57 protein-coding genes (2 of these 57 cut by a window edge) are annotated in these 55,007 nt (G+C 63.6%); 30 read left to right on the top strand and 27 right to left on the bottom strand.

All coding sequences use genetic code 11. The features are described from left to right. The 3 genes from ACGYLO_RS13705 to ACGYLO_RS13715 form a co-directional block, all read right to left on the bottom strand. Positions 1-543, bottom strand: the 5' portion of a protein-coding gene (locus ACGYLO_RS13705) for a hypothetical protein (RefSeq protein ID WP_271689644.1). 345 nt of this gene lie to the left of the window's left edge; 543 of the gene's 888 nt are visible here — the first part of the coding sequence; the start codon lies at positions 541-543; its stop codon lies off the left edge, out of view. Positions 544-630: 87 nt separating this feature from the next. Then, complete coding sequence (locus ACGYLO_RS13710; RefSeq protein WP_271689645.1) at positions 631-1,431, bottom strand: hypothetical protein; 801 nt, start codon at positions 1,429-1,431, stop codon at positions 631-633. Then, positions 1,428-1,901: a hypothetical protein gene (locus tag ACGYLO_RS13715; protein ID WP_271689646.1), complete on the bottom strand. Its 474-nt coding sequence runs from the start codon at positions 1,899-1,901 to the stop codon at positions 1,428-1,430. Before ACGYLO_RS13715 ends, ACGYLO_RS13710 begins: the two co-directional genes overlap by 4 nt. Before the next feature lie 569 nt (positions 1,902-2,470). On the opposite strand from ACGYLO_RS13715, the gene dusA reads away from it, so the two are divergent. Further along, positions 2,471-3,478: a tRNA dihydrouridine(20/20a) synthase DusA gene (gene dusA / locus ACGYLO_RS13720; RefSeq protein WP_276154433.1), complete on the top strand. Its 1,008-nt coding sequence runs from the start codon at positions 2,471-2,473 to the stop codon at positions 3,476-3,478. Between the two features lie 2 nt (positions 3,479-3,480). Here dusA and ACGYLO_RS13725 read toward each other — a convergent pair whose 3' ends face one another. Then, the gene (locus tag ACGYLO_RS13725) at positions 3,481-4,668 is read right to left on the bottom strand and encodes a multidrug effflux MFS transporter (protein WP_271689648.1); all 1,188 of its coding nucleotides are present in this window, start codon (positions 4,666-4,668) and stop codon (positions 3,481-3,483) included. Between the two features lie 184 nt (positions 4,669-4,852). Between ACGYLO_RS13725 and ACGYLO_RS13730 the strand changes: the two genes are divergently transcribed. Further along, positions 4,853-5,674, top strand: coding sequence for a sulfite exporter TauE/SafE family protein (locus tag ACGYLO_RS13730; RefSeq protein WP_067264714.1), 822 nt, complete (start codon positions 4,853-4,855; stop codon positions 5,672-5,674). Positions 5,675-5,825: 151 nt separating this feature from the next. Continuing rightward, complete coding sequence (locus ACGYLO_RS13735) at positions 5,826-6,080, top strand: hypothetical protein (RefSeq protein WP_271689649.1); 255 nt, start codon at positions 5,826-5,828, stop codon at positions 6,078-6,080. Between the two features lie 7 nt (positions 6,081-6,087). Here the strand turns inward: ACGYLO_RS13735 and ACGYLO_RS13740 are convergent, their stop codons facing one another. From ACGYLO_RS13740 to ccmI, 3 genes are read right to left on the bottom strand one after another with little or no spacing between them, the layout of a single operon-like run. Beyond that, a complete protein-coding gene (locus ACGYLO_RS13740) occupies positions 6,088-6,327 on the bottom strand; it encodes a DUF1289 domain-containing protein (RefSeq protein WP_067264719.1) in 240 nt (79 codons plus the stop codon). After that, a complete protein-coding gene (gene ruvX / locus ACGYLO_RS13745; protein WP_067264722.1) occupies positions 6,320-6,793 on the bottom strand; it encodes a Holliday junction resolvase RuvX in 474 nt (157 codons plus the stop codon). The genes ACGYLO_RS13740 and ruvX overlap by 8 nt, the downstream gene beginning before the upstream one ends. Next, the gene (ccmI, locus tag ACGYLO_RS13750; protein WP_271689650.1) at positions 6,790-8,019 is read right to left on the bottom strand and encodes a c-type cytochrome biogenesis protein CcmI; all 1,230 of its coding nucleotides are present in this window, start codon (positions 8,017-8,019) and stop codon (positions 6,790-6,792) included. The genes ruvX and ccmI overlap by 4 nt, the downstream gene beginning before the upstream one ends. A 196-nt stretch (positions 8,020-8,215) precedes the next feature. Here ccmI and ACGYLO_RS13755 point away from each other — a divergent pair, with 196 nt between their 5' ends. The 9 genes from ACGYLO_RS13755 to rarD all read left to right on the top strand — a co-directional run bounded on the left by ACGYLO_RS13755 (position 8,216) and on the right by rarD (position 16,569). Then, entirely contained in the window at positions 8,216-9,460 is a 1,245-nt protein-coding gene (locus ACGYLO_RS13755) for a sarcosine oxidase subunit beta family protein (protein WP_271689651.1), read from the top strand. A gap of 103 nt (positions 9,461-9,563) precedes the next feature. Continuing rightward, a complete protein-coding gene (locus ACGYLO_RS13760; RefSeq protein ID WP_209218643.1) occupies positions 9,564-9,854 on the top strand; it encodes a hypothetical protein in 291 nt (96 codons plus the stop codon). A gap of 108 nt (positions 9,855-9,962) precedes the next feature. Then, positions 9,963-10,292 (top strand): sarcosine oxidase subunit delta, encoded by a 330-nt coding sequence (locus ACGYLO_RS13765; RefSeq protein WP_209218644.1) that lies wholly within the window; start codon positions 9,963-9,965, stop codon positions 10,290-10,292. Positions 10,293-10,353: 61 nt separating this feature from the next. Next, positions 10,354-13,371 (top strand): sarcosine oxidase subunit alpha family protein, encoded by a 3,018-nt coding sequence (locus ACGYLO_RS13770; protein WP_271689652.1) that lies wholly within the window; start codon positions 10,354-10,356, stop codon positions 13,369-13,371. After that, entirely contained in the window at positions 13,364-13,942 is a 579-nt protein-coding gene (locus ACGYLO_RS13775; RefSeq protein ID WP_271689653.1) for a sarcosine oxidase subunit gamma, read from the top strand. The genes ACGYLO_RS13770 and ACGYLO_RS13775 overlap by 8 nt, the downstream gene beginning before the upstream one ends. 122 nt (positions 13,943-14,064) lie before the next feature. Beyond that, entirely contained in the window at positions 14,065-14,664 is a 600-nt protein-coding gene (locus ACGYLO_RS13780) for a superoxide dismutase (RefSeq protein WP_271689654.1), read from the top strand. A 256-nt stretch (positions 14,665-14,920) separates the two neighbouring features. Then, the gene (locus ACGYLO_RS13785) at positions 14,921-15,130 is read left to right on the top strand and encodes a hypothetical protein (protein WP_271689655.1); all 210 of its coding nucleotides are present in this window, start codon (positions 14,921-14,923) and stop codon (positions 15,128-15,130) included. Then, complete coding sequence (locus ACGYLO_RS13790; protein WP_209218648.1) at positions 15,127-15,582, top strand: host attachment family protein; 456 nt, start codon at positions 15,127-15,129, stop codon at positions 15,580-15,582. Before ACGYLO_RS13785 ends, ACGYLO_RS13790 begins: the two co-directional genes overlap by 4 nt. Before the next feature lie 66 nt (positions 15,583-15,648). Continuing rightward, positions 15,649-16,569 carry an EamA family transporter RarD gene (gene rarD, locus ACGYLO_RS13795; RefSeq protein ID WP_271689656.1) on the top strand — a complete coding sequence of 307 codons (921 nt, stop codon included), beginning with the start codon at positions 15,649-15,651 and terminating at the stop codon, positions 16,567-16,569. Here rarD and ACGYLO_RS13800 read toward each other — a convergent pair. Next, a complete protein-coding gene (locus ACGYLO_RS13800; RefSeq protein ID WP_271689658.1) occupies positions 16,506-17,054 on the bottom strand; it encodes a TIGR00730 family Rossman fold protein in 549 nt (182 codons plus the stop codon). The genes rarD and ACGYLO_RS13800 overlap by 64 nt on opposite strands. Positions 17,055-17,158: 104 nt before the next feature. Here ACGYLO_RS13800 and ACGYLO_RS13805 point away from each other — a divergent pair, with 104 nt between their 5' ends. From ACGYLO_RS13805 to ACGYLO_RS13815, 3 genes are all read left to right on the top strand, one after another. Beyond that, the gene (locus ACGYLO_RS13805) at positions 17,159-19,261 is read left to right on the top strand and encodes a LysM peptidoglycan-binding domain-containing protein (RefSeq protein WP_271689659.1); all 2,103 of its coding nucleotides are present in this window, start codon (positions 17,159-17,161) and stop codon (positions 19,259-19,261) included. 204 nt (positions 19,262-19,465) lie between these two features. Further along, complete coding sequence (locus ACGYLO_RS13810) at positions 19,466-21,250, top strand: ABC transporter ATP-binding protein/permease (RefSeq protein ID WP_271689944.1); 1,785 nt, start codon at positions 19,466-19,468, stop codon at positions 21,248-21,250. Between the two features lie 103 nt (positions 21,251-21,353). Beyond that, the gene (locus tag ACGYLO_RS13815; protein ID WP_271689660.1) at positions 21,354-22,184 is read left to right on the top strand and encodes an ion transporter; all 831 of its coding nucleotides are present in this window, start codon (positions 21,354-21,356) and stop codon (positions 22,182-22,184) included. A 23-nt stretch (positions 22,185-22,207) separates the two neighbouring features. Here the strand turns inward: ACGYLO_RS13815 and ACGYLO_RS13820 are convergent, their stop codons facing one another. Continuing rightward, on the bottom strand, positions 22,208-22,657 hold the full coding sequence (locus ACGYLO_RS13820) for a DUF302 domain-containing protein (protein ID WP_271689661.1): 450 nt from the start codon (positions 22,655-22,657) through the stop codon (positions 22,208-22,210). Between the two features lie 151 nt (positions 22,658-22,808). On the opposite strand from ACGYLO_RS13820, the gene ACGYLO_RS13825 reads away from it, so the two are divergent. From ACGYLO_RS13825 to der, 3 genes are all read left to right on the top strand, one after another. Then, on the top strand, positions 22,809-23,513 hold the full coding sequence (locus ACGYLO_RS13825; protein ID WP_271689662.1) for a tetratricopeptide repeat protein: 705 nt from the start codon (positions 22,809-22,811) through the stop codon (positions 23,511-23,513). A 67-nt stretch (positions 23,514-23,580) separates the two neighbouring features. Beyond that, the gene (locus ACGYLO_RS13830; RefSeq protein WP_394376861.1) at positions 23,581-24,963 is read left to right on the top strand and encodes a PQQ-binding-like beta-propeller repeat protein; all 1,383 of its coding nucleotides are present in this window, start codon (positions 23,581-23,583) and stop codon (positions 24,961-24,963) included. Between the two features lie 60 nt (positions 24,964-25,023). Further along, on the top strand, positions 25,024-26,505 hold the full coding sequence (gene der / locus ACGYLO_RS13835) for a ribosome biogenesis GTPase Der (RefSeq protein WP_067266411.1): 1,482 nt from the start codon (positions 25,024-25,026) through the stop codon (positions 26,503-26,505). Between the two features lie 6 nt (positions 26,506-26,511). Here der and ACGYLO_RS13840 read toward each other — a convergent pair whose 3' ends face one another. After that, positions 26,512-27,228 carry a hypothetical protein gene (locus tag ACGYLO_RS13840; protein WP_271689665.1) on the bottom strand — a complete coding sequence of 239 codons (717 nt, stop codon included), beginning with the start codon at positions 27,226-27,228 and terminating at the stop codon, positions 26,512-26,514. A gap of 245 nt (positions 27,229-27,473) precedes the next feature. Next, entirely contained in the window at positions 27,474-28,766 is a 1,293-nt protein-coding gene (gene serS / locus ACGYLO_RS13845; protein ID WP_271689666.1) for a serine--tRNA ligase, read from the bottom strand. Between the two features lie 217 nt (positions 28,767-28,983). Here serS and yajC point away from each other — a divergent pair, with 217 nt between their 5' ends. The 10 genes from yajC to ACGYLO_RS13895 are packed head-to-tail and all read left to right on the top strand — an operon-like array spanning position 28,984 to position 35,795. Continuing rightward, positions 28,984-29,262 carry a preprotein translocase subunit YajC gene (gene yajC, locus ACGYLO_RS13850; RefSeq protein ID WP_067627241.1) on the top strand — a complete coding sequence of 93 codons (279 nt, stop codon included), beginning with the start codon at positions 28,984-28,986 and terminating at the stop codon, positions 29,260-29,262. Positions 29,263-29,297: 35 nt separating this feature from the next. After that, on the top strand, positions 29,298-30,947 hold the full coding sequence (secD, locus tag ACGYLO_RS13855; protein WP_209218655.1) for a protein translocase subunit SecD: 1,650 nt from the start codon (positions 29,298-29,300) through the stop codon (positions 30,945-30,947). A 1-nt stretch (position 30,948) separates the two neighbouring features. Further along, a complete protein-coding gene (gene secF, locus ACGYLO_RS13860; protein WP_209218656.1) occupies positions 30,949-31,917 on the top strand; it encodes a protein translocase subunit SecF in 969 nt (322 codons plus the stop codon). Further along, positions 31,910-32,665: a sulfite exporter TauE/SafE family protein gene (locus ACGYLO_RS13865; protein ID WP_271689667.1), complete on the top strand. Its 756-nt coding sequence runs from the start codon at positions 31,910-31,912 to the stop codon at positions 32,663-32,665. The genes secF and ACGYLO_RS13865 overlap by 8 nt, the downstream gene beginning before the upstream one ends. An 18-nt stretch (positions 32,666-32,683) precedes the next feature. Continuing rightward, the gene (locus tag ACGYLO_RS13870) at positions 32,684-33,037 is read left to right on the top strand and encodes an Mth938-like domain-containing protein (RefSeq protein WP_067266397.1); all 354 of its coding nucleotides are present in this window, start codon (positions 32,684-32,686) and stop codon (positions 33,035-33,037) included. A 19-nt stretch (positions 33,038-33,056) separates the two neighbouring features. Then, complete coding sequence (ccmA, locus tag ACGYLO_RS13875; RefSeq protein WP_271689668.1) at positions 33,057-33,668, top strand: heme ABC exporter ATP-binding protein CcmA; 612 nt, start codon at positions 33,057-33,059, stop codon at positions 33,666-33,668. After that, positions 33,665-34,321 carry a heme exporter protein CcmB gene (ccmB, locus tag ACGYLO_RS13880; protein ID WP_271689669.1) on the top strand — a complete coding sequence of 219 codons (657 nt, stop codon included), beginning with the start codon at positions 33,665-33,667 and terminating at the stop codon, positions 34,319-34,321. The genes ccmA and ccmB overlap by 4 nt, the downstream gene beginning before the upstream one ends. A 52-nt stretch (positions 34,322-34,373) precedes the next feature. Then, positions 34,374-35,108, top strand: a complete 735-nt coding sequence (gene ccmC / locus ACGYLO_RS13885; protein WP_067266389.1) for a heme ABC transporter permease CcmC — start codon at positions 34,374-34,376, stop codon at positions 35,106-35,108. Further along, positions 35,108-35,263, top strand: coding sequence for a heme exporter protein CcmD (gene ccmD, locus ACGYLO_RS13890; protein WP_394374198.1), 156 nt, complete (start codon positions 35,108-35,110; stop codon positions 35,261-35,263). The genes ccmC and ccmD overlap by 1 nt, the downstream gene beginning before the upstream one ends. After that, complete coding sequence (locus tag ACGYLO_RS13895) at positions 35,256-35,795, top strand: DsbE family thiol:disulfide interchange protein (RefSeq protein ID WP_271689671.1); 540 nt, start codon at positions 35,256-35,258, stop codon at positions 35,793-35,795. Before ccmD ends, ACGYLO_RS13895 begins: the two co-directional genes overlap by 8 nt. Here ACGYLO_RS13895 and ACGYLO_RS13900 read toward each other — a convergent pair. The 3 genes from ACGYLO_RS13900 to acnA form a co-directional block, all read right to left on the bottom strand. Then, positions 35,785-36,375 carry an NAD(P)H-dependent oxidoreductase gene (locus tag ACGYLO_RS13900; protein WP_271689672.1) on the bottom strand — a complete coding sequence of 197 codons (591 nt, stop codon included), beginning with the start codon at positions 36,373-36,375 and terminating at the stop codon, positions 35,785-35,787. The genes ACGYLO_RS13895 and ACGYLO_RS13900 overlap by 11 nt on opposite strands. A 63-nt stretch (positions 36,376-36,438) precedes the next feature. Then, positions 36,439-37,251 (bottom strand): hypothetical protein, encoded by an 813-nt coding sequence (locus ACGYLO_RS13905; RefSeq protein WP_271689673.1) that lies wholly within the window; start codon positions 37,249-37,251, stop codon positions 36,439-36,441. Between the two features lie 143 nt (positions 37,252-37,394). Continuing rightward, the gene (acnA, locus tag ACGYLO_RS13910) at positions 37,395-40,169 is read right to left on the bottom strand and encodes an aconitate hydratase AcnA (RefSeq protein ID WP_271689674.1); all 2,775 of its coding nucleotides are present in this window, start codon (positions 40,167-40,169) and stop codon (positions 37,395-37,397) included. Positions 40,170-40,421: 252 nt separating this feature from the next. On the opposite strand from acnA, the gene ACGYLO_RS13915 reads away from it, so the two are divergent. Further along, complete coding sequence (locus ACGYLO_RS13915) at positions 40,422-41,132, top strand: thioredoxin family protein (RefSeq protein ID WP_271689675.1); 711 nt, start codon at positions 40,422-40,424, stop codon at positions 41,130-41,132. 9 nt (positions 41,133-41,141) lie between these two features. Here the strand turns inward: ACGYLO_RS13915 and ACGYLO_RS13920 are convergent, their stop codons facing one another. The 4 genes from ACGYLO_RS13920 to ACGYLO_RS13935 all read right to left on the bottom strand — a co-directional run bounded on the left by ACGYLO_RS13920 (position 41,142) and on the right by ACGYLO_RS13935 (position 45,253). Further along, entirely contained in the window at positions 41,142-42,050 is a 909-nt protein-coding gene (locus tag ACGYLO_RS13920; protein ID WP_394376862.1) for a lysophospholipid acyltransferase family protein, read from the bottom strand. 138 nt (positions 42,051-42,188) lie between these two features. Then, positions 42,189-42,347, bottom strand: a complete 159-nt coding sequence (locus ACGYLO_RS13925) for a hypothetical protein (protein ID WP_162931827.1) — start codon at positions 42,345-42,347, stop codon at positions 42,189-42,191. A gap of 74 nt (positions 42,348-42,421) precedes the next feature. After that, positions 42,422-43,726, bottom strand: coding sequence for an adenylosuccinate lyase (purB, locus tag ACGYLO_RS13930; protein WP_271689678.1), 1,305 nt, complete (start codon positions 43,724-43,726; stop codon positions 42,422-42,424). Between the two features lie 315 nt (positions 43,727-44,041). Continuing rightward, positions 44,042-45,253: a bifunctional alpha/beta hydrolase/OsmC family protein gene (locus ACGYLO_RS13935; protein ID WP_271689679.1), complete on the bottom strand. Its 1,212-nt coding sequence runs from the start codon at positions 45,251-45,253 to the stop codon at positions 44,042-44,044. 168 nt (positions 45,254-45,421) lie between these two features. Between ACGYLO_RS13935 and ACGYLO_RS13940 the strand changes: the two genes are divergently transcribed. Then, positions 45,422-46,576, top strand: coding sequence for a PLP-dependent aspartate aminotransferase family protein (locus tag ACGYLO_RS13940; RefSeq protein WP_271689680.1), 1,155 nt, complete (start codon positions 45,422-45,424; stop codon positions 46,574-46,576). A 38-nt stretch (positions 46,577-46,614) separates the two neighbouring features. Here the strand turns inward: ACGYLO_RS13940 and ligD are convergent, their stop codons facing one another. From ligD to ACGYLO_RS13985, 9 genes are all read right to left on the bottom strand, one after another. Beyond that, entirely contained in the window at positions 46,615-49,074 is a 2,460-nt protein-coding gene (gene ligD / locus ACGYLO_RS13945) for a DNA ligase D (RefSeq protein WP_271689681.1), read from the bottom strand. Then, positions 49,074-49,913 carry a Ku protein gene (locus ACGYLO_RS13950; RefSeq protein ID WP_271689682.1) on the bottom strand — a complete coding sequence of 280 codons (840 nt, stop codon included), beginning with the start codon at positions 49,911-49,913 and terminating at the stop codon, positions 49,074-49,076. Before ACGYLO_RS13950 ends, ligD begins: the two co-directional genes overlap by 1 nt. 10 nt (positions 49,914-49,923) lie before the next feature. After that, positions 49,924-50,871 carry a YihY/virulence factor BrkB family protein gene (locus tag ACGYLO_RS13955; RefSeq protein WP_271689683.1) on the bottom strand — a complete coding sequence of 316 codons (948 nt, stop codon included), beginning with the start codon at positions 50,869-50,871 and terminating at the stop codon, positions 49,924-49,926. Between the two features lie 74 nt (positions 50,872-50,945). Continuing rightward, a complete protein-coding gene (locus ACGYLO_RS13960; protein WP_271689684.1) occupies positions 50,946-52,217 on the bottom strand; it encodes a DUF3618 domain-containing protein in 1,272 nt (423 codons plus the stop codon). After that, a complete protein-coding gene (locus ACGYLO_RS13965; RefSeq protein ID WP_271689685.1) occupies positions 52,207-52,605 on the bottom strand; it encodes a phage holin family protein in 399 nt (132 codons plus the stop codon). Before ACGYLO_RS13965 ends, ACGYLO_RS13960 begins: the two co-directional genes overlap by 11 nt. Further along, positions 52,602-53,219 carry a hypothetical protein gene (locus tag ACGYLO_RS13970; RefSeq protein WP_168613080.1) on the bottom strand — a complete coding sequence of 206 codons (618 nt, stop codon included), beginning with the start codon at positions 53,217-53,219 and terminating at the stop codon, positions 52,602-52,604. Before ACGYLO_RS13970 ends, ACGYLO_RS13965 begins: the two co-directional genes overlap by 4 nt. A 284-nt stretch (positions 53,220-53,503) precedes the next feature. Further along, complete coding sequence (locus tag ACGYLO_RS13975; RefSeq protein ID WP_394374197.1) at positions 53,504-54,304, bottom strand: lytic transglycosylase domain-containing protein; 801 nt, start codon at positions 54,302-54,304, stop codon at positions 53,504-53,506. A 96-nt stretch (positions 54,305-54,400) separates the two neighbouring features. Beyond that, positions 54,401-54,631: a hypothetical protein gene (locus ACGYLO_RS13980; protein ID WP_271689686.1), complete on the bottom strand. Its 231-nt coding sequence runs from the start codon at positions 54,629-54,631 to the stop codon at positions 54,401-54,403. An 82-nt stretch (positions 54,632-54,713) separates the two neighbouring features. Further along, positions 54,714-55,007, bottom strand: partial view of an exopolysaccharide biosynthesis protein gene (locus ACGYLO_RS13985; RefSeq protein WP_271689687.1) — the 3' portion only. The gene runs 297 nt beyond the window's last position; the window shows 294 of its 591 coding nt (coding positions 298-591); the start codon falls outside the window, past its right edge — the gene reads right to left on this strand; it ends in the stop codon at positions 54,714-54,716.

Genomic DNA, 55,007 nt, shown 5'->3' on the forward strand with positions numbered 1-55,007 from the left:
GCCGCCATAAGGCGTATCTCCAGGCAGTCTTTGGCGCGGGATGTAGAAGGGGCGGCTGTCTGCGGAAGGGCCGGTGCGCGCGCCATTTGGCGCAATGCCGCGTGTCGTCAGCAGAGCGTCAATTTCAGCGCGCAGGGCGGGCACCATACAGGTTAAAGTGCGCTGCGGTTCGGACCCGCGTCCGAACAGGTCGAGCGAGATTTCAACGTGACTGTTATCCACGGCATCAATCGCACGGCGCAGGTTGAGCACGGCGTGTCCGCCTTCGTCGAAGAAAGTCAGGCCATAACTGTCCCAAGGGTAGCCACCTGTCCCGAGTGTCATCGCAAAGGGAATATCCCGTGCCACCTCGCTGTGTGGTCCCTTAGAGATCGCCGGATCGACGTTAAGAGTCAAAATCTCCATCTCGGTCATCGGGTGGACCGTGCGGCAGAGTTTGATTTCTTCTGCCTCTTCGGTCACACAAAGCACATCGGTTTCCAGAATGCCTTCGTCGCAAAACGCAGCGGCTTGGCTCGCAGCCAGCACAGCTGCAATTGTCATAGTTTTCCGCATCTTCCCCCCACTGCGCTCATAATTGAAAATGTCATGTGTTTTGTCTGTGTCGTAGATCTAAGCTTCGGCGATCCGTTACTGGATCATCTGTAGATACTGCTGATCTACCCAGCCCGTAGCACAGGGGCCGTTGTAGGGATGCCCCATGTCTTCAGGGCGGACTACGCATTCACTAACGCCGATCGGGATCGCCACCGCGCCGAAAGCGCCATGCACGGCCAGCACCTCAACTTCGTCACCGTCATATAGCTGCCACCACACGGGTGTTGCGGCATTGGGGCTGCTCCACTGGTAGACAGACACCGTTGTATCGGTCTGCACGCGTGCGCGACCGACTGTCTCTGGGGTCGGCACGATTTCATCACCCGAGAAAAACAAGCCCACTGGCCCGCGATCCACAAACCCGAGCTCCATCGTGGCGAGGTCGGCGTAGACGGTTTGCGGCAGGCACAGTTCCTGTTCAATCGGCATCTGCCAATCAGCGGTTTGCAACCAGGCTTCGGCAGGAAGATCAAGCCGCTGTTCGTCCTCCTCTTCGTTCCACGGCACCGCCATATGAAGAATGCGCGGCATGGCGTAGGGTTCGTCCCAAAATCCCAGTTCGACCTTGATCGTTTCCTCGTCGAGCCAGCCAAAAGTGTAGTGGGTCAGCGCCCCATCGGCGGTCAGAGGAACGTCATAGCGCAGCTCACCGGAGGCCAAGTGGTGCCGCACCATTTCAAACCGCACGTCAGACTGACAGACAGTGATCTGCTCCCGCTCCGCCTCGGGCGCGTTGGTGGCGCATTGAAATACCACCTCGCCCGAACACACCCCCTGCGCCTGTGCAGCAGAGCCGAGGCCCCCCGCGATCACGGCCGCAGCCCAAGGTCTCATGGGGAGACCTGCGCATTGTCGATCATCATGATGAACTCACCAAGGCTTTGCTGAACAGACCCCGCATCGCAGGACAGGTCGGCAATCTCGCTGCCGTCCTGATAAACGGTGAGGCCACCGCCGACCTCGGCGTCGCCCCGTTCGGCCCACCAGTATACCTCGTAGCCATAGCCGTCTTCGGTTTGGAAGGTGACCGACTCGCTCATCATCGTGCCCATGCCCGTGCCCTCGTTGTAAAGCAGGGAGGCTTTGTCGACGATGATTTCCTTCTCGAGTTCACCGCTGGTTTGGAAAAAGCCATAGGAGGCCATATCGCCGTCCATCCAGAAGGCATCGCAAACCTCAACGGCCTTTGCGCCACCGTTAAAGGTGCAGCTGAACATCTCTGACCCGTCCAGTTCGCAGTAAGAGCCGGCCATTGCGGCAGAGGAGGTCATCATGGCCAAAGCCGTCAGAAGTGCACGTTTCATGGGAATATCCATTTAAGAAGTTAGAGTAATTGGGAATGTGTCTTTTGAACCTTGCGGCGGACCTGAAAAGCCCCATGAGCGCGAAGCCGATAAATGCCACCCCGAGCCCGACATCCTTCAGGGCCTTTTTTACGCGCGACCCAAGCTCGACATGGGTGGTTTGAGTAAGCTTGCTCATGGAGAATACGCTCCGAATTATACGTTTTGAACCGCTGCCGCGGCAAGGCGCGATCCACACATAGGCGGAGCCTAATGGTCTGAAAGTAGTAATTAAAAATCTGTTTTCGCTTTGCGCAAAATTGATAGTTGCAACAACGCTACAATGCAAGTCGGCGCGTCCGCGAAAAAATTCTCCTTGGTTTGATTCCCGACTTCCCTGGTTCAGACAGAGAAGCAGGGGAGGCGGCGCGCGGGGTGAACACGGGCGGAGTAAGTGGCGGTGTTCTGGCAGTTCAGATGTGCTACACGGTAGCAATCCTGAATCGAAAACCCCGTAAAACCAGGGGAAACCCCCGGAAATCCACGCCAAGCGTGCTACATCAAGCTCATTCGGAGATGAGGTTAAGCTATTGAAAAATAATGTTGAAAAGGCAGCGCGCCTTAGCGTGGCACCCATGATGGATTGGACCGACCGCCACTGCCGCTACCTCCACCGTCTGCTCAGCCGCGAGACCCTGCTTTACACCGAGATGGTGACCGCCCCCGCCTTGGTGCGTGGCGGCGCGTTGCATCTGCTGGATCACGACCCTGCGGAACATTCGGTTGCATTGCAACTGGGCGGGTCGGACCCGCAAGAGCTGGCGCAGGCGGCGCGGTTGGGGGCCGCGGCGGGCTATGATGAGATCAACCTTAATTGCGGCTGCCCCTCTGACCGAGTGCAATCGGGCGCATTCGGGGCCGTCTTGATGCAGCGGCCGGGGCTGGTGGCCGATTGCGTCGACGCGATGCGCGCGGCCTGCGATGTCGAAGTGACGGTGAAATGCCGTATTGGGGTTGACGATCAGAACCCTGAAGAGATCCTGCCCGAGTTCCTGTCGCAGATCGTGGCGGCGGGATGCACCCGTGTGACGATCCATGCGCGCAAGGCGTGGTTGCAGGGGCTAAGCCCCAAGGAAAACCGCGATATTCCGCCGTTGGATTATGACCTCGTCCATCGGATGAAGGGGCTGTTTCCGAACCTGCATATCTCGGTCAATGGCGGGATCACCTCGCTCGATCAGGCCGAAGCCTTTCTCAATGCGGGGCTCGATGGCGTCATGGTGGGGCGCAGCGCCTATCACGCGCCTGCGGATATCCTCGCCACGGCAGATCGGCGCATCTATGGCCAGGGCAGCGACAGCAGTGCTGAGGCGGCGGTGCAGGGGATGTTGCCCTATATCGAGGCCCATTTGGCAAGCGGCGGACGGCTGGGGCAGATCACCCGGCATATGCTGGGACTTTTCGCCGGGCGGCCCGGTGCGCGGCAGTGGCGGCGTATCCTCTCCGAAGGGGCGCATAAGCCCGGCGCGGGTCCAGAACTGGTCGAATCGGCCTTAGCCGAAGTCGCCGCGGCGCAGGAAGTGGCCGTGGCGGGGTAGGGTCAGACGCCGGGTTCGGCCAGTGGGCGGGGCTGCAGCAGTACCAGCGTGAGTAAAGCCGCCACCACACCGCAGGCCGCGATTGCCCCCAGCATCGGCGTGACGGTGCCGTCGAAGAACGGTCCTGCCAGCGCGATGGAGATGCCCCCGGCCACCATCTGCAAGGTGCCGCCCAGTGATGAGGCCAGCCCTGCGATATCGCCGTGGTCATCCAGCGCCACGACCATCACCGTCGGCACCACCACGCCAAGGCAGGCATTGGCGCAGAACAGACCCGCCATCACCAGATAGAGCTCCGGCTCGGTAACCAACGCGGTGACAAAGATCGCGGCGGAGAAGAGCACGAAGCCCGCGACCCCGCGCCGGACGAGGCTGCGCATGCCCCAGCGTTCGCCCAGCCATCCCGCCAATTGCGAGGCCGAGAAGAAGCCCACCGCGTTGACCGCGAAGGCCAGCGAGAACCCCGTCGGCCCCAGCCCGTATTGCCCGGTATAGACGAAGGGCGCGAAGGCAATGAAGACAAAGAAAGAGCCCATGGCGAAGCCGCCGATAAAGGTCAGCCCCATGAAGATCGGATCGCTCAGCAGCACTTTCGCCCCGCGCCAGAGGCTGCGCGGGTTGATCCGAACGCGGCGCTCTGCGGGCAAGGTCTCAGGCTGTGCGGTGGCGGTGAGTGCCAGCGCGGCAACCGCCAGCACGCCAAGGGCTAGGAAGATCGCGCGCCAATCGGCCAAGGCCAGAACCGCGCTGCCCGCCAGCGGGGCCAGCATGGGCGAGATCGAGATCACCAGCATCAACATCGCCATCAAGCGCGTCGCCTGTGTCCCGGTATATTGGTCGCGGATGATCGCGCGGGGCACCACCATCAGCACCGCGCCGCCCAGCCCTTGCAGGGCGCGCCAACCGGTCAGCGCCGCCATCGACGGGGCGAAGGCCGCCCCGAAAGAGGCGACCAGAAACAGCGCGAGCCCGACCATGATCGGCAGTTTGCGCCCCGCCTGATCGGCCCAAGGGCCGTAGAAAAGCTGCCCCAGCCCGAAGGCGATGAAATAGGCGGTGATCGTCGCCTGAACCGCCGTCTCAGAGGCGCCATAGCTGGCGGCGATGGCAGGCATGGCGGGCAGATACATATCAATGGCGAAGGGGCCGACCAGCCCCAGCAACCCGAGAATGAGCGCTGAACGTAGCACGAGATGTCCTTTCGGATGGAATGGCCGGGGCCATATGGGGCAGGCGGCAAACGGTCGGTGCGCTTGGGGCCCACAGTCGCGGGCAACCTAACTGGCCTTGGGCAAAGTGCAACCCCGGCGTTATCGCCTTGAACCCTTCGCGCGAAACGGCTTGATAGAGCCAACGACAGCCGGGGAGGGGCTCATGCCAGAATTGAACGATCTATTGCCGATGCTGGTGCTTCTTGCCCTGATTGGCGGTTTTGCTGGGATTTTGGCAGGGCTCTTGGGTGTCGGCGGGGGCATCGTCTTGGTCCCGGCGTTCTTTTATGTTCTGCAATCGCTGGGCTATGGCGGGCCGCAGTTGATGCAGATTTGCCTTGCGACCTCTCTGGCGACGATCATCGTCACTTCGGCGCGTTCGGTGCATGCGCACAACAAGAAGGGCGCGGTGGATTGGGAAATACTGCGCACTTGGGCACCGGGGATCATGCTGGGGGCCATTCTGGGCGTGCTGCTGGTGTCGCAACTGCGGACCCAGACGCTACAGGTGATCTTTGGCGGGTTGGCGCTTTGCGTGGGCCTCTACCTTGGCTTTGGACGCAGCGAGTGGCGCTTGGGGGAGACCATGCCCCGCGGCCTTAAACGCGCGCTCCTGTCGCCGATGGTGGGCTTTCTGTCGGTGCTCATGGGGATCGGTGGCGGCAGCTTTGGCGTGCCGCTGATGACATTGCACGGGCGGCCCATTCACAAGGCCGTAGCCACGGCGGCGGGCTTTGGCCTCTTGATCGCTGTGCCTTCGGTGATTGCCTTTCTGTTTGTCGACATCGGCCAGAACCGCCCGCCGCTGACCCTCGGCGCGGTCAACCTCGCAGCCTTTGGGATCGTTGTGGCGATGACGCTGATCACCGCGCCTTGGGGCGTGCGGCTGGCCCATGCGATGGACCCCAAGCCGCTGCGGCGGGTCTTTGCCGTCTTCCTCGTGCTGGTGGCGCTGAACATGCTCAGAAAGGCGCTTTGGGGCTGAGGCGACCCGGTTTTGACCTTACTCCTGCCGGAATGCGGCTCTTTCCGCCCAATTTCGGACAATGTTCACTGAATTGCCGCAATCTCGACACAAACTGCGGGCTAAATGCCATAACGAACGCAGAATCATCCGAACCAAGGGACGTGACGAGATGCGCCGAAGCGGGACCAAAGCGATCATTCTCAAAGGGCAGGGCACCGACCTTGCTTATTGGAGACCTGCACGCCGTGGCCGTCGGGCGTTTCGTTTCGATGGGATGTTCACCCGTGAGACCAGCCTGACCTTCGCCCGCGCCGCTGTGCCTGCCGCCAACTACAACGCGGCCCCGATGGGGCATCAGGATGTCACCCACGGCGAAGCGGCCCTTATTTTCCTGAACCAGATCGTCCAGCGCCGCGGCGCCTGAGCCCGCCTTAGTCGCGCCGCCGGGCCAGCCGCGCCGCGCGGCCCCCGCGCCGTTTCGCATGGGCGCTTTCGCGTGAGGGCAGTTCCGCCATGATGGCGCGGCGTTCCTCGGCGCTCATCGCGGACCAGCGGCCAATCTCGTCGATCGAACGCAGACAGCCGGTGCAAAGACGGCTTTCGGGATGCACCACGCAGATGTTGATGCAGGGGCTTTCGACCTCATCACGTTGCCAGACCTTTTTAGTCACGGCGCATCACTTGCAAACGGTCCAGAAGCCCCTGAAGGATATAGCCCGCCGCCACATGATCGATGACCTCGGCGCGGCGTTTGCGGGTGGTGTCGGCCTCGAGCAGCGCGCGCTCGGCGGCCACGGTCGACAGGCGCTCGTCCCAATAGGTGATCGGCAGCGGGCTGAGCCGGTCGAAGTTGCGCGCGAAGGCACGGGTCGACTGGCAGCGCGGCCCCTCGGTGCCATCCATATTCCGCGGCAGCCCCAGAACCAGCCCGCCGATGCGGCGTTCGGCGATGATCTCGGTCAGCCGGGCGGCATCGACGCCGAACTTCTTGCGCCGCACGGTTTCCAGCGGGGTGGCGACGGATTGGAAACTGTCGCTCACCGCCACGCCGATGGTTTTCTCGCCCAAGTCCAGCCCGATCAGCGCCTGCATCGGGGGCAGGGCGGCGATGAAATCTGCGGTTTCGTCGTAAATCATCCTGCCACCCCTGCGCGTTCCCCGGCGCTGCGGATCATGTCCAGCGCCGCATTATCGCCCGAGAAGACCTCAAGCGCGTTATCATAGACCGCCCGGGCCTGATCGGTATCGCCCAAGACCCCCAGCGACGTGATCAGCCGCGCCCAGTCCTGCGGCGGGCCGCCTTCGCTGGCCAGACGGTCCGACAGCCCTGCGACCATGCCGCCGATCATCTCCATCCGGTCATCCGCGCTCATCTCAGAGGCGGCTTCGATGTCTTCGGCCGAAGGGCCGCGCGCGGGGGTGCCAGTGCCAATCTGCGGCATCTCGTAATTCACCCCGGCAAGGGCGGCGACCTGAGCGATCTGCGCGCGGATCGGTTCGATCCACGGGGCATCGGCAGGCCCGCGCCGCAGCAGCGCGTCCCAGATGCGAAAGCCCACATCGGGCCGTCCGGTCTGCACCATCATCAGGCCGAGGTAATAGCGCGCCCGGCCATCCTGCTCATCGCGGTTCAACACCTCGCGCAGGGCGGTTTCCGCCTCGGGCGAGACATAGCCGCCCGCCGCCAGCACCAAGAGTTCGGCATAATCCGCTATATCCTTGGCGGTGCGGTCGGCCCCTTTGAGACGCAGCACATTGGCCTGCGCCTCGGCAGCGGCGGGGAAATTGCCGATCCGGGCTTCGTTCTGCGCCAGAAGGGTTTGCCCTTGCAGATCTTCGGGCCGGTCTTTGACCGTGACGCGCAGCTGCTGCATCAGGGCGAGGTAATCGGCGCTCAGCCCTTCGGTGGCAGGGCTGGGGGGCAGGCTGTCCACCGCGCTTTGCTGGCTGGGACGGTTGCGGCGCATATCCTCGGCAAAGGCGATGCGGTCAGCAAGGGCCAGATCGCCATAGCCGGGCTGCCCCAGATGCCAATAAAGCGCCAATGACCCGGCCCCCAAGGCCGCGACCCCGGCGATCAGCACCAAGGGCGCGGGGCGCGAAGCGGTTTGCGGGCCACCGTCGCGGGCGGCATCGGCCGCGAGGATGCGGCGCGAAATCTCGGTCCGGATGCGGGCGGCGTCGGCCTCGGGGACAATCCCGCGTGCCACGTCGCGCTCAACCTCGTCCAACTGGTCGCGGTAAACCTTCAGATCATAGTCCGCCTGAGCGGGCAGGGGCGTATCCGCGCCGCGCCAAGCGGCCCGCGCCAGAAGACCGCCCACGACAAGCGCCATCGCGCCAGAGAGAAACCAGAATATCATGGCCTCTACCTAACCTTTGACCGGCCCCGACAAAAGCCCGCAAATGCCGCGTGCCCTGCGGCATTTTTCACCAATCGCGCCGCATGTCGCAAAACCGCGTCCAAATGCCGTGGTGGTCATTTCGCATATCTGCTCCTAGGCTCAGAACTGAGCACAGCCGCCCGCGCGGCCCGAATCCTTGCCGGGAAGTGACGTGATGAAGAAATACTCCGTTTTCGCAGTGGCCCGAGAGGCGATGCGCCATCATACGGGCTGGACCCGCGCATGGCGGGATGCGCAGCCGAAAAAGCGCTATGACGTGATCATCGTGGGCGCGGGCGGGCATGGGCTGGCGACGGCGTACTATCTGGGCAAGAACTTCGGCATCACCAATGTTGCGGTGCTGGAAAAGGGCTGGCTCGGCGGCGGCAACACCGGGCGCAACACGACGATCATCCGTTCGAACTACCTGCAAGACCCTTCGGCTGCGATCTACGAAAAGGCACGCAGTCTTTATGAAACGATGAGCCAAGACCTGAACTACAACGTCATGTTCAGCCCCCGTGGCGTCATCATGCTAGCACAGACCGAGCATGAGGTGCGCGGCTACAAACGCACCGCTCATGCCAACGCCCTGCAAGGCGTACAGACCGAATTCATCGGGCCGGACCGGGTCAAACAACTGGTGCCGATCATCAACATCAACGGGCCGCGCTACCCGGTGCTGGGCGGGCTTTGGCAGGCCCGCGGCGGCACCGCGCGGCATGATGCGGTGGCTTGGGGCTATGCGCGGGCCTGCTCGGATATGGGCATGGACATCATCCAGAAATGCGAGGTCACCGGCGTGCGCCAGACGGGCGGCAAGGTGACCGGCGTCAGCACCACACGCGGCGATATCGACTGCGACAAGCTGGGGATCGTCGTGGCCGGGCATTCGGGCCAGCTGGCGAATATGGCGGGCTTTCGTTTGCCGATCGAAAGCGTGGCCTTGCAGGCGCTGGTCTCGGAGCCGGTCAAGCCCTGTATGGATGTCGTCGTCATGGCCAACACGGTGCACGGCTATATGAGCCAGTCCGACAAGGGCGAGATGGTCATCGGGGGCGGCACGGACGGGCATAACAACTACACCCAACGCGGCAGCTTTCACCATATCGAAGAGACGGTGCGCGCGCTGGTCGAGACCTTCCCGATGATCTCGCGGCTCAAGATGCTGCGGCAATGGGGCGGCATCGTGGATGTCACCGGCGACCGTTCTCCGATCCTCAGCAAAACCCCGGTCGAGGGGGTGTTTATCAATGGCGGCTGGGGCACGGGCGGCTTCAAGGCGATCCCCGGTTCGGGCTGGGGCTTTGCGGAGTTGATGGCCAAGGGGCATTCGCCCCTGACCGACGCCTTCGGGCTTGAGCGTTTCGCCGAAGGGCGCTTTATCGATGAATCCGTGGCCGCCGGGGTGGCGCATTGATGTTGTGGATCGGCCACAATTCGCCGCTGCTCAGCACGGGGGGGAACGCCAGTGCCCGGCCCGGGGTTACCCGTTCAGACATTGAATATAACGGAGCTGAACAATGGCAACCCCGGACCACAACCGCACGGATCACGTCGATCATACCAACACCACCACAACCACGACCACGACCGATCGTGGCGGCAACAGCGGCCTTGCATTCATCGTGGGCGCAGTCGTCGTCGTGGTGGCTTTGCTGGCCTATTTCCTCTTCGCGGGGGGTGACCTCGATGGCGCGAATGACGTTAACGTTAATATCGAAGGTGCAGCCGAAAGCACTGGTGAGACTATTGAGGGCGCGGCCGAAGGCACGGCGGATGCCGTCGATGAGGCCGCAACCCCGACCGAGTAAACCCCCCTCGGCCACGCGCGCAGCGTCGCCTTTTCACGATTCACGCCGCTCTGCGCAGTCGCGCCGGGGCGGCGTTTTGCCGTTCTCTACCCGCGTAGGAGCTTGCCCATGCTGATCCTCACCTGTCCTTGCTGCCATGTCACCGCCGAAGAGACGGAGTTTCACGGCGGCGGGGAGGCGCATTTGAAACGCATCGGCCCCGGCGGCTCCGAAGAGGATTTCGAGCGCTACCTCTTCATGCGCGAAAACCCCAAGGGCGTGCATCTTGAGCGTTGGCGGCATGTCTATGGCTGCGGCAAGTGGTTCCACATGGCCCGCGATACCGCCACGCTCGAAGTCTTTGGCAGCTATCCCGCGCAGACCCTCGCCCCGCCCGATCACATCCTTGAGGCGATCCGCAAACGCCATCCCGATTGGCAGTGGCAGCGCGCCAGCTAGCCCCCGACCTCGTGTTTCGCCCCAGCATTCACCCCATCCTCAGCCCCCAAGGTTTTCCACGATGAGCACAAGACTGGCCACAGGCGGCCGCCTGCTGAACAAAAGCAAACCGCTGAGCTTTACCTTCAACGGCAAGCAGATGCGCGGCTATGAGGGGGACACGCTGGCCTCGGCGCTGTTGGCCAATGATCAGGCGCTGGTCGGGCGTTCGTTCAAATACCACCGCCCGCGCGGCATCGTGACCTCCGGCCCAGAAGAGCCCAACGGTCTGGTCGGTCTTGGCCAAGAGGGGCATTTCGAGCCCAATGCCCGCGTCACCACGACCGAGCTTTACGAGGGGTTGGCCGCGGAAAGCCAGAACCACTGGCCGAGCCTTGAGTTCGACGTGGGCGCGATCAACAAATACCTCAGCCGCTTTCTGCCCGCGGGCTTCTACTACAAAATGTTCATGCATCCGCGTCCGCTGTGGAAGCATCTCTATGAGCCGATCATCCGCCATTCCGCCGGTCTGGGCAAAGCGCCCAAGGCGGCAGATGCCGACACCTATGAACACTTCCACGCCTTCTGCGATGTGCTGGTCATCGGCGGCGGTGTCGCGGGGCTTCAGGCCGCCTTGGCCGCGGGCCTAAGCGGTGCGCGTGTCATCGTGATGGAGCAGTCAGCCCATTGGGGCGGGCGGGCGCCGGTTGACGGTGGCACGGTCGACGACGCGCCGGTGGAGGACTGGATCGCCCAAACGCTCAACCGTTTGCGCGGCATGGAGAATGTGGACCTGCGCGACCGGACCATGGGGGCAGGGGTTTTCGATCACGGCTATGTGCTGGGCTATGAACGGCTGCGGGATCATGCCCCCGAGAGCGCAGGTCCGCGCCATCGGCTTTGGCGCGTGCGGGCGGCCCATGTGATCACCGCAACCGGCGCGATCGAGCGGCCGCTGAGCTTTGCGGGCAATGACGTGCCGGGCGTGATGCTGGCCTCGGCCATGCGCGACTATGTGGCGAATTACGGAGTTTCACCCGGTGACCGCACCGTGGTGGTGACGAATAACGACAACGCCTATCTCACGGCGATTGCGCTGAAACAGGCGGGGCTTGATGTGCCCGCCGTGCTGGATGCCCGCGTCCTGCCGCAGGACAGCGAATTGGTCGCACAGGCCCGCGCGCTTGGCATTCGGGTGGTCATGGGCCATGCGGTATCCTCGGTTCAGGGGGGCAAGCGGGTGACCGGTGTGGCCGTCTGTTCGCAGGCGGGCGAAGGGGCCGTGTTGGAAGAGATCGCCTGCGATGCGGTGGCCATGTCGGGCGGCTGGTCGCCGGTGGTGCATCTGTGGTCGCACTGCGGTGGCAAGCTGACGTGGGACGATGCAAAAGCCTGTTTCCGCCCAGATCAGGACCATCCGCCCACCGGGGCAGACGGCCATGGTTTCGTGACGCCAGCGGGGGCGGCGGCCGGGGTCTTTGCCCTCGACGACGTGCTGCATGACGCCCATGCCGCTGCCGATGGGGTGGCGACGTCGCTCGGCTTCAAACTGCCACGCGATCTCACCGCGCCCACGGCGGCCCGGCGCGAGGAAGCGCCGATGATGCCGGTCTGGCAAATGCCGCAGGGCGCCAGCGTCAAACTGCGCGAGAAGACCTTTCTGGACTATCAGAACGACGTGAAGGTCTCGGACGTGCGGCTGGCGGCGCAGGAGGGCTTTGTCTCGGTCGAACATGCCAAACGCTATACCACGCTCGGCATGGCGACGGATCAGGGGAAGCTTAGCAATATCAACGGGCTGGCCACGCTTGCTGGGGCGCTTGATGCAGAGATTCCCAGCGTCGGCACCACCACCTTCCGCCCGCCTTATCACCCGATTTCGATGGGCGCGATTGCGGGGGCGGCGCGGGGCGATACCTTCCAGCCGATCCGCCGCACCCCGCTACATGACTGGCACGAAGCCAATGGCGCGGTCTGGGAACCGGTCGGCCAGTGGCGGCGGCCCTATGCCTATGCGCGAGACGGCGAAAGCACCCATGACGCGGTGATGCGTGAGGTGACGAACACGCGCCAGAACCTCGGCCTGCTGGATGCCTCGACCCTTGGCAAGCTGATCGTGCGTGGCCCGGATGCGGCGCGGTTCCTCGATATGATGTACACCAATATGATGTCGACGCTGAAACCCGGCAAATGCCGTTACGGGCTGATGTGCAACGAGAATGGTTTCCTCATCGACGATGGCGTCGTGGCGCGGCTGGATGAGCAGACCTTCCTCTGCCACACGACCACCGGCGGGGCCGACAGCATCCACGCCCATATGGAGGAATGGCTCCAGACCGAGTGGTGGGATTGGAAAGTGCATGTGGTCAACGCCACCGAACATTACGCGCAGGTGGCTGTCGTCGGCCCCAACGCGCGGAAATGTCTGAAGAAACTTGGCGGGATGGACCTCAGCCGCGAAGCGCTTGGCTTCATGGAGTGGACCGAGGGCGAATTGGGCGGTTTCAAGGTCCGCGTCTTCCGCATCTCTTTCTCGGGCGAGTTGAGCTATGAGATCGCCGTTGAGGCCGGGCAGGGGCAGGCCTTCTGGGACGCGCTGCTGATCGCCGGGCATGACTTGGGCGTGATGCCCTATGGCACGGAATGTTTGCACATCCTGCGCGCTGAAAAGGGCTTCATCATGATCGGGGATGAGACCGACGGCACGGTGATCCCCCAAGACCTTGGCCTGAACTGGGCGATCTCGAAAAAGAAGGACGACTACCTTGGTAAACGCGCGCAACAGCGCAGCCATATGCAGGATCCGACCCGCTGGAAACTGGTGGGGCTTGAGACCACGGATGGCAGCACCCTGCCGGATGGGGCCTATGCGCTTGGCGAAGGTGAGAATAAGAACGGCCAGAAGGTGATGCAGGGGCGGGTGACCTCCTCCTATCATTCGCCGACGCTGGACCGGGGCATCGCCATGGGCTTGGTCCTGCATGGACCGGACCGGATGGGCGAGGTGCTGACCTTCCCCGGCACCGATGGCAAGGCCTATGAGGCGCGGATCGTCGATCCGGTGTTTTACGATCCCAAGGGGGAGAAACAGAATGTCTGAACCCGTAAGCGCATTGAAGAACGCCCGCTATGACGCTGGTATCGCTTTGATTTCTGAAGTGGCACCCATGGGCATGATTACGATCCGCGGCGATCTTGATGCGCCCTATCTGCGCAAGGTGACCAAGAAGCTCACCGGGGTGGAGCGCCCCGAGCGGGGGCAATGCCGCTTCGCCGGGAACGCCGGGGCGGCTTGGATGTCGCCCGATGAATTGCTGCTTTTTTGCCCTCACGTGCAGGTGTCCGAGGTGCTGGCGCGGCTGCATGCGGCCTTCGAGGATACCCATACCACCGCCATGGATGTCTCCGGCGCGCGCGCGGCGTTTCGTGTCGAAGGCCCCCATGCGCGGGAGGTGCTGGCCAAGCTCGCCCCCGTCGACCTCGCCCCAGATCAATTCACCCCCGGCATGTTCCGCCGCACGCGGATGGGGCAGGTGCCCGCCGCCTTTTGGCTGCGCGACGATGGCGCCTTTGAGGTGATCTGCTTTCGCTCGGTGGCGCAGTATATGTTCGACCAGCTTTGCGTGGCAGCCCAGCCCGGCAGCGCGGTGGGCCATTTCCAAACGGCGTAAGTCGGGAGAAAAACTGACTATTTCTCTCGGAACGGATGTGATTTGCAGACGTTGACCTTGACGTTGCCGCTTGATCAACATCAAGTGGCCGCAGCGAAATTTCCAAACGAGGAGGCCCAGAAATGGCTTTTGAACTTCCCGATCTCCCCTATGCCCACGACGCGCTTGCATCCAAGGGCATGTCCAAGGAAACGCTGGAATACCACCACGACAAGCACCACAACGCCTATGTCACGAACGGCAACAAGGCGATTGAGGGCACCGAGTGGGAGGGCAAGACCCTCGAAGAGATCATCAAGGGCACCTACGACCCGAACGCCGTGGCCCAGTCCGGCATCTTCAACAACATCTCCCAGCTGTGGAACCACAACCAGTTCTGGGAAATGATGAGCCCCGAAGACAACAAGATGCCCGGTGAGCTGGAAAAGGCGATCACCGAAAGCTTTGGCTCCGTCGACAAGTTCAAGGATGAGTTCAAGGCCGCGGGCGCAGGCCAGTTCGGCTCCGGCTGGGCCTGGCTGGTGAAAGACAAAGACGGCAGCCTGAAGGTCACCAAGACCGAGAACGGCGTGAACCCGCTCTGCTTTGACCAGACTGCGCTGCTTGGCTGTGACGTGTGGGAGCATTCCTACTACATCGACTTCCGCAACGCGCGCCCCGACTACCTGTCGAACTTCCTCGACAACCTTGTGAACTGGGACAACGTCGCGTCGCGCATGTGATCTAGCGGCGGCGCGTGCGAGAGCCGCTCGCGCCTGATGCGTGTGGCGCTCTCCCAGTCACCGACGCCCATGGCTACGCCGCAGGCTGAGTGAACTGGGACAACGTCGCTTCGCGTATGTGATATGACGGCGCGGCCTTACGGCCAGCCGGAACGAGACAGAAACCCCGCAGCCTGCTGCGGGGTTTTTCGTTGGAACCCAAGACCCTTCGCGGATGTTTTTCTCCTGAGACTTCACGTCAAAAAAGGAGGACGAAATGGCCGAGCGGAAGCGATCCAACGACGGTAGCAAGGAAACGGAAAAATTCCTCTCCGAGACCGAGACGCCAGACCAAGGTGGCCGCGCCGGGGGTGATCTGCAAAAGGATGTTGGCACCCAAGACGCCATGCGCCGCGCCGAGAAGGGCGAAGACGGCGTGACCCGCGTCACCGGCGAAGACAAACGCAACCATGGAGAGCCTTCATGACCAAACTCAGCCAAGACACATGGGTGCTGATCGCGGATGGCGAAAAGGCCCTTTTCCTGCAAAACCACACGGACGGCGAAGACCCCTATCTTCAAGTCGTGCGCAAGGAAGAGCAGGAGAACCCACCGGCGCGGGAGCAAGCCGCCAACCGCCCCGGTCGGATGAGCGATGGTCCAAGCGGGCACCGCTCTGCCTTTGACGACACGGATTGGCATGAGCTGGAAAAAGAGCGCTTCGCCAAGGACTTGTCGGACATCCTTTACAAACTGGCCCATAAGGGCCGCTTTGATCGGATCGTTTTGGTGGCCCCTCCGGCAGTGCTGGGCGACCTGCGCGATGACCTCCACAAAGAGGTGCAGAGCAAGGTGGTGGGGGAAATCCCCAAGACCCTGACCAACCACCCCATCGACGAGATCGAAAAGATCGTGGCCGGGGAATTGGCTCAAGCCTGACTTTTCCCTTGGCGCGGGAATTGATTGCCTTCACAAGGAAGCAGTCTACCGCGCCAAGGATTTCCCATGACCGACACCACCAAGGGTTTCGCCGCCATGATCGCGGCCTGCTGTATCTGGGGGCTGTCGTCTATCTTCTACAAATCGCTGTCGCATGTGCCCGCCGCCGAAGTGCTGGCCCATCGCACCCTCTGGTCGCTGGTGTTCTTCGTCATCGTGCTGGCGGGGCAGCGGCGTTTGCGCGCGATCCTTGACGCGATGGCCGGGCCGCGGGCTTTTGGGCTGCTCGCTTTCGCGGCGCTGGTAATCGCGACGAACTGGTACCTCTTCATCTGGGCGGTTCAGAGCGGGCAGGCGACGGAGGCGGCCTTGGGCTATTACATCTTCCCGCTGGTCTCGGTCCTGTTGGGCCGTCTGGTTTTTGCGGAGCGACTGAGCCCCGTACAGCTTTTCGCGGTGGGGCTGGTGACGGTCGCGGTCTCGCTGCTTACCTATGGCTTGGGGACCGCGCCTTGGCTCGCCATGGCGCTGGCGGCGTCTTTTGGGCTTTATGGGCTCGCGAAAAAGCGGTTGGCGGTGGGGCCGGTCGTCTCTGTCACCGCTGAGGTGCTGCTGTTGTCGCCCCTTGCGGTGCTCGTGCTGTGGCAAACGGGTGACAATGGAGCGGGGGCCTTCGGGGCCTCCTTTCGCGATACGGCGCTGCTGATACTCGCCGGGCCGATCACCGCGACGCCGCTGATCCTGTTCAGCTACGCGGCGCGGCGATTGTCGATGGCGACGGCCGGATTGCTGAGCTACATCAACCCGACCTTGCAGTTTTTCTGCGCCGTAGTCCTGTTTCGCGAACCGTTCACGGGCTGGCATGTGCAGGCCTTTGTGCTGATCTGGTGCGCGCTGGCGGTCTATTCCGTCAGCACCTTCCGTCAGGACAAAGCGCGGCGCAGAGCGCTGAGAGCGGCCTCGGCATCCGGCACCACGGTGACGTAATCCAGCAGCGTCGCATCGGCAAAGCCATGGGTCACGACATGGTTCATGAGCGACATGAAAGGCTCCCAGTATCCGTTTGTGTTCACAAGGAAAATAGGCTTTTCATGCAGGCCCAACTGGCGCCATGTCAGCACCTCAAACAACTCGTCCAATGACCCCGCGCCGCCGGGCAGGACCGCCACGGCATCGCAGTTCATGAACATCACCTTTTTGCGCTCATGCATCGTTTCGGTCACGATATAGCGGGTGAGATCGGTCTTGCCGACTTCCCATGCCACGAGATGCGCGGGGATCACGCCGAAGGTGTCGCCCCCCGCCGTTTGGGCGGCACGCGCGACGCTGCCCATCAGCCCGACATCGCCCGCGCCATAGACCAGCCGCAGCCCGGCCTCGGCCAGACCGCGGCCCAATGTTTCGGCGTCTTGGGTGAAGGCTTCGTCGTCGCCGGGGCGGGAGCCGCAATAGACACAGACAGAATGTTGCATGGTAAAGCGTCCTGTTGATTAGGAAAATTCGGCGCGGATCGTCTGCGCTTTTGACCCCTGTTAGCCTGCTTGCTAAAAAGGCTCAACCACAGGGGAAGTAGAGAATGTTCAAGGGATTTGGCCGGTTTGGCGGCATGGGGGCGATGGCGGCGGGCGCCTTTGCGGCGGCGGTGCTGGCGCTTGGCGCTTGGATCGGCAGCAAGCGCGGCGCGCCGGAGGAGGCAGCCCCCGAAGCGGTGGCCGTGCTCCCCGAACGCGATGCCACCCCTGAGAATGCCACGCTGGTGCCAGATGCGGTGAAAGGTGTCTCGGTCGGCCCTGAGGGTGAGGCGGCGACGGAGCCCGAGGCGGTGCCGCAGGCCCCGGCCTTTGACGAAGTGCGCCGCGAAAGCGACGGCATGACGGTGATCGCGGGCCGGGCGGCGCCCGGCAGCACCGTGGCCGTGTTGAAGGATGGCGAAGAGGTGGCCCGCGCCACCGCCGATGGGGCCGGGAAATTCGCGACCCTTGCCATGATCCCGCCCAATGGCAAGGGCCATGTGCTGACGCTTTTGGGGCAGGACGGCGCGGCGGAGCTTGCCTCGGAAGAGGAGATCATTCTCACCCCTCGGGCAGCGCCGGTGCAGTTGGCGGAGGCCGATATCGCGCCGGAGGAAACCCCGGTTGCGTCGGTTGAGGAGGGGGCCACACAGCCGGTTGATACGGCGGAGCCTGAAACCTCTGAGACCACGATGGAAGAGCCGATCCCGGCAACTACGAACGACGCTGAAGAGGAGAGCGCGGCAGCGACGGGTCAAAACCCAGCCGCTGCGCAGGCGGAGCAGGCGACCCCTCTGGCCGGAACGGCCACAGCCGAGGCGGAGCGCGCTGCGTCCGGCAATGCGGACGTGCAAGACGTCGAGGCGGACCGAGGACAGTCGACGCAAGACGAGGCTGACACGGACGAAGACACCGTATCGACAGAGCAAGACCTGGCTATCGCCGAAGAGGAGGTCGCCTCCGCCCCCGCTCAGGCCACCCCACTTTCCGATACCGGGACCGCTAACGTGGAGAGCAGAACGTCGGAGCAACCCTCTCAAGCGATGCCGATGGCGGGAAAAGGCACCGCGGAGGAGGAGAGCGCGGCGGCGTTGGTTCAAGACGGTGCTGCCGAGCAGGGCGCGGATAGCAACACCGCGCCGTCCCAAGCCACGCCGATGGCCGGAACAGGCAGCGCCGAAGACGTGAGTGCCGCGACCGTAGAGCAAGACGATGCCGCCGAGCAGGGCGAAGATTCCAGCACCGCTCCGGCCCAAACCACAGCGATGGCGGGGACGGGTACGGCTAAAGACGTGAACGCCGCGCCGTCGGAACAAGACGTAGCCGCCGATCAGGGGGCAGTCACCAGCGCCACGCCTTCTCAAGCGACGCCGTTGGCGGAAACCGGCACCGAAGAGGGCGAGACCGCCGCGCCAAACGCTGACGGTGAGGCGCCATCTCAAGCCATACCACTGGCAGAGACGGGAAACGTCGAAAGTGACACCACGCTCGCGCAAACACCGCCCGCAGCCGTGACCGAGGCCCCGAACCTCGCCGACCGCAGCCCATCGGCGCCTGAGACCACGACCCCCGCCCCTGCGGAGGAGCCCGACACCACCGCCGCACCGGCGAAGCCGCCCGCGCCCGCTCCGGTGTTGAAATCCACCGCCGAAGGGGTCGAACGGCTCGACACCGCGCCGCCGCAGGTGATGACCAATGTGGCGCTCGACACCATCGGTTACTCCGATCAGGGCGATGTGCAACTGGCGGGCCGTGCTCAACCGGACACCCGCGAAGTGCGCGTCTATCTGAACAACAACGCCGTGATCAGCTTGCCGGTCGATCAAGAGGGCCGCTGGCGGGGCGATCTGCCCAATGTCGATGAGGGCGTCTATACCCTGCGCGTGGATGAGCTTTCCCGCGCAGGCGATGTGACCAGCCGGGTGGAGACACCCTTCAAGCGCGAATCTCCCGAGGTGCTGGCCGCGGCCACCGAAGGGCTGACCGGCCCGCTGAGCGCTGTGACGGTCCAGAAGGGCGACACGCTTTGGGCAATCTCACGTGACCGCTACGGCGACCCGTTGCTTTACGTGAAGGTGTTCGAGGCCAATAGCGCCAACATCCGCGACCCCGATCTGATCTACCCCGGACAGGTCTTCGACCTGCCTGAAGACCCGGCATCGGAGTGATCTAAGCGGCCAAAACCGGGGCGGCATTCGCAGCGCGCAGAGCGGCTGTGCGCCGCCCGGTACTGGCAACCCAAGGCCATGGGGCCTATGTAGCCTGTAATCACTTCAGGAATTTCCATGCCAGCCGATACAGAACAATCTAACGCCGCGCGGCGGCGCGACCGCAAGACGCCCAAGCCCGAACGCATCCCCACAGAGGCCGAGATGATCGACGCCGCCGAGCGGCAGTCGGGCTTTCTGGTGCTGCGCAAGGTCGCGCCCTACCTCTGGCCCAAGGATATGCCATGGGTGAAACGCCGGGTGGTTCTGGCCATGCTGGCGCTGCTGGTGTCGAAGCTGATCATCGTCGCCACGCCGTTCTTCTACCGCGACGCGGTGGATGCGCTGGCGGGCGAGGGGGCGCCGATGCTGGCGCTTGGCGCGATTGGTCTGACCGTGGCTTACGGCATGGCGCGACTGATGGGGGTGGGCTTTCAACAGGTCCGCGATGCGGTGTTCGCCCGCGTCGGGCAGCGCGCCCTACGGATGCTGGCGCTTGAGACCTTCCAGCACATTCACAAACTGTCGATGCGCTATCACATCACCCGCAAGACCGGGGGGCTCAGCCGGATCATCGAGCGGGGGGTCAAAGGCGTCGACTTTCTGCTGCGCTTCCTGCTCTTCTCCATCGGGCCGCTGATCCTTGAGCTGATCCTCGTGGGCGTGATCCTCGCCGTGCTCTTCGACGTCTGGTATCTGGCGGTCGTGGCGGTGACCATTGCGCTCTACGTCTGGTTCACCTTTGCCGTCACCGAATGGCGCGTGCGCCTGCGGCGGCAGATGAACGACAGCGACACCGACGCCAATCAAAAAGCGATCGACAGCCTGCTGAACTATGAAACGGTGAAATACTTCGGCGCAGAGGGGCGCGAGGCCGCGCGCTATGATTTGGCGATGGCCGACTATGAGAACGCGGCGATCAGGACGAACTATTCGCTCGCTTTCCTGAACTTTGGCCAAGCGCTGATCATCACCGCAGGGCTCGTAGGGGTCATGGTCATGGCGGCGATGGGCGTGCAAAGCGGCGAGCTGAGCGTCGGCGACTTCGTGATGGTGAACTCCTACATGATCCAACTGACCGTGCCGCTGAACTTCCTTGGCACCGTGTACCGTGAGATCCGTCAGGCGCTGGTGGACATGGGGCAGATGTTCGGCCTGCTCGAACAACCGGCTGAGATTGACGACAAGCCTAACGCGCCAGACCTCAAGGTTACTGGCGGCCATGTGACGCTGGAGAACGTGCGTTTCGCCTATGACACCGACCGTGAAATCCTCAAAGGCATCTCGCTTGAGGCCAAACCGGGAGAGACGGTGGCGATCGTCGGCTCGACCGGCTCGGGCAAATCCACCATCGGGCGGCTGCTGTTTCGCTTCTACGATGTCGCGGGCGGGGCGCTGAAGATCGACGGGCAGGACGTGCGCGATGTGACGCAGCATTCGCTGCATATGGCGATTGGCGTCGTGCCGCAGGACACGGTGCTGTTTAACGACACTATCGGCTACAACATTGCCTATGGACGCGATGGTGCCACGCAGGAGGAGGTCGAGGACGCCGCGCGCGCAGCACAGATCCATGATTTCATCATGGCGCTGCCGCAGGGGTATAAGACCACGGTGGGCGAGCGGGGCCTGAAGCTTTCGGGCGGCGAGAAACAGCGCGTGGGCATCGCGCGGACCCTGCTGAAAGATCCGCCGATCCTGTTGTTGGATGAGGCCACAAGCGCGCTCGACAGCGAGACGGAGCATGAGATCCAAGACGCGCTGCGCCGCGCGGGCCAAGGGCGCACGGTGCTGACCATCGCCCACCGCCTTTCGACCATCGCCGAGGCCGACCGCATCGTCGTGTTGGAGAAGGGCGAGATCATCGAACAGGGCAGCCATGAGGTGCTGCTCGCCCAAGGGGGGCGCTATGCCCAGCTTTGGCAGCGCCAGCAAGCGGAAGAAGAGTAGATGGCGAAGCTGGCCCCGCCTTCTGTTTCGGCAGGCAGGCGGGGCATTGCCGCCGAGGGGTGCATTTGCGGGCGATCTGCTCTTGCACTGTGCGGGGTGGCGCATGATATCTACCGCCATGACCGATCTTTCGACCTCCTCGCAGACCTCGCTGCGCGCCCGCGCCGCCCGGCTGGCCGACCGCCCTTCGTTCCAGAATTTCATTCTGGGCGTGATTCTCTTTAACGCCGTGATCTTGGGGCTTGAGACCTCGGACGAGGTGATGGCGCAGGCCGGGCCGCTGATCCTGCTGCTGGACCGTATTTGTCTCGCCATTTTCGTCATCGAAATTGCGATCAAGCTTTTCGGGCGCGGGCTTGATTTCTTCAAACGCGGGTGGAGCATCTTTGACTTTATCATCGTCGCCATCTCGCTGATCCCGGCGACACAGGGGCTCAGCGTTTTGCGCGCCCTGCGCATCCTGCGGCTCTTGCGCGTCGTCTCGGTCGCGCCCTCGCTGCGTCGCGTGGTCGAGGGGCTGGTCAACGCGCTGCCCGGCATGGGCTCGGTCTTTTTGCTGATGGGGGTGATCTTCTACATCGCCTCGGTCATGGCCACCAAACTCTTTGGCGCGGATTTCCCGCAGTGGTTCGGCACGCTGGGCCAGTCGGGCTATTCGCTGTTTCAGATCATGACGCTCGAGTCGTGGTCCATGGGCATCGTGCGCCCGGTGATGGAGGTCTATCCCTATGCTTGGATGTTCTTCGTGCCCTTTATCATGGTCACCACCTTCGCGGTGGTGAACCTGTTGGTCGGCCTGATCGTGAACTCGATGCAAGACGCGCATCATGAGGAAAGCAACGAGCAGACCAACACCTACCGCGATGAGGTCATGTCGCGGTTGACCGATCTGGAAAACCTGATCAAGGCGCAGAACACCCCGCCCAAACCCTAAGAGGCCGGGGCGGGGAGAGGGCGTTATTCCTCGCCGATCGCCTTAGCGGTGAGATTGTCTAGCGCCTTGGTCATCTTGGTGAGATATTCCGCCTCTTCGGGCAGGCCGTGGGCGGTGACCAGCGTTTCAGGCGCGGCATAGGTCACATGCACGGCCCCCTCGCCATCGGCGTAGACCAGCACCCGCATCGGCAGGTCCAGCCCGGCGGTCTGGGCATCCTGCATCGCGGGGGTGCCGAGCTTTGGGTTGCCAAAGATCAAAAGCTGCGTCGGGCGCAATTCCATCTCCGCCTTTTCGGCCCCGGCGGCGTGATCGACCCGGGCAAAGACCTCGGCCCCTGCCGCCTCAACCGCGCTTTCCAGCCGGTCCATCGTCGTGGGCACGTCATGGGGTGAGACTTTGGCCACCAAATCCTGCGCCAATGCGGGCATGGCCGCCATCACGACACCCGCCGCCAGTGCAATCGCTTTCATCATCGTCTCCTTTCGCTGCATTCTGCCCCTGACCTAGCGTGCCGCGCCCCCGGGCCAAGCCGTCGGCGAAAAGGCGCTGCGGTTCGCTGGGTCTTGGCTTGGCTGGCCACGCGCGGTAAGAGGGGCAAAATCAGGCCGGGGGCAGGGCGCGATGAGCGATACCGACAGTTTTATTGACGAAGTGAACGAAGAGGTCCGCCGCGACCGGCTGTACGGCTACCTGCGCCGCTATGGTTGGATCGCCGTGCTGGCCGTGGTGGCCATCGTCGGTGGCGCCGCGTGGAACGAATACAGCAAAGCACAGGAGCGGGCCGAGGCCGAAGCTTTGGGGGATGCGATGCTTGCCGCGCTCGAAGCGGATGCCAGCAATGCCCGCGCCGAAGCGCTCGCCCCGATTGAGGCCGATGGCCCCGGTGCCCGCGCTGTGCTGAACTTCATGCGCGCCGATGCGCTGGCCGAGGCGGGTGAAACCGATGCCGCCGTGGAACAGCTGGATGCTATCGCGCTCGACGGTGACCTCGCGCCGATCTACCGGGCCTTGGCGCAGTTCAAGATCGTGACCCTGCAGGGCCAATCGGTGCCCGTGGCTGAGCGGCGTCAGGCCCTCGAAGCGCTGGCCCAGCCCGGTGCCCCGCTGCGCCTGCTGGCCGAAGAGCAACTGGCCCTGATCGACATTCAAGAGGGGGAGACCGACAAGGCCGTGGCGCGCTATCAGTCCATTCTCTCCGACGCGGAAACCACCCCGGACTTGCAACAACGCGCCCTTCAGGTGATTGTGGCCTTGGGTGAAGAACCGGGTGACGAGAGCGCCGCCGCAGAGGCCGCGCTGGAGATCCCCGAAGCAACGGGTGACTGACACATATCCACCCGCCAAAAATGGCGGGGGCGTGAAGGTTGAGGAAAGACAGAAAGTGAGCAGGTCCATGACGAAGCATCGCGAAACCGAACCCGGCTATGCGGGTCTGCGGGGTCTGGGCGTGGCGGGGGCCATTGGTGCCGCGCTGTTGCTGACGGCCTGCGCGGACGAGCAGACTTATCTGCCGGGCAAACGCGAAGACGTGCGCGCGGTGTTGCAAAACCCCGGCGTGCAAGACCCTGCCTTTGACGGCGCCACCGGTCCCGTGCCAGAGAATACCAGCCGCGCCATCGCTCTGGGCGGCACGGTGAACAACGCCAATTGGACCCATAGCATCGGCACCGCAGCGACCCGCATTAGCCATCCCGCGCTGCGGACCGCCTTGCAGCCGGTCTGGAGCGCCGATATCGGCGCGGGCGACAGCCGCAAACAACGTATCACCGCCGATCCGGTGGTGGCGGGCGGGCGTGTCTTCACGCTCGACGCCGGGGCGCAGGTCACAGCGACCTCGACCTCGGGCCAAACGCTTTGGACCCGTGACCTCACTCCTGCATCCGACCGCGAAGGCCAAGCCACCGGTGGCGGCCTCGCCGTGGATGGGGAAACGCTCTATGTCTCCGTGGGCTTTGGCGTTCTGGCCGCGCTCGACGTGACGACGGGCGGCGTGCGCTGGACCCAAGACCTTGACGCCACCGGTTCGGGCACGCCGACCGTCTCGGGCGATCTGGTCTATCTCACGGCGCGCGACGATACCGGCTGGGCGCTGGACAAGGCGACTGGCCGCATTCAGTGGCAAACCGGTGCGGTCACCAGCCTTAGCAACGTTTTGGGCGCGCCTGCGCCTGCCGTCACCAGCGATCTGGCGATCTTTGCCTTCGGCTCGGGCGAGGTGCAGGGGCTGTTCCGCCAAGGCGGGCTTGAGCGGTGGTCGACCTCTGTTCTGGGCAAACGTCCGGGCCGCGCGCTGAGCTTTGTGGGCGATGTGACAAGCGCGCCTGTGGTCTCGAACGGGACTGTCTATGTGGGCAACCATTCGGGCCGTCTGGCCGCACTGGATGTCAACAGCGGCGACCGTAAGTGGGTCGCGCGCGACGGGGCGATCGGTCCGGTCTGGCCTGCGGGCGATTCTGTCTTTGCGGTGACGGACCTGAACGAATTGGTCCGGCTCGACGCCAGCACGGGCCGCCGCATCTGGGGCACGCCGCTGCCGAATTTCGTCAAGGACAAGCCCAAGAAACAATCCGAAGTGGTGGCCCATTACGGCCCGATCATCGCCGGGGGGCGCGTGATCGTGGCCTCCAACGACGGGGTGCTGCGCAGCTTTGACCCCGTAAGCGGCGGGCTGACCGGCACCACCCAAATCCCCGGCGGGGCAACCACCGCCCCCGTCGTGGCGGGCGGCACGCTATATGTCGTCTCCACCAAGGGGCAATTGCACGCTTTCCGTTAGGCCGCAAATAGGCTAAGGCGCGTGTCTGAACTGGCCCAACCGGGGCCCGGAGCCTGAATTATGTCCTTTACCCTTGCCATCGTGGGCCGTCCCAATGTCGGGAAATCCACGCTGTTCAACCGCCTTGTCGGCAAACGCCTTGCGCTGGTCGATGACCAGCCCGGCGTGACCCGCGACCTGCGCGAAGGCGCGGCCAAATTGGCCGACCTGCGCTTTACCGTGATCGACACCGCGGGACTGGAAGAGGTCACCGACGACAGCCTGCAAGGCCGGATGCGCCGCCTGACCGAACGTGCGGTGGACATGGCCGATGTCTGTCTCTTCATGATCGACGCCCGCGTGGGCGTGACCCCCTCTGACATGGTCTTTGCCGAAATCCTCCGCAAGAAATCCGCCCATGTGATTCTCGCGGGCAACAAGGGGGAGGGCAAGGCCGCCGACGCCGGCATGATCGAGGCCTATTCGTTGGGGCTGGGCGAGCCCATTCGCATGTCCGCCGAACATGGTGAGGGGCTGACCGATCTTTACACGGCCCTGATGCCGCTGGCGGATGAATATGCCGAACGTGCCACCCAAGACGCGCCCGAGACGGATGTGGACCTGCCTGAGGATGACGCCGATCTCGAAGCCGAATCCCTGCCGATGCCGACCCGCGCCAAGCCGCTGCAGGTCGCCGTGGTGGGCCGCCCCAATGCGGGCAAGTCGACGCTGATCAACCAGATTCTGGGTGAGGACCGTCTGCTGACCGGCCCAGAGGCTGGGATCACCCGCGATGCGATCTCGCTGACCACCGAATGGGCCGGGCCGGATGGTGAGCCAGTGCCGATGCGCATTTTCGACACCGCCGGGATGCGCAAAAAGGCCAAGGTTCAGGAGAAGCTGGAAAAGCTCAGCGTTAGCGACGGTCTGCGCGCGGTGAAATTCGCCGAGGTTGTGGTGCTTTTGCTCGACGCCGAAATCCCGTTCGAGCAGCAAGACCTGCGCATCGCCGATCTGGCCGAGCGTGAGGGCCGTGCCGTTGTCGTCGCCGTGAACAAATGGGACATCGAAGAGAACCGGCAGGAGAAACTGCGCGATCTCAAAGAGAGCTTCGAGCGGCTCTTGCCGCAGTTGCGCGGTGCGCCGCTGATCACCGTGTCGGCCAAGACGGGCAGGGGCCTCGACCGGCTTCAGGCCGCGATCATGCGCGCCTATGAGGTCTGGAACCGCCGGGTGACCACCGCGCAGCTCAACCGCTGGCTCTCGGGCATGATGGAGGCGCATCCGCCCCCCGCGCCGCAGGGCAAGCGCATCAAGCTGCGCTATATGACCCAAGCCAAGACCCGCCCGCCGGGCTTCGTGGTGATGTGCAGCCACCCTGACAAGGTGCCGGACAGCTACACGCGCTATCTGGTCAACGGGTTGCGGTTGGATTTCGACATGCCCGGCACGCCGATCCGTCTGTGGATGCGCGGCCAGTCCGACGCCAACCCCTATAAGAACCGCAAGAAAGCGGCGCCGTCGAAGCTGCGCAAGCACACCGACGGTCGCCGCAAGGACTAAGCGCGCTCAGCCGCGCCGAAACGCCCTGACGGTGGGCAGCGCCACGATGACGCTGCCCCCGAGCGCCAGATAGGCGACCAAGGGCGTCTCGCCCCAATTGGTCACGACCACGCCCACCAGCCCCCAGATCACCGCGATGCCATAGGTCGGTGTCCGCCCCAGAGCGGTCTGGACGATGGCGCCGATTGCAATCGCCAGCCCGACAAAGACCACCGCCGCCGTCTGCTCTTCCAAATAGCCGTATCCTGCGGCCAGAAGCGCCAGCGACACGCAGGAAGCGGCAGAGAGCCAGCCCGCGTAGAGCCCCATCGGGGCGGCGGCCCAGAGCGGGTCTTCGACCGGGGCGAGGAACAGGGCGATCAGCGCGGTGATCAGCATGATCCAGATCAGTATCGCGGCCCAGACCGGGCTCATGGTGGCCACGGCGAGCCATGTGGTCCCCACAGCGAGCGACAGGCAGAGCGGCACGCGCATGTCGTGCCACTGCCCATCCCGCGGCGCGCGGAGCAGACCATAGCCGAGACCCACGATCAGCCAGAGGTAAATCACCCCCCAGATGGAAAAGGCATAGCCCGCAGGCTGCGCGGGCGGGTTGTCTTGGGGAATGGGAAATTGGTTCGGATCAAAGCCCGAGAAGCTGGGCACGAAGAAGGGCGAGATCGCAAAGGCGATGCTGAGCAGCAGTGCGAGCGCTGCGATCAGGGTGCGGGAGGATTTGGGCAAGCGGGGCCTCGTGGGATTAGCTGTTGCGGTACATCTAATCCTAGAGCGCCTGCTCGCCACGGCAACCAAGGGCCAGCGCTGCCCGCGGGTGGGCGATGGAACGGCTGGACACTGCCACTTTATGGCTCAACCATAACGTGACTTCGCCAAGTCGCCCCAACCTCACTAAATCGCCTACCCGTCCGGGCGGGCAGGCGATGGCCCGGCGCCTGCGGCTTGATCCCGGGCCACGCGGCGGCCCACCCTTAGGCGAGCACACCTTCCGCAGTGAGGGTCGTCTTGCCCCCCAGATAGGGCGCAAGCGCCTCGGGCAGTTTCACCGAGCCATCCGCCTGCTGGCCATTTTCCAGCACCGCGATCAGGCAACGCCCAACCGCCAGCCCCGAGCCATTCAGCGTATGCACGAACTGCGGCTTGCCGCCGCCCTCGGGTTTGAACCGCGCGTTCATGCGCCGCGCCTGAAAATCGCCGGTGGTCGAGACCGAGGAGATCTCGCGGTAACAATCCTGCCCCGGCACCCACGCCTCGATGTCATAGGTGCGTCGTGCGCCAAAACCCATGTCGCCGGTGCAGAGGATCACGGTGCGGTAAGGCACGCCGAGCTTTTCAAGAATGCCTTCGGCGCAACCGACCATGCGCTGCTGTTCGGCGTCGCTCTCATCCGGGTGCGTAATTGAGACCATCTCGACCTTCTCGAACTGGTGCTGGCGCAGCATCCCGGCGGTATCGCGCCCGGCACTCCCGGCCTCGGAACGGAAGCAGAGCGTATGGGCAGTGAGACGGATCGGCAGAGCGCTTTGCTCCAGCGTGTCGCCGCCCACCGAATAGGTCAGCGGCACTTCGGAGGTCGGCACCAGCCACCAGCCATCCGTGGTCTGATAGCTGTCCTCGCCGAATTTCGGCAGTTTATCCGTGCCATACATCGCCTCGTCGCGCACCAGCACGGGGGAGTTCACCTCCGTCAGGCCGTTCTCGTCAACATGGGTGTCGATCATGAACTGCGCCAGCGCGCGGTGGATGCGCGCCACGGCGCCTTTCAGCATGACGAAACGCGCGCCCGAAGTCTTGGCCGCGGTCTCAAAATCCATGCCGGGTTTGACGCCTTTGATCTCGTAATGCTCGACCGGTTTGAAGTCGAAGGCGGGCTTCTCGCCCCAGCTTTTCACCTCGACATTGTCGTTCTCATCATCGCCTTGGGGCACGTCATCGGCGGGGTTGTTGGGAATGCGGGCGAGCATGTCGGTCAGCTTCGCGTCCAACTCCTGCGCCTCGGCGTTCATTGCGGCGACTTCGGCCTTCTTGTCGCTGACCAGCGCGCGCAAACGCTCGAACTCGGCCTCGTCGCCCCGACCCTTGGCGGCACCGACTTCCTTGCTGGCCTTGTTCTGTTCGGCCTTGGCAGTCTCGGCGGCGGCGATCTTGGCGCGGCGCGCGGCATCGAGGGACAGCACCGCGTGCGACATCGCAGCCTCGCCCCGGCGGGCGAGAGCGGCGTCAAAAGCCTCGGGATTGTCGCGGATGGCGCGGATGTCGTGCATGGGTTTGTCCTCAAGATCGGGTGAGTCGGTTTTGCTGCCTTATGCCTTAATGTGCGGTGCGGGGGTAGGGGCCGCAACCATGCGGCGATTGGCCCCGCGCGGGCGGGCAGGCGGCATCGGCTTTCCACCTTGCACCCCGCTGTCACCGCGCATAGGTTCTGGCCAAATTCTCAAGGCCCATTTTGTGGCCCAATACCCATCGAAAAGGACGACCCCCATGGAAGGCATCCAGCAATTCGTGCCGCTGATCCTGATCTTCGCGATCATGTATTTTCTGCTCATCCGCCCGCAGCAGAAGAAGGCGAAGGAACATCAGGCCATGGTGGCCGGTCTGCGCCGGGGCGATCAGGTCGTGACCCAAGGCGGCATCATCGGCAAGGTCTCCAAGGTCAAAGACGACGGTGAGCTTGAGGTGGAAATCGCCGAGGGCGTGAAAATTCGCGTGGTGCAGGCCACCATCGCCACCGTGGTCTCCAAGACCGAACCGGCGAAATAAACCCTACCCCGAGGCCGCAACCCAAAGGCGGAACTATGCTACAGATTGATCTGTGGAAGCGGATTGTCATTGTCCTGACCTGTTTGGCAGGGCTTTGGCTGGCGCTTCCCAATGCCTTTTACGCTCCTGTCGAAAAGCACAATGACGCCGTTGCGGCCATCGAGGTTCAGGGCAGCACGCCCGAACTGGAAGCGCAGCGCGCGCTTTGGCCCGAATGGATGCCCTCGGGGCTGGTGAACCTTGGCCTTGACCTGCGCGGCGGTGCGCATCTGCTGGCCGAAGTGCAACTGGCCGATGTCTATGCCTCGCGCATGGAAGCCCAATGGCCCGAGGTCCGCGACGCTCTGCGCAGTCTCACCCCGGTGCGCCGCCAAGAAGCGCCAGCGGGGGAGTTGCGGGTCCGTCTGAACGATCCGTCGAAAATGGCCGAGGCGCTGCAGATCACCCGTGATCTGGCCCGGCCCGTCACCACCGTGACCGGCGCAGGCGGCAGCGACATCGACGTGAGCGGGGCCGATGGCATCATCACCATCACCCTGTCGGATGCCGAAAAACAGGCGACCGACGAACGCACCATGCAGCAGAGCCTCGAAATCGTGCGCCGCCGCATTGACGAAGTTGGCACCCGTGAGCCGACGATCCAGCGTCAGGGGGCGGACCGTATCCTGATCCAAGTGCCCGGCATCGGTTCGGCGGCTGAGTTGAAAGCCATCATCGGCACCACGGCGCAGCTGACCTTCAATCCGGTGGTCAATCGTGGCTCGAACGAAAACGACAACCCCGGCATCGGCAACGCGATCCTGCCTGCCGCCGACGAAGAGGGCGTCTTCTACACGATTGAGACCGCCCCCGTCGTCACCGGCGAACAACTCGTCGACGCGCAGCCGAGCTTTGACCAGAACGGCGCGCCTGCCGTGTCTTTCCGCTTTGACACCTCCGGCGCACGGAAGTTCGGCGATTACACGGCTGAGAACATCGGCTCTCCCTTCGCCATCGTGCTCGACGATGAAGTCATCAGCGCGCCGACGATCCAGAGCCATATTCCCGGCGGGTCGGGCATCATCACCGGGCGCTTCTCGGTCGAGGAAAGCACCAACCTTGCTGTGCTGCTGCGCGCCGGGGCCCTGCCTGCGGGGCTGAGCTTTGTCGAAGAGCGCACCATCGGCCCGGAACTGGGCCAAGACAGCATCGACGCGGGCAAGATCGCGACCATGGTCGCCTTCGTCGCCGTGCTGTTCTTCATGTGGGCGTCCTACGGGCTGTTCGGCTTTTTTGCCAATATCGCGCTGATCATCAACGTCGGGCTGATCTTTGGCCTGTTGAGCCTGATCGGGGCCACGTTGACGCTGCCGGGCATCGCCGGGATCGTGCTGACCGTCGGCATGGCGGTCGACGCCAACGTGCTGATTTTCGAGCGTATCCGCGAGGAACAACGCAATGCCAAAGGCGCTGCGCGGGCAATCTCGCTGGGGTATGAACGTGCGCTCAGCGCCATTTTGGATGCAAATATCACCACATTCATCGTGGCGGTCATCCTCTTCGCTCTCGGCTCCGGTCCGGTGCGCGGCTTTGCCGTCACGCTGGGGCTGGGCATCGTCACATCGGTCTTCACCGCCTTCTTCGTCACCCGTTTGCTGGTGGTGATCTGGTTTGAACGCCGCCGTCCCAAGACAATCGAGGTTTGACATGCGACTGAAGCTGGTACCCGACAATACGAACTTCGATTTCTTCGGCTATGCCAAGATCACCTTTGGCGCTTCGGTGGTGTTGATGGTCCTGTCCCTGATCGCTTGGAGCGTGATGGGGCTGAACTTCGGCATCGACTTCCGGGGCGGCACCACCCTGCGGACCGAAAGCTCCCAAGCCGTCGACGTGGGCGCTTACCGCGATGCGCTCGCGCCGCTTGAATTGGGCGACGTCACGATTTCCGAGGTCTTCGATCCCGGTTTCGGTGCCGACCGCCATGTGGCGATGATCCGCGTGCAGGCCCAAGAAGGGCAGCAGGCGGCGACGACCGACACGATCGAAACCATCGAAGCGGCACTGCAAGGCGTGGCCCCCGATATCAAGTTCACCTCTGTCGAATCCGTGGGCCCCAAAGTCTCGGGCGAGCTGATCCAGACCGCCTTCCTTGCCGTGGGCGGGGCGCTGGCGGCGATCCTGATCTACATCTGGTTGCGGTTCGAATGGCAGTTCTCGGTCGGCGCGGTGGTGGCCCTGTTCCATGACGTGGTGCTGACCATCGGGCTTTTCTCGCTCCTTCAGATCCGTTTCGATCTGCCGGTCGTGGCGGCGATCCTGACGATCATCGGCTATTCGATCAACGACACCGTGGTGATCTTTGACCGCCTGCGGGAGAATCTGCGGAAATACAAAAAGCGCCCCCTGCGCGATGTGATGAACCTCAGCGTGAACGAGACGCTGAGCCGTACGCTGATGACCTCGGGCACCACCTTGCTGGCGCTGATCGCCCTGCTGATCTTGGGCGGCGATGTGATCCGGGCCTTCGTCTTTGCCATCACTTGGGGCGTGATCGTGGGCACCTATTCTTCGGTCTATGTGGCCAAGAACGTGGTGCTTTACCTTGGCGTGAAGCGCGACTGGTCCAAGCCCGACGCGGGCGCGGGCACGCAATTCGCCAATATTGATGCCTGACCTGCTGCCGCAGGCCATCGCCACCCCCGGGGTGGCATGGCTTGCGCTGGCCGTGATCGTGGCGGGGCTGGTGCGCGGCTTCGCCGGTTTCGGCTCTGCCATGATCATCATGCCCGTCGCGGCCTCTGTCCTGCCTCCGGTCGAAGCGATTCTTTTCCTAACCGCTGCCGAGGTGATCGGCCCCCTGCCAAACCTCCCCGATGCCCTGCGCGAAGGCGCGCCGCGTGAAGTGGGGCGGCTGCTGCTCGGCGTGCTGATCGGCATGCCGCTGGGCCTATGGGGGCTGTCGCTGATCTCGCCCGAGGGGTTCGGCTGGATCGTCTCGGGCGTGGTGCTGGGGCTTCTGGCGCTGCTGCTCGCGGGCTGGCGCTATCACGGGCCGCTTGATGCGAAGCTGGTGACGGCCACCGGCGCTCTGGGTGGCTTTATGACCGGTTTTGCGGGCATCGCCGGGCCGCCGGTGATCCTGCTCTATATGGCAAGCCGCAGGCCCGCTGCGGTGATCCGGGCGAATTTCTTGCTCTATCTACTGGGGCTCGACCTGATGCTTTTTGCCATGCTCGGGGCGACGGGGCAGGTGGTCTGGCCGGTGCTGTGGCTGGGCCTCTTGGCCGGGGTGCCCAATGTCATCGCCAATATCATCGGGGCGCGGCTATTTGACCCAAAGCGAGAGCGGCTTTTTCGCACGGTGGCCTATATCGTCATCGCCGCATCGGCTATCCTCGGCCTGCCGCTGTGGAATATCTGAGCCTGTGAGGGACGCGACATGCGATTGAATGAGATCACCTATACCGACGCCAAACCGATCGACGGCTACGGCCCCGGCTTCTTCCGCATCGACGGAGAGGTCGTTGAGGGCGCGCAGGTGATCGGCCCGGAGGGCATCACCGGCTGGGGCGGTCTGGCCGATCCCGCGCCGGTGTTGGCGCTGGCGGGCAAGGTGGATGTCGTCTTTCTCGGCACCGGGTCGGAGGTGGCGCATATCCCCGATGACCTGCGTGAGACCTTGGAAGAGGCCGGGCTGGGGGTCGAGGTTATGTCGTCTCCCGCCGCCTGCCGCACCTACAACATTCTGCTGAGCGAGGGGCGGCGCATCGCGCTGGCCCTCTTGCCGGTCTAAGGGCGGAGCGGCGCGGCCAGTGCAAGTCAGCAACCTCAGCGTCGCACGCGGCGGGGTGCCCGTGCTCTCGGGCCTGTCCTTCGCGCTGGCGGCGGGGGAGGCCTTGGTGCTGCGCGGCCCGAACGGTGCCGGAAAGACGACGCTGCTGCGCTGTATCGCGGGGCTGCAAGCGCCGCTCACGGGGCAGATCGAGGGGGCGGAGGACCGTGTCGCCTATGCCGCCCATGCGGATGGGCTGAAATCCATGCTGACCGTACGCGAGAATCTGAGCTTTTGGGCGCAGGTCTTTGGCAACACTGACATTTCCGCCGCACTCGATGGCTATCAGCTGCGCCCTTTGGCGGACCGTTTGGCCGCGACCCTCTCCGCCGGGCAAAAGCGCCGTTTGGGCTTGGCGCGGCTCTTGGTGACGGGGCGGCCGATTTGGGTGTTGGATGAGCCGACGGTCTCGCTCGACGCGGATGCGGTGGCGCTGTTCGGTTCTGTCCTGCGCGGGCATTTGGCGTCGGGCGGATCGGCCCTCATGGCCACGCATATCGATCTGGGGGTGGAGGCGCGGATGCTCGACATCAGCGCCTACCGTGCGGCCCCCGATGCCGATCTCGGCGCCAGCGATGCGGCCTTTCTATGAAGGCGTTGCTGCTACGAGACCTGCGCTTGGCGCTGCGGGCAGGCGGGGGCTTTGGCCTTGGCTTGGCGTTCTTCCTGATCGTGACGATGCTGGTGCCCTTCAGCGTCGGGCCAGAGGCCACGCTGCTGCGCGCGATTGCGCCCGGTGTGCTTTGGCTCGGGGCGCTTTTGGCCTGTCTTCTGTCGCTCGACCGTCTGCTGGCGCTCGATCTCGAAGACGGCTCGTTGGAGCTGCTGTTGACGGCACCGCTGCCGCTGGAAGGGGCGCTGGCGGTCAAGGCTTTGGCGCATTGGCTGACCACCGGGCTGCCGCTGGTTCTGGCGGCGCCCTTTTTGGGCGTGATGCTGCAACTCGCGGCCCCGGGGCATCTGTGGCTGCTGGCCTCGTTGGCGCTTGGCACGCCGGCGCTGTCGGTGATCGGCATGTTCGGCGCGGCGCTGACGGTGGGGATCAAACGCGGCGGGTTGCTGCTGTCGCTACTCGTGCTGCCGCTCTATATCCCGACGCTGATTTTCGGGGCCGAGGTCGCGCGGCGCGGGACGGCGGGGCTGGACACCGCCACGCCGCTGTTGATGCTGGCGGGGCTGACGCTGGCCGTGGTGGCCTTGATGCCATTTGCCGCAGCGGCTGTCTTACGGATGGGGTTGCGATGACCCCAACAAATCGTGCATTGAGCACCACCCAACCGCGCGATAGGTAGTCTGCATGTCCCTTTGGCAATACGCAAATCCGGTCAAATTCCTTGCGCTTTCGCAGCGCGTGCAACCTGCGCTTTGGGTGCTGGCGGCGGCCTTCGTGAGCGTGGGCTTGCTTTGGGGTTTTTTCGGCACGCCTGATGACGCGCGGCAAGGCAGCACGGTCAAGATCATCTATCTGCATGTGCCCGCCGCTCTGATGGCGATCAATGCGTGGTTCATGATGCTCGTGGCCTCGCTCATCTGGCTGATCCGCCGTCACCACGTCAGCGCATTGGCGGCCAAGGCCGCGGCCCCCGTGGGGCTGGTGATGACGCTGATCGCGCTGGTCACGGGGGCGATCTGGGGCCAGCCGATGTGGGGCACATGGTGGGCGTGGGATCCGCGGCTTACGTCCTTCCTGATCCTGTTTCTCTTCTATCTGGGTTATATCGCGCTGTGGCAGGCGGTCGAAGACCCGGACACCGCCGCCGATCTGACCTCGGTTCTCTGCCTTGTTGGCTCCGTCTTTGCGGTGCTGTCGCGCTATGCGGTGCAATTCTGGAACCAAGGGTTGCACCAAGGGACCTCGATCCCCGTGGCCACGGGCAACCGCAGCGTGGCGGATGTTTTCTTTTACCCGCTTGTGCTAGCGATGCTGGGCTTTGGCCTGCTGTTTCTGGCGCTGGTGGTCTACCGCACGGGCACCGAAATTCGCCTGCGCCGTACGGCGGCGCTTAGGGCGCGGATGAACAGGGGGGCGTGATGCCGGATCTTGGAAAATACGCGGCCGAGGTGCTCTCGGCCTATGCCCTATCTCTGCTGCTTCTGGCGGCGCTGATCGGCTTGACCCTCTGGCGCGGTCGCGCGGCGCGCCGGGCTTTGGAAGAAACTGAGCAGGAGGCCGGAAGCCGTGGCTAAACTCTCGCCCATGATGATCGCGCCGCCGGTGATCTTTGCCGCCTTCGTCGCACTGGCCGCCGTGGGCATGTACCGCGACGATCCCGAGGGGCTGCCCTCGACGCTGGTGGGGCAACAGGCGCCTGCCATGCCCGCAGACACGCTGCCCGGCTATCCGCAGGCCACGGATGACATGCTGCGCGCAGGGCAAGTGAGCTTGGTGAACTTCTGGGCCAGCTGGTGCCCGCCGTGCCGCGCCGAACATCCCAAGCTCTTGGAGATGCAGGCCGAGGGGATGAACATCATCGGCGTCAATTTCAAGGATACCGAGAAGAACGCGACCGCCTATCTCGAAGACGAAGAAAGCCCCTTTGCCGGGGTCGGTTTCGACCCGCAGGGGCGTGTGGCGATTGATTGGGGCGTGACCGCCCCGCCGGAAACCTTCATCGTCGACGGGGACGGCACGGTGTTGTTCCGCTTTGCCGGGCCGCTGGTTGGCAGCGATTACGAACAGCGGTTCCTCCCGGCGCTGCGGGATGCGATCACCCGCTGATCTTTTCGGCGTATTCAACCAAACGTTTTGCCTGATAGGCGACGGAATTCTTGCCGGTGTCGCTCAGCGGGCCGGGTTCGCAGGAGTATCCGTAGGGGTTGCCGCCATCTTCGAATTTGACGCCATCGGCATAGCCCGGCGGCACGATGATCGCACCCCAGTGCATCGCGGTGACATAGATCGACTGAAGCGTCGTCTCCTGCCCGCCGTGCGGGTTCTGCGCCGAAGTGGTCGCCGTGATCGCCTTATTGGCCAGCGCCCCTGACTGCCAGAGCGGCCCCAGCGTGTCGATGAAGGTGCGGAACTGGCTGGCGGCGACGCCAAAGCGGGTGGGGGCCGAGATGAAATAGCCATCGGCCCATTCCATGTCCTCGGGTTTGGCCTCGGGGATGTCTTGCATCTTGTCCAACTGGGCGCGCCACGCGTCTTGGCCATCGACAACGGCCTGCGGGGCGGTCTCGGCGCAGCGGCGCAGGCGGACCTCGGCGCCTGCCTCTTCGGCGGCGCGCGCGGCTTGCTCTGCGATGGCGTGGTTGGTCCCATAGGTGGAGTAGAACAGAACGGTGATTTTCGGGCTCATGGTTTCTCCTTTCACGAGGTGCTTCGGGATCAACGGGAATTCCCGGTCTTCTGTTCCTTGGGGTCAGAGCGAATAGGGCCGCGCCCATTCGCGCAGGCGGTCGATAAACTGGGCGTTGGTCAGTTGGTCCAAGCGGCCCTCGGGCGCGGTGAAACCGGGCAGCGGCTCAAGCGCGATGCGCAGGCGGCGCATCTGTTCTGGATAGGGGGCGACCCGCTCGGCCAGTTCCACCATTCCTGCGGGCACCCGGCGGGCGGGGTGTTCGGCGCTGTAGTAAAGCGCGAATTGCATCGCATTGAGGTTCGACACAAGATCGGCAAGGGCGGGCAAAATGATCGTGTTCATCTCATCGCTGTCCGCCGCGAACATCGACGCCTTGCTCAAAAGCCCCCGCGCTTGCGCGACCGTGGTGGTGGTCGACAGCACGAAGCTGACCGAGAGGGTGAGGATCACCATCCCATTGACCCCGACAAGCACCGACATCGCCAGCCAGAAGGGGCTTTGCGTTTGCAGCGGCCCGCCGCCGAGGGTCGAAAGCAGATGACCCACAAAGGCGGAGTCGCGGACAAAACCCGCAGGCTCTGTGCTGTCCGACATGACCACGGCATCGCGGCTCAGCTGAAACACCAAAGTCCAGCCGAGGGAGACGAGCACGATCCAAGTCACCGCGATGGCCGTCATCACCACCGGGCCGGAAAGGCGGTGACGGGCGTTTCCCTTGGGCATGACTTTGGTGAAGAGAAAGAACGCCGCCCGCGCCACCCGTTCCGACAGGGGCGCCACAGGGGCCGCGCCGATGGCGGTATAGAGAAAATCCAGCAGGACGATAACAAGGATCACCGCGCCCAAAGCGCCTAGCGCATAACCTGCTATCATTGCTGTGCCTTCCTCGAACGCGATCGTCTTAGAAAGGCAACCCGTGATGCGCGGGCAGGTTCCCGCTCAAGGCCGTGAGGCAAAGAAAAAGGAGCGGCCCGCAGGGGCCGCTCCTTGAATTGTTTCGCAGTGGCGATGGGCGCTTAGGCCGATTTCGCCAGATTGCGCAGCACATAGTGCAGCACGCCACCGTGCTCAATGTATTCGATCTCAATCGCGGTATCGATGCGGCACTTCAGGGTGATATCCTTGGTGCTGCCATCCGCCATGGTGATCTTGCAGGGCACTTCCTGCAGCGGCTTGATCGTGTCCAGCCCTTCGATGGAGACGGTCTCATCCCCGGTCAGGCCCAGCGATTTGCGGGTGTCGCCGCCGGTGAACTCGAAGGGGATGACGCCCATGCCAACGAGGTTGGAGCGGTGGATACGCTCAAAGCTCTCGGCGATCACGGCCTTCACACCCAAAAGGGCGGTGCCCTTCGCAGCCCAGTCGCGCGAGGAGCCCGCGCCATACTGTTCACCACCGAAGATCACCAGCGGAGTGCCGTTCTCCTGATGCGCCATGGCGGCATCGAAGATCGAGGTCTGCTCGCCATCGGGTCCCTTGGTGTAGCCGCCTTCGACGCCGTCCAGCATCTCGTTCTTGATGCGGATGTTGGCGAAGGTGCCGCGCATCATGACTTCGTGGTTGCCGCGACGCGAACCGTAGGAGTTGAACTCCCGCACCGGCACCTGACGCTCGGTCAGGTACTGACCCGCAGGCGTGGTTTCCTTAAAGGAACCGGCAGGCGAGATGTGGTCGGTGGTGATCATGTCCCCCAGCACCGCCAGCACTTTCGCGCCTTCGATGTTGGAGATCGTGCCCGGCTCGGGCGACATGCCTTGGAAGTAAGGCGGGTTCTGAACATAGGTCGACTGCGGCGGCCAATCGTAGGTCTTGCTGTCGGTGGTCTCGACCGCCTGCCACTTTTCGTCGCCCTTGAAGACATCGGCGTATTTCTCTTGGAAGGCTTCGCGCGTCACGGTCTGTTCGACCAGTTCGGCGACTTCCTGTGTCGAGGGCCAGATGTCTTTCAGGTAGACGTCATTGCCGTTCTTGTCCTGACCCAGCGGGCTGTTGGTCAGGTCGTGGTTCATGTCACCCACCAGCGCATAGGCCACCACGAGGGGCGGGGAGGCGAGGTAGTTGGCGCGCACGTCGGGGCTGATACGGCCCTCGAAGTTGCGGTTGCCCGAAAGCACCGAGGTGCCGATCAGGTCATAGTCGTTGATCGCCTTGCTGATCGGCGCTTCCAGCGGGCCGGAGTTGCCGATGCAGGTGGTGCAGCCGTAGCCCACGAGGTTGAAGCCGATGGCGTCCAGATCGTCTTGCAGGCCCGCGGCCTCAAGGTAATGCGATACGACCTGCGAGCCCGGTGCCAGCGATGTCTTGACCCAAGGTTTGCGGGTCAGGCCCAGCTCACGCGCCTTGCGCGCCACGAGGCCCGCGCCGATCATGACATAGGGGTTCGAGGTGTTGGTGCAGGAGGTGATCGAGGCGATCACGATGGAGCCGTCATGCAGCTGGTAATGGCCGTCGTCGGTCATCACATAGCCGCGGTTGTGGTGGCCCTCGTCGCCGGGGATTTCCTGCGGCTCGGGCTGGCCGCCTTCGCCTTCCCAACGGATTTCGGAGTTCGCGGAGGTGTCTTTGCCTTCGCGGATGCCTTTGACGTATTCGGCGAAAGCGGTGTGCGCCTTGTCGAGTGCGATGTAGTCCTGCGGACGCTTGGGGCCCGAGATCGCAGGCACGATGGTGCCCATGTCGAGGCTCAGCGTGTCGGTGTAGACCGGCGCGTAATCCGCATCGCGCCACATGCCGTTTTCCTGCGCATAGGCTTTGACCAGCGCCACGCGATCCTTGTCGCGGCCGGTGTTGGTCAAGTAGCGCAGCGTTTCATCGTCGATCGGGAAGAAGCCACAGGTCGCGCCGTACTCAGGCGCCATGTTGGCGATGGTCGCACGGTCCGCCAGCGGCAGGTGGTCAAGGCCGTCACCGTAGAATTCCACGAACTTGCCGACCACGCCTTTTTCGCGCAGCATCTCAACCACTTTCAGCACGAGGTCGGTGCCGGTGGTGCCTTCCATCATGCGGCCAGTCAGCTCAAAGCCCACGACCTCGGGGATCAGCATGGAGATCGGCTGGCCCAGCATCGCGGCCTCGGCCTCGATCCCGCCAACACCCCAGCCCAGAACGGCAGCGCCGTTGACCATGGTGGTGTGGCTGTCGGTGCCGACCAGCGTGTCGGGATAGGCGACTTCTTCGCCATTCTGGTCCTTGTCGGTCCAGACGGTCTGGCTGAGGTACTCGAGGTTCACCTGGTGGCAGATGCCGGTGCCGGGGGGCACAACGCGGAAGTTGTTGAACGCCTTCTGACCCCACTTGAGGAAGGTATAGCGCTCGATGTTGCGCTCATATTCGCGGTCCACGTTCATCTGGAAGGCGCGCGGGTTGCCGAACTCGTCGATCATCACCGAGTGGTCGATGACGAGGTCGACGGGGTTGAGCGGGTTGATCTTGTCGGCGTCGCCACCAAGCGCCACCAGACCATCGCGCATCGCGGCAAGGTCAACAACAGCCGGCACACCGGTGAAGTCCTGCATCAGCACGCGGGCCGGACGGTAGGCGATCTCACGCGGGTTCTTGCCGCCCTTGGTCGCCCATTCGGCAAAAGCCTTGATGTCGTCTTGGGTGACGGTCTTGCCGTCTTCAAAACGCAGCATGTTTTCCAGAACGACTTTCAACGCCGCTGGCAGTTTGGAGAAGTCGCCCAGACCAGCCGCTTCGGCGGCGGGGATGGAGTAATAGGCGACGTTCTGGCTGCCAACGGTGAGGGTTTTCCGTGTCTTGGCACTGTCGTGACCGACTTGAATTGTCATGGCGGGCTCCCTTCGGGGTCTGATGGGTGGCTAGATTGCCGTCTCAATGCCACTACGGGCGCGGCGGTTCAACTGTTATCGGGCGGTTTCGCGCGATTTTGTATACCATTGTGTACCGACTTTAAAGGGGGCATCATGCGCGGCATGCGGCTGTGGGCGCTAACGGCCGTTTCAACAAAGGTTGATTGGTATTTTACCCTCCCGGCCGTTAGACCAAACCCATCACCGAGATATTGATCCGTCTGGAATTTTATGAAGCCCCTGATTTTTCCCGTCCTTGCCGCATTTTCGCTGCTGGCCGAGCCCTTGCAGGCTCAGCAGGAGCAGCCTGTGGTGGTCGAACTCTTTACCTCTCAGGGCTGTTCCTCTTGCCCCGATGCCGATGCGATGCTCGCCGAATTGGCCGAGCGGGAGGATATCATCGCGCTCGCGCTGCATGTGGATTACTGGGATTACATCGGCTGGGAGGATCCCTTTGGCGATCCGGCCCATGCCGAGCGTCAGCGCGGCTATGCCGCTGTCGGCGGGCGGCGCAGCGTTTATACGCCTGAGCTGATCGTGCAGGGGCAGACCGATATCGTCGGCGCGAAACCGATGAAACTGATGGACGCGGTCGAACGTCACGCAGAGGCCGCGCCGCAAGTGGCGCTGACGGTCGCGCGGTCAGGTGCAGCGGTTGAGATCACGGCAGATCCTTTGGCCAAAGGCGTGGGGCCGATGCAGGTCCACATGCTGCGCTATTCCCCGATGGAGCGGACCAAGGTCACCCGGGGTGAGAACGCGGGCCATGTTATGGAGCACAGCAACGTGGTGCAGGGCTGGCAGGTCTTGGCGGACTGGGACGGGGCGGCGCCCCTGTCACTGCGTGCCGAGGCCGAGGGCGATCTGCCCGTCGTGGTCATCGTTCAGCGCAAAGAGCAGGGCGGGCCGGGGGCGATCCTCGCCGCCGCGCGAGCCAAGTAAGGCGCGCCGTTAGGTTTCGTGAGGCCGCCAGCGGCGGTGCACCCAGAACCACTGTTCCGGCGTTTTGGTGACCTGCGCGGTCAGACTGTCGTTTAGCGCCTGCGTCATGGTCATCGGATCGCTATGCGGCACCGGCGCTTCGAGCACCACGTCAAAGCTGACGCCATCGTCCTGACGAATGCCGTAAAAGGGGATCAGCAGCGCATTATAGCGCAGCGCCAGTTCCGCCGCCGAGATAGCGGTGCGGGCAGGCTTGCCGATGAAATCGAGGATCGGCGCGCGGATGACATGTTGGTCGAACAGCAGCACCAGCCGACCGCCCTGTTTCAGATGCCGCACGAAGCCCGCCGTGCCGCGCCGCCCTTGGGGAAACACTGGCCCGCCGAAAGCTTCGAGCGTTTTGACGTAATGCGCGTTGAAATAGAGGTTTTTCATCTCGCGGTAGAGCCCGCCGATGTCATAGCCCCGCGCCACGAGGGAGGCCCGCGCCGCTTCGTAATTGCCGTAATGCCCGGTCACGAGGATCACCGGCTGGCCCGTGCGGTTGGCCTCTTCCAGCGCCGCCATGCCCGGCCCTTGCGGTGCGATCTCGGCCATGCGTTTGGGAAAGTCCTCGGCGGAGTAATTCTCGATAAAAGACCGCCCGAGATTGTTGAGGCAGCGGGTCGCGATTTCCTCACGCCGGGCAAGCGGCATCTCGGGCCAGACATGCTCAAGATTGTCCAGCGCACGGCGGCGGTAGCCCGCGAGCGGGGCCAGAATATGCTGCACCAATCCGCCGACAAAGCCGACCCGCGTCTTATATGGCAGGGCCAAAGCTGTGCGGATGATGCCGACGATCAGCAGGTTGCTAAGGTAATGCCGGGCCCGGCGACCGAAGGGATAGGGCTTTTTGGCTTTGGTGGCTGGGTCCGACATGGGCTCTGACAGGCTGTTAAACTTTTCCTGACATAGCCTGCGCCGACGCGCGCAACAAGCCATGCCGGGCGGCATAGGCCGGGGTCAGCCGTCAGAGGCCCGGGCAGGGGGCATTGTACTTTGCCGCCGGTGGAAAGCTTAGGCGGTGGCGTCCGGCACGCAGGTGCCGCTGCTGATGTCGAGTTTCATACCCTCCGCACAGGTCATGACCTGTTTGTCATGGACGCAGCCCGAGGCGAGGGCGAGGGAGGGGGCCGTGAGCGCCATGAGGGCGCCGAGTGTCAGTGCGAGTTTCATGTCGTTTGCTCCTTTGACAGGCGCGGATAGGGTACACCCACCCGCGCCAATCTCAAAGCGTTACGATCCGCGTGTTACGCGCCGAAGACGCGCTTGAAGATCGTGTCGACATGTTTGGTGTGGTAGCCCATGTCGAATTTCTCATTGATGCCGTCTTCGCCCAAGGCGGCGACGACCTCTTCATCGGCCAGCAGCAGATCGCGGAAATCGAGCCGTTCTTCCCAGACCTTCAGTGCGTTGCGTTGCACCATGGAATAGGCATCCTCACGGCTCACCCCCGCTTGGGTCAGGGCCAGAAGCACCCGCTGACTCATCACAAGGCCGGGGAACTTGTTCATGTTTTCCAGCATGTTGTCGGGGAAGATCAGCATCTTGTCGACGACGCCCGCCAGACGGTGCAGGGCGAAGTCCAGCGTCACGGTGGCATCGGGGCCGATGCCGCGCTCGACGGAGGAATGCGAGATGTCGCGCTCGTGCCAAAGCGCCACGTTCTCCATCGCCGGGATCACCGACATGCGCACGAGGCGGGCAAGCCCAGTCAGGTTCTCGGTCAACACCGGGTTCTTCTTATGCGGCATGGCCGAGGAGCCTTTTTGCCCCATGGAGAAGAATTCCGCCCCCTCCAGCACCTCGGTACGCTGCATGTGGCGAATCTCGATCGCGACGTTTTCAATGCTGCTGGCGATGACGCCGAGCGTGGCAAAGAACATCGCATGACGGTCGCGCGGGATGACTTGGGTCGAGATCGGCTCGGGGTTGAGGCCCAATTTCTCACAGACATGCTCTTCGACGCGCGGGTCGATATTGGCGAAAGTGCCGACAGCGCCCGAGATTGCACCGGTGGCAATCTCCTCACGCGCGGCGACGAGGCGGGCGCGGTTGCGGTCCATCTCGGCATAGAAACGGGCAAAGGTGAGGCCCATGGTGGTGGGTTCTGCGTGGATGCCGTGGCTGCGGCCCACGCGCACGGTGTCTTTATGCTCAAGCGCGCGTTTCTTCAGCGCGGCGAGCAGCTTGTCCATACCGTCGAGCAGCAGGTCGGCGGCACGGGTCAGTTGCACGTTGAAACAAGTGTCGAGCACGTCGGAGGAGGTCATCCCCTGATGCACGAAACGCGCCTCGTCGCTGCCGACATGTTCGGCCAGATGCGTAAGGAAGGCGATGACGTCATGTTTGGTCACGGCTTCGATCTCGTCGATGCGGGCCACGTCGAATTCGACGTCCTTGGCTTTCCACACGGCGTCGGCGTTTTCGCGCGGGATGGTGCCCAGATCGGCCATGGCGTCGCAGGCATGGGCCTCGATCTCGAACCAGATGCGGAATTTCGTTTCCGGCGACCAGACGGCAACCATATCGGGACGGGAGTAGCGGGGGATCATGCGCGCACCTTTTTAGGACAGGGGATGGGTCAAGGGCGGCATAGACTGACTTGGGGTTAAGGACAAGTCTGAGGGGGGAGGATGACGAGGGCCATCGCCTGCCCGCGGGTCGGCGATCATACGTAAGTCGGTGCCACTTTATGGCTCAACCATGATGTGCGCTCGCGAGGTTACGCCCGGCCTCACCAAATCGCCTACCCGGTCGCACCAAAGGTGCGCCAGTGTATATCGGCACGCCTTTGGCGTGACGGGCGGGCAGACGATGGCCCGGCGCCTGCGGCTTGATTCCGGGCCGGGATGGTAAACCTGTTGTAGCTAAAGCAGTTCGGTCACCACCGTCGAACTCCGCTCCAACGTCCGATGCACCGGACACTTGTCCGCGATCTCCAACAACCGCTGGCGCTGCTCCTCGGTCAAATCCCCCTCCAGCCGGATACGCCGCCGCCAAGTGTCGATCTTCTCTACTGCGCCGGTGCATGCGTCCTGCGCGTGCACCTTGTCGTGGCAGACATCCACGCTCACGCCGTCGAGCGGCCAGCCCTTGCGCCGGGCATACATGCGAATGGTCATCGAGGTGCAAGCGCCCAAGCCCGCAGACAGAAACCCATAGGGAGACATGCCGCGGTTGGTGCCGCCATAGGCCCGCGGCTCATCCGCCAGAGCGTGATGATGCGGGCCTGCGTTCACATCTTGCAAGAACCCATCGGCATCCGCTTCGGTCACGCGCACGATCCCTTCCGGCGCGCCGGGGGGCGGGGCGGGGGATTTCAGCGCCATGTAGCGATCCGCCCATGTGGCGATGATCTCTGCCGCATATTCGGCATCGCGTGGGCGGGTGATCAGGTGGTCGGCGTCGTCGAGGGTCACGAAACTTTTGGGGTGTTTCGCGGCCATGAAAATCTGTCCGGCGTTGTCGATGCTGACGATCTCGTCGCGCGGCGCATGCATCACCAGCAGGGCGGCTTTCAGCCCCGCGATATCGGGGGCAAGCGTGGCCCCCTGCAGATCGTCGATGAACCCCTGACTGATGGTGAAGGGCCGCCCGCCGAGATTGACCTCGGCACTGCCATTTTCAGAAATCTCGGGCAGACTCTCGGCGAAGTTATGGGTCACATGGGCCGGATCGAAAGGCGCGCCAAGCGTGGCGACGGCGCTGACATGGGGCAGTTGGGCTGCGGCTTTAAGCACTGCCGCCCCGCCAAGTGAATGGCCGATCAAAAGGGCGGGGGCCATGTCACGGCCCGACAGATAGCGGCAAGCGGCGAGCAGATCATCGACGTTGGACGAGAACGACGTCTCCTCGAAATCGCCCTCGGAATGCCCCAGCCCGGTGAAGTCAAAGCGCAGCACCGCAATCCCCATCGCCGCCAAACGGCCCGCGATGCGCCGCGCGGCGGGGATGTCTTTGCCGCAGGTGAAACAATGCGCGAAAAGCGCGGTCGCCAGATGCGGCCCCTCCGGCATGTCCAGCCGTGCGGAGAGTTCCGTGCCGCCCGGGCCGGGAAAGGTGATGCGTTCGATGGCCATGAGGCTCTCCAATTTGCTTGGCCTAAAGGTGACATCTCTAGCGGGCGGATCAAGGGCCGGGGCCGCGCGCTCACCCAAGCGTGACGCGAAAGCACTGCGCGTGATCGCATTTGCCCCCGGTTGTTGCTTTGTATACGACTTGTGCAAAACCCCTGTCGGAGACATATCTTGGCCCAGCCCCCCAAACCGAACCTGCACCCTGCCACCATCGCGGCCCAAGCCGCGGGCACCGTCGACCCTGCCTCGGGCGGGGTGGTGCCGCCGGTGCAATTCGCCACCACCTATCTGCGGGATGAGAATTACGATCTGGTCAATCCCGACAACGTCTATTTGCGCTCGCATAACGAAAATACCCGTGTGGCAGAGCGTCTGCTGAACGCGCTCGAAGGGGCCGACGAGACGCTGATCTTCCCCTCGGGCATGGCGGCCATCGCGGCGGTCTTTCGCACCGTGCCCAATGGGGCGAGCGTGGTGGTGCAGAGCCAGATTTACTGGGGCACGACGAAATGGATCCGCGATTTCTGCGCCCGGCGCCAGATCGCGCTGCATGAGGTGGACGCGAGCGACCTTGATGCCTTTGCCGCCCTGTGCCGCGCCGAAAAGCCTGACCTCTGCCTGATCGAGACGCCGTCGAACCCGTGGCTGCGGATCACCGATATCGCCGGGGCCGCTGCCGCCGCGCATGAGGTGGGCGCGACGCTGGTGGTCGACAGCACCGCAGCCTCGCCGGTGCTGAGCCACCCGTTGGAGCATGGCGCGGATATCGTGATGCATTCGGCGACCAAGGGGATCAACGGCCATTCCGATGTTCTGGCCGGATCGCTCGCCACCAATGACGCCGAGACGCCGCGCTGGCAGATGATCCGCGACGACCGCAATGAGGCGGGCGCGGTGATCGGCCCGATGGAGGCATGGTTGCTGGCGCGTGGGATGCGGACCCTGCCGCTCAGGATGCGCGAAATGTCACGCAATGCCATGGCCTTGGCCGAGTTCCTGTCGGATCATCCGCAGGTGGAACAGGTGATGTACCCCGGCCTGCCGGACCACCCCGGCCATGCGCTGGCCGCGCAGCAGATGCACGGGGGCTATGGCGGGCTGTTGTCCTTTGTCGTCAAAGGCGGGGCCGAGGCGGCGTTGAAAGCGGCGGGGCGGTTGCAACTGTTCCACCGCGCGACCTCGCTCGGCGGGGTGGAAAGCCTTGTCGAGCATCGCCACACGATCGAGCCGCATACCGGGATCCCCGAGGGGCTGTTGCGCCTGTCGGTCGGGATCGAGGATGTCGAAGACCTTGGCGCTGATCTGGGCCAAGCGCTCGGGCAGTAAAACGAAATTGGCCGCGCACCCTCGCGGCCAATCTTGCCTCACCGTTCAGACCATTCCTGCAACTTATCGATCACCCCATCAGTCAGCGATTGCAGATCCTCCTGCACCGCCAGTGCCGGGCAGGGCTGGTCCAGCCGCGCGGCCATATCGCCCATGTGGAAGCCATTCGCGCTGTCGAGCGTCTCTAATTCCTCCCAAGTCACCGGCACGGCGACCGGCGCACCGGGGCGCGCGCGGAGGGAGTAGGGCGCGATGGCCGTGGCACCGCGTTCATTGCGCAGCCAGTCGATGAAAATCCGGCCCTTGCGCTTGGCCTTGGACATGGTCGCGACATAGCGGTCGGGGTCTTGCGCGGCCATGACATGGGCAAAGGTCTTGGCGAAAAGTTTGACCGTCTCCCAACCGCGCGTGCGGCGCAGGGCCAGCCAGACATGCACGCCCTTGCCGCCGGTGACGATGGCCCCCGATTGCAGGCCGAGGGCCGCCAGCGCATCGCGCAGCTCAAACGCTGCCGCGCGGACTTCGGCCCAGTCCAGCCCTTCATCGGGGTCGAGATCAAAAACCAGCCTGTCGGGGCGGTCCAGCCGGTCCACCCGCGCGCCCCAGATGTGATATTCCAAACTGCCCATCTGCGCCGCCGCGATCAGGCTTTCGGGGCGCGTGGCATAGAGGTAATCCGCCGCGTCGCCATCGCTTTCCTCGATCGAGACGCGCGACAGCGCGTCGGGCATCCCGCCGCTGTCGTGTTTTTGAAAGAAACATTGCCCGTCAATCCCCGAAGGGCAGCGAAAGAGTGACAGCGGGCGGTGGCCCATGAGGTCGATCATCCGCGCCCCGACACGTTCGTAATGCCGTGCCACATCACCTTTGGTGCAGCCCGCATCGGGGAAGACTCTGCGGTCGGCGTTGCTGATCTGCACGCCGCCGATCTTGCTGTCGCTATCCATTTTAGGCTCCTCTTGCGGTTCCTCCACGGTCACGCTGCCCGCGTCCTTATCTTCGCGCAGGCCCAGAAAACTGCCGTGCCGGATCACGCCATCGGCGGTAAACTCGGCAAAGTCGACCTCGGCCACCAGATCGGCGCGGACCCATTTGGCATCGCGCGCCACCTCCGCAGGCACATCGCTTGCGGGCGGGGTCTTGCGGGCGGTCATGGCGCGGGCGAGGTCGGCCATCACCTCCTCGGAAAACCCTGTGCCGACGCGGCCCTTATAGCGCAATTCGCCGCCCTCATGGCTGCCCAGCAGGAGCGAGGCAAAGGCGCGGCCCTTTTTATCGGAGGGGGAATAGCCGATGATGACGAATTCCTGCCGCCGGGTGCATTTGACCTTGAGCCAGCTTTTGCTGCGCCTACCAGCATAGGGCGCGTCGATGCGTTTGGAGATGATCCCCTCGGCCCCGGCTTTGCAGGCGCGGTCGAAGACTTCGGAGCCATGGCCGACGATATGTTCACTCAGCCGCAGCGGCCCGCCTGCGGGCACGCCGGATAGCAACTGCGCCAGACGCGCGCGGCGGTCCATCTGCGGCGCGTCGCGAAAATCCTCGCCGTCGAGCGACAGCAGATCAAAGGCGTAAAAGACCAGAGGATGCCCCTCTTTCAGCGCTTTTTGCAGCGAGGAGAAGGCCGAGCCGTTGGTCTTGGCCGCCATGACCTCTCCGTCCAAGAGCGCCCGGTCGCAGGGCAGCGGATCAAAGGCGGCCCCAAGCGCGCCGAACTTATCGGTCCAATCTTTGCCGGAGCGGGTGAAAAGCCGCGTGCCGTTCTTGCCCAGGGACACCAGACAGCGGTAGCCGTCGAACTTCGTCTCATGCATCCAACCGTCCCCCTCGGGCGCGTCGGCGACGAGGGTGGCAAGCTGAGGTTTGACGAAAGCGGGGTTCTTGCCTTTGCGCTTGGGGCGTGGGGCGGCGACCTCTTTGGCGGGGGCGTCCTTGGCGATCTCGGCCATTGTGCGGCCCGTTGTGATCGACCGGGCGGTGCCTTTGGTCAGCCCATCGGGCAGGTCGCGGGCATAGTCGTCGCGCTCTTTGATCAGCAGCCAATTCTCGCGCTTTTCCCGGCCCCGCATCCGCACCAGCGTCCAACCGCCCTGCATGTGCTGGCCTTGCAGCGTGAACTTGAGCTTGCCGTCTTTCAGCCCCTTGGCCACATCGCCCTGCGGCATCCATGTGCCCCGATCCCAGAGCATGACCGTACCGCCGCCATATTGCCCCTTGGGAATCGTCCCCTCAAAGCCGCCGTAGTCGAGCGGGTGGTCCTCGGTCCGCACGGCAAGACGTTTTTCCGACGGGTCGGGGGAGGGGCCTTTGGTGACAGCCCAGCTTAGCAGCACCCCCTCCCATTCAAGGCGAAAATCATAGTGCAAGCGGGTGGCATCGTGTTTCTGAACGACAAAGCTTTGCCCCGCGCCGCTGCCGATCTGGCCGCGCGGTTCCGCTGTCGCCTCGAAATCGCGTTTGGCGTTGTAGCTGGCCAGCCTGTCTGGGGATTTGGCCATCACGAGGCCTTCTTACGCGGCGCCTTTTTCTTGGCGCTGGATTTCCCGCCGCCCGCTTCTTTCAGGCTCTCTTTCAGCGCGCCCATGAGGTCGATCACATTCTCGCCCTCGGCGGCGCTGTCATCCCCGGTCTGCACGCGCGGGGTCTTTTTGTTCTTTACCTTCGCATCCAACAGCTTTTGCATCGCCTCGGCATATTTGTCGGTATAGGCGGAGGCGTCGAAGGGCGCGGTTTTCTTGTCGATGAGCGAGGTCGCGACGTCGAGCAGTTCCTTGTCGGTCTTGTCGTCCTCGATATCGGTGAAAATCTGATCCGCCTCGCGCAGCTCATCGGCATAGTGCAGCGTCTCCATCAACAGCCCGTCGCCGCAGGGTTTGACGCAGGCCAGATATTCCTTGCCGCGCATGGTGACTTGACCCAGACCAACCTTGCCGGATTGGCGCAGCGCATCGCGCACCACGCGGTAGGCGTCTTGGGCCAGATCGTCGGAAGCGGTGATGTAATAGGGTTTGTCGAAATAGAGCGGAGAGATTTCGCAGACATCGACGAATTGCACCAACTCAAAGGTCTTTTTCGTCTCCAGCTTGATCTCATCCACCTCATCGGGGTCGAGCAGGATATATTCGTCGCTGCCGACCTCATAGCCTTTGACGATATCCTCGGCCTTGACCGGGCCGATGCCGGGCACGGATTTCTCATAGCGGACCCGCTTGCCCGAGGGTTTGTGAATTTGCCGGAAGGAGACCTTGGAACTGGTCTTGGTGGCCGAGAATATCTCAACCGGGATCGACACCAGCGAGAGGCGAAGTTGACCTTTCCAAAGTGCGCGCGGTGCCATGAGAACTCTCCTATTTGCCCTTCGCGCGGCCCAGCTTATCGGCTTTGACCGCGTCGCGTTGGCCCATCGGCTCATCCGGGCCGGTGGTGCTGTCCTTGCGGGTCTGGGCCTCCATCTCGGAGTTGAACTCAGCCCCCAGAAGCACGATGAAAGCCGAGATCCAGAGCCACATCAGCAGGATGATCGCCCCGGCCATGCTGCCGAAACTTTCATTGTAGCTGCCGAAGTTGCTGACGTAGATCGAAAACCCGATGGAGGCGACGATCCACAAGATGCAGGCGATGATGGAGCCGGGGGTGAGCCATTTCCACTCCGCATCGTCGCGGGCGGGGCCGTAGCGGTAAAGCACGGCCAGAGCGAGCGCGGTAAGTGCGGCAAGCAGCACCCAGCTGCCGTAGGTGAGCAGCGTCTCGACCCAATCGGGCAGGGCGAGAAAGGCGACCACAGCGGGCACAGCCAACGTGGCCGCAAGGCCCAAAAGCAGCACGCCGATCAGCATGAGGGTGAGGCCAAGCGTCCAGATCAGTTTGGAGACGAAACCGCGGGTCTCATCCTCGTCATAGGCGACGTTGAGACCTTCCATCAGACTGCCTACACCCTTAGAGGCGGAGTAGAGCGCGAGGCCCAGACCGATCAGAAAGGCCCAGCCGAGGCCTGTCTCTTCCGACCCGGTCACGGCGACGGCTTGGCCGAGGATGATATTGGCGGCTTCTTCGGGAATGAGGTTCACGAGGGATTCCAACTGCGCCGTAACCTGCGCGGGCTCCATCACCAGACCGGCCAGCGCCATCAGGGCGGTCACGGCGGGGAAGATTGCCAGCAATGCGTAAAAGGCGACACCAGCGGCGACAAGCGACACATGATCGGCGGCGATCTCATCCTTGACCCGCAATAGGATGTCTTTCCATCCGGGGGCCGGTATCTCCATCGGCGTTTCCGCTTTCCGTCCGCGCGCCATATCTGGTCCTTTGACGTTGAATTCGTATCGTAAAATATGCCCGCCCCCGAGGTCGGGAGCGGGCGTGGCTTGGCTTAGCTCTTCACGTCGCCGAGCTTTTGCTTGTCGGCTTCGCTTTTAGCCGCGTCCGCGACGCGCTGACCGCTTTCCTTTGCCTTTTTCACGGCGGCATCGGCGGCGGTCTCTTCGTCGGCGGCGGCATCGGCATTGTCTTTGGTCTCTTTCAAGACTTTGCCTGCCTCATCCGTCGCGGCCTTGGCGACCTTGCCCAGCTTGTCACGCTCTTCCGCGTAGATACGCTCGGCCTCGTTAAAGAGCGCATCGCTGTGCTCGCCCATATAGGCGTCTTCGGTGCGGCTGCGGGGCAGGGCGGCGCCGATTGCGGCACCCACTGCGAGGGCCAGCGCACCGGCGACCATCGGATGCTCTTCGAACATGTCCGAGGCACGCTCACGGCCCTGACGGGCATAGCGGCCACTGGCGTTCCACGCATCCACGGCGCGGGCACGGGCCATCACGATGCGCTCACGCGCTTCGGCGGTCATGTTTTCAGTGCCTTCCGACAGACGGTCCCGCATGGCATGGGCACGCTCATTGGCGGCATTCGCGCTGTCGCGTACGCTGTGGGCCGCGCCGCTGGCGGTGTTGCGGATGCTGTCCACGGCGGAACGGGTGCCATAGGACGCGCGGTCACGGGCATAACGAGCGCCACTGGCGACCGAGGAACCGGCGGAGCGGGCACGCCCGGCAGCCGAGCTTGCAGCGCCCTTGACGCTGCCAGCAGCCGAGCCTGCGGCACCGGATACACCGCTCGCGGCGGAGCCTGCGGCCCCTTTCACGCTGCCTGCGGCAGAGCGGGCACGATCACCCAAACCACGGCCATCATCGTCGTCGTGATGCACGTCACGGGCCCATGCAGGTACATCATCAGCCGCGCCGCGTTCGGAGCCATAGCTGGTGGCATAGGCGCTTGCGGGGGCAGAGGAACGGCGCGCGTCGCGCACGGCGGGGCGGTTTTCGGTATTGGTCACTGGTACCGGCACGGGATGTGCGCGGTCGCGGTCCAGACCTTCGTAGCCCCGGCGGTCACGGCTGTTGCCGCTGCCGAACATCATCCACGCAAGGCCCGCACCTGTCAGCGCCAATGCGACCGGGTTGCGCTTGGCCGCGTCAGAGATGGAGCGACCCCAGTCGCCGCCATGCTCGCGGAACTGGTCAGAAAACTGACGCGCGATGCCTTCGACCGAAAAGCGGTCTTGCAGATCGTCCAGCGTATCGGCCAGACCGGCACGCTCCCGCTCGATTTCGCGTTCAATTTCTTCGGGGTTTCTGGAGTCATTTGTCATCGTAGACCTCCTTCATGGTCTCTGCGTCACGCTTGACGTTTTTGGCGGTGCGGCTCGGTGCAAGGCTGCTGAACTTCAGATCATTGGTGCCTTTCTGGATCATCACATAGGCGACGATGGCCAGAAGAACGCCCACGATCACGGCGGACCAACCGGCGGCGATGCCAGCTTCGGTCAGGGCGGCCACGAGGGCGGCGCTCAGCACGTTCAGGGCGGTGAGGGCCACAACCACGGCGCCGACGATCAGGCCAATGGCCACGCCCGCATGTTTCAGGTTCTCATTCACCTCGGCGCGGGCCAGATCGACCTCTTTGCGCATCAGCGAACTGACGTGGGAGAGGGCTTCGGTCAGCAGGCTCCCGGCGGATTTATTGCTTTCGGTGGTCATACTTTATCTCCTGTAACGACGTTGGGCGCGGCAGGCTGAGTTGTCGGCTGAGCGGCGGTGCGGCCGGGCACGGTGCTGGCAGCACCGGTGGGCGGCGTGCCGGTCATGGGGCGGTCGATGCGGTCATCGTCGTCATATTCGACGCCGGTGCCGCCGTAGCCGCCCTGAGGCCGATCGCTGGAGGCTTTGGCGAAACGGGTTGCCACGAAGCCCAAAAGGGCAGCGCCACCGAGGAAGACCATCGGGTTGCGCTTGGCGAAACCGTTCAGGTCGCCCATCATTTCGCCCAAGTCCTTGTCGCGCATGCTGTCAGAGACATCGGCAAGGCCGTCGGCCAGCTGGCTAAAGCTGCGCTCCTGCGGGGAGCCGCTGCGCAGCTCATCAGCCGCGGTGCGTAGGGCAGAGGCCACACCCTTGACCTCATCAGCAGCGGTGTCGCGCGCTTGGTAGGCATAGTTGGTCGCTTCGGCGGATACGGTGTCGGCCACGTCGCGGGCCTGCGCCTTGGCGGATTCAGCAGCGTTGCTCGCGGCGGCGGCAGCTTTGTCTTTTGCAGCGGTCGCCTGCTCTTTGGCGGCGGCGCTTTGGGTCTGTGTGGTGTTGTTGTCGGGCATGGTGACCTCCTTTAAAATACGAGATTCAGGATCGCGAGAACGACCACGATCAGGCCGATGAGGTAGAAAATTCCGTGCATGGGTCCCTCCATTCGTCTGCAGCAAATATCTTATCTACAGTCCAACGACTGACGCCGCGGGCGGTTCCCCCGCCGGGGCAAAAGAATGCTGGGAACCCTTTGGCCTATAGGAATTAAACGGGCGCAGAAGCCCGCCGAGCGCGCAAACGCAAGCGGCGCGCCCCGATTGGACGCGCCGCCGCTTAACATAGTTCAAGTGGGCTATTAGCCGTCGATGCGGCTGGCCATGATGGCGATGGCCTTTTGATAAACCCCCGCCGCGTTCCACGCCTGAATAACGCGGAAGTTCGGCTGACCCTCTTGATAGCCCGCCCCCGGCTGCCAGCCTTTCTGGCGCAGGAAATTGGCGGTAGAGGCCAGCGCGTCGACCTGATTGTAGAAATCGACCCGACCGTCGCCATTGCCGTCAACGCCATAGCGCAGCGCGTTGCCGGGCAGGAATTGCGTATGACCCAACTCACCATGTTTCGCGCCTTGGGTGTTGGAGGTGATGGCGCCGCGGTCGACCAGTTTCAGCGCGCCGATGGCATGGGGCACGAAAAAGTCGGACCGGCGGCAATCATAGGCCAGCGTGGTGATGGCTGAGACGACAGCGCTATTGCCCATGAAACCGCCAAAGCCCGTCTCCATCCCGTGGATCGCCAGCAAGACCCCCGCAGGCACGCCATAGCGCTGCTCAAGCGCGTTATAGAGCCCGGCATTGCGCGCTTTGCGTTTGCGGCCTTGGGCCACGATCGTATCCGCGCCGCGCACCTGCATGAACTTGGACAGGGAGTATTTGAAGGATTTCTGGTTCCGGTCGGCGGCGATGGTGCCATTGGCGTAGCGCGCGCTTGCCAATGCGTCCAAGCCGCGCTGGCCGACGCCTGCGGCGCGGGCCTCTTGGGCGAAAGCGCCTTTCCATGTCTCAAAGCCATTGGCCGTATTGCCGCATTGCGCGGCCAAAGTCGGCGCGGCCATGAAGGTGCAGATGGCCGCGGTGGTGGTGAAAAGTGTTCTGAACATGAGATTGACCCTCTGCGTCTGTGTGCCGAGCAGAGGTTAGCCCATATGGGAAACGGTTCAACTCACTTGGCGACCGAAAGGGAAAATCTTTGGCCCTCAGCGGGGCAGTAGCGCGCGGATATATTCAAAGGCGGTGCCAGCCCAGAGATTGACCTGCGGCGCGCTGTCTTGGGCGAAGCTTGCCCCGCCAAAGAGCAGGCCGATGGTTGCCAGAAAGACCAGCCCTTTGCGGCTGCGCTTGGCGCGGCGCTGCTTGCCGCGCGCCTGTTTCGCGCGCTGTTCAATGCGGTGCAGCCGCTCGTTAAAGGTCGTCGTGGAAATCGCCATCTATCCGCTTCCTTAGCCGGGTCTTGGTAAAGAGTGCTTAAGCGCTGTGGCTCTTTTATGGCGATGGTGGGGCGCGGGGCGGTCAGCCGCCCAGAAAATAGGAGGCACCTGCAAAAGCCGCGATCCCGGCGCCGATAAAGCCCAGCAGCATCAGCAGCCCGTCGCGATAAAGCAGCGCGAGCCCGAAGATGGAAATCACGATCATCGGCGCGGAGGTGGCGAAAGGCACAACCTCAAGCGGGGGGACGGAAAAGCACAGGCAAAGGATGACGACACAGGCGACCTTTTGACCCGTGGGGCCCGCGATGCGCGATAGCCGGGCCTGTAGCTTGTCGTCGATCCATTGCGAGACGGGCCGCAGCCATTCGACGGATTT

The organism is Sulfitobacter sp. 1A13353 (genome assembly GCF_043557255.1).
Taxonomy (GTDB): Bacteria; Pseudomonadota; Alphaproteobacteria; order Rhodobacterales; family Rhodobacteraceae; genus Sulfitobacter; species Sulfitobacter faviae.

Bases quoted from the DNA above. Each gene is read 5' to 3' on its own strand.
- ACGYLO_RS13825 (WP_271689662.1), top strand. From the start codon at position 22,809: ATGAGCGATACCGACAGTTTTATTGACGAAGTGAACGAAGAGGTCCGC.
- ACGYLO_RS13810 (WP_271689944.1), top strand. From the start codon at position 19,466: ATGATCGACGCCGCCGAGCGGCAGTCGGGCTTTCTGGTGCTGCGCAAG.
- ACGYLO_RS13770 (WP_271689652.1), top strand. From the start codon at position 10,354: ATGAGCACAAGACTGGCCACAGGCGGCCGCCTGCTGAACAAAAGCAAA.
- ACGYLO_RS13715 (WP_271689646.1), bottom strand. From the start codon at position 1,901: ATGAAACGTGCACTTCTGACGGCTTTGGCCATGATGACCTCCTCTGCC.
- purB (WP_271689678.1), bottom strand. From the start codon at position 43,726: ATGATCCCCCGCTACTCCCGTCCCGATATGGTTGCCGTCTGGTCGCCG.
- ACGYLO_RS13755 (WP_271689651.1), top strand. From the start codon at position 8,216: ATGAAGAAATACTCCGTTTTCGCAGTGGCCCGAGAGGCGATGCGCCAT.
- ccmC (WP_067266389.1), top strand. From the start codon at position 34,374: ATGTCCCTTTGGCAATACGCAAATCCGGTCAAATTCCTTGCGCTTTCG.
- ACGYLO_RS13815 (WP_271689660.1), top strand. From the start codon at position 21,354: ATGATATCTACCGCCATGACCGATCTTTCGACCTCCTCGCAGACCTCG.
- ACGYLO_RS13900 (WP_271689672.1), bottom strand. From the start codon at position 36,375: ATGAGCCCGAAAATCACCGTTCTGTTCTACTCCACCTATGGGACCAAC.
- ACGYLO_RS13865 (WP_271689667.1), top strand. From the start codon at position 31,910: ATGCCTGACCTGCTGCCGCAGGCCATCGCCACCCCCGGGGTGGCATGG.
- ACGYLO_RS13920 (WP_394376862.1), bottom strand. From the start codon at position 42,050: ATGTCGGACCCAGCCACCAAAGCCAAAAAGCCCTATCCCTTCGGTCGC.
- ACGYLO_RS13935 (WP_271689679.1), bottom strand. From the start codon at position 45,253: ATGGCCATCGAACGCATCACCTTTCCCGGCCCGGGCGGCACGGAACTC.
- ACGYLO_RS13710 (WP_271689645.1), bottom strand. From the start codon at position 1,431: ATGAGACCTTGGGCTGCGGCCGTGATCGCGGGGGGCCTCGGCTCTGCT.
- ACGYLO_RS13965 (WP_271689685.1), bottom strand. From the start codon at position 52,605: ATGACCACCGAAAGCAATAAATCCGCCGGGAGCCTGCTGACCGAAGCC.
- ligD (WP_271689681.1), bottom strand. From the start codon at position 49,074: ATGGCCAAATCCCCAGACAGGCTGGCCAGCTACAACGCCAAACGCGAT.
- yajC (WP_067627241.1), top strand. From the start codon at position 28,984: ATGGAAGGCATCCAGCAATTCGTGCCGCTGATCCTGATCTTCGCGATC.
- ACGYLO_RS13800 (WP_271689658.1), bottom strand. From the start codon at position 17,054: ATGCAACATTCTGTCTGTGTCTATTGCGGCTCCCGCCCCGGCGACGAC.
- ACGYLO_RS13925 (WP_162931827.1), bottom strand. From the start codon at position 42,347: ATGAAACTCGCACTGACACTCGGCGCCCTCATGGCGCTCACGGCCCCC.
- ACGYLO_RS13905 (WP_271689673.1), bottom strand. From the start codon at position 37,251: ATGATAGCAGGTTATGCGCTAGGCGCTTTGGGCGCGGTGATCCTTGTT.
- ACGYLO_RS13960 (WP_271689684.1), bottom strand. From the start codon at position 52,217: ATGACAAATGACTCCAGAAACCCCGAAGAAATTGAACGCGAAATCGAG.
- ACGYLO_RS13820 (WP_271689661.1), bottom strand. From the start codon at position 22,657: ATGAAAGCGATTGCACTGGCGGCGGGTGTCGTGATGGCGGCCATGCCC.
- ACGYLO_RS13765 (WP_209218644.1), top strand. From the start codon at position 9,963: ATGCTGATCCTCACCTGTCCTTGCTGCCATGTCACCGCCGAAGAGACG.
- serS (WP_271689666.1), bottom strand. From the start codon at position 28,766: ATGCACGACATCCGCGCCATCCGCGACAATCCCGAGGCTTTTGACGCC.
- der (WP_067266411.1), top strand. From the start codon at position 25,024: ATGTCCTTTACCCTTGCCATCGTGGGCCGTCCCAATGTCGGGAAATCC.
- acnA (WP_271689674.1), bottom strand. From the start codon at position 40,169: ATGACAATTCAAGTCGGTCACGACAGTGCCAAGACACGGAAAACCCTC.
- ACGYLO_RS13870 (WP_067266397.1), top strand. From the start codon at position 32,684: ATGCGATTGAATGAGATCACCTATACCGACGCCAAACCGATCGACGGC.
- rarD (WP_271689656.1), top strand. From the start codon at position 15,649: ATGACCGACACCACCAAGGGTTTCGCCGCCATGATCGCGGCCTGCTGT.
- ccmD (WP_394374198.1), top strand. From the start codon at position 35,108: ATGCCGGATCTTGGAAAATACGCGGCCGAGGTGCTCTCGGCCTATGCC.
- ACGYLO_RS13785 (WP_271689655.1), top strand. From the start codon at position 14,921: ATGGCCGAGCGGAAGCGATCCAACGACGGTAGCAAGGAAACGGAAAAA.
- ACGYLO_RS13780 (WP_271689654.1), top strand. From the start codon at position 14,065: ATGGCTTTTGAACTTCCCGATCTCCCCTATGCCCACGACGCGCTTGCA.
- ACGYLO_RS13760 (WP_209218643.1), top strand. From the start codon at position 9,564: ATGGCAACCCCGGACCACAACCGCACGGATCACGTCGATCATACCAAC.
- ACGYLO_RS13790 (WP_209218648.1), top strand. From the start codon at position 15,127: ATGACCAAACTCAGCCAAGACACATGGGTGCTGATCGCGGATGGCGAA.
- ACGYLO_RS13950 (WP_271689682.1), bottom strand. From the start codon at position 49,913: ATGGCACCGCGCGCACTTTGGAAAGGTCAACTTCGCCTCTCGCTGGTG.
- ACGYLO_RS13980 (WP_271689686.1), bottom strand. From the start codon at position 54,631: ATGGCGATTTCCACGACGACCTTTAACGAGCGGCTGCACCGCATTGAA.
- ACGYLO_RS13805 (WP_271689659.1), top strand. From the start codon at position 17,159: ATGTTCAAGGGATTTGGCCGGTTTGGCGGCATGGGGGCGATGGCGGCG.
- ACGYLO_RS13775 (WP_271689653.1), top strand. From the start codon at position 13,364: ATGTCTGAACCCGTAAGCGCATTGAAGAACGCCCGCTATGACGCTGGT.
- ruvX (WP_067264722.1), bottom strand. From the start codon at position 6,793: ATGATTTACGACGAAACCGCAGATTTCATCGCCGCCCTGCCCCCGATG.
- ccmB (WP_271689669.1), top strand. From the start codon at position 33,665: ATGAAGGCGTTGCTGCTACGAGACCTGCGCTTGGCGCTGCGGGCAGGC.
- ACGYLO_RS13915 (WP_271689675.1), top strand. From the start codon at position 40,422: ATGAAGCCCCTGATTTTTCCCGTCCTTGCCGCATTTTCGCTGCTGGCC.
- ACGYLO_RS13975 (WP_394374197.1), bottom strand. From the start codon at position 54,304: ATGTTCAGAACACTTTTCACCACCACCGCGGCCATCTGCACCTTCATG.
- secF (WP_209218656.1), top strand. From the start codon at position 30,949: ATGCGACTGAAGCTGGTACCCGACAATACGAACTTCGATTTCTTCGGC.
- ccmI (WP_271689650.1), bottom strand. From the start codon at position 8,019: ATGATATTCTGGTTTCTCTCTGGCGCGATGGCGCTTGTCGTGGGCGGT.
- ACGYLO_RS13730 (WP_067264714.1), top strand. From the start codon at position 4,853: ATGCCAGAATTGAACGATCTATTGCCGATGCTGGTGCTTCTTGCCCTG.
- ACGYLO_RS13735 (WP_271689649.1), top strand. From the start codon at position 5,826: ATGCGCCGAAGCGGGACCAAAGCGATCATTCTCAAAGGGCAGGGCACC.
- ACGYLO_RS13970 (WP_168613080.1), bottom strand. From the start codon at position 53,219: ATGCCCGACAACAACACCACACAGACCCAAAGCGCCGCCGCCAAAGAG.
- ACGYLO_RS13955 (WP_271689683.1), bottom strand. From the start codon at position 50,871: ATGGCGCGCGGACGGAAAGCGGAAACGCCGATGGAGATACCGGCCCCC.
- ACGYLO_RS13830 (WP_394376861.1), top strand. From the start codon at position 23,581: ATGACGAAGCATCGCGAAACCGAACCCGGCTATGCGGGTCTGCGGGGT.
- secD (WP_209218655.1), top strand. From the start codon at position 29,298: ATGCTACAGATTGATCTGTGGAAGCGGATTGTCATTGTCCTGACCTGT.